The following is a 56,286-nucleotide window of genomic DNA, read 5'->3' as shown; positions in this document are numbered from 1 at the left end:
ATGGGTTCATTCCCGCTCAAGGACACCGATCAAGCCCTGCGTCTGTTGGAGGCGGCGCTGCCGATCCGCATCAACAAAACCTTCGATTGGTGGGTCAGCGTCGGGCCGAAAGCCTGAGGTTTTTTTCATATCGCGGTTCCCTTTTGGCGGGTTCATTCGGTTAACCACTAGCCCCCTCATTTCGTTGATCGCCCCGGAAACTCCATGTTGCGCTCTACCCTCGCCCGCACCCGTTTCGCTCTGGCCTTGGCGTCTGCCATGCCAGCGGTGTGCGCATTGGCGGAGGGGCAGATACAGCATTTTTCGGTTGCGCCGGGTTCGTTGGTCACAGTGCTCAACCGCTTCGCCGAACAAAGCGGCGTGTTTATTGCCGGGCACAATGACCTTGCAGCAGACAAGCGCAGCCCCGGCCTCAGCGGCGATTTCACGCCACAACAGGCGCTGCAAATCCTGCTCAAGGGCAGCGGCCTGCAAGCCCAGCCGCAAACGGACGGCGGTTATGTTTTGCGCAGCGCAGCCATTGCAAGTCCGCTACAACTGGACGCCACCACCATCAACGGCAAAACCCTCGGCGCGATCACCGAGGACACCCACGCCTACACCACCGGCGTCAGCGCATCCGCCACCGGCCTGGCGCTGTCGCTGCGCGAAACCCCGCAGTCGGTGACCGTGATCACCCGCCAGCAAATCGATGACCAAGGCGCCAACGGCATCGCCGATGTGCTGCGCCGTGCACCGGGAATCAGCGTGCAGAACTACGACAGCGAGCGCTGGGAGTTCTCCAGCCGTGGCGCGCCGATCACCAATTTCCAGTACGACGGCGTCAATACCGACTACGACGGCGTCTACGATTACGGCACCACCAGCACCGACATGGCGACCTTCGACCGCGTCGAAATCATCAAGGGTGCGACGGGATTGATGACCGGTTCCGGCGACCCTTCGGCCACGGTGAACCTGATCCGCAAACGCCCTACTCCGACCTTCAAAGCCTCGCTCAGTGGCAGCGTCGGGTCGTGGGACAACTACCGCAGCGAAGCCGATATCTCCGGCGTTCTGAACAGCAACCTGCGTGCACGCTTTGTCGGCGTTCATCAGGAGCGCAGCGCCCACGCCGATCACTACCAGAACACCAAGGACATCGCCTACGCCATCGTCGAAGCCGATCTCAGTCCGGACACTCTGCTGACCTTCGGTTTCGACCAGCAAAACACTCGCTCACGCGGCGCGAGCTGGACGGGTTTTCCGATGTTCTACAGCGATGGTTCGCGGACGAATTTCTCTCGCTCGTTCAACCCGGCCACTGACTGGAGCCGTCGCGATTTCAGCAACCAAACCTTGTTCGCTGCCGTCGCCCGACAACTGCAAAACGACTGGACGCTGAAGCTCAGCTACGACCGAAAACACCGCGAGCACGACACCTTGCTCGGCTCGGCCAGCGGCGGTAATCCAGATCCGGTGACCGGCGATGGCATGTTCCTCTACATGGGCAAATTCAAGGGCGACGAGGTGCAGGACAATGTCGATCTCAATCTCGGTGGGCCGTTCTCGTTGTTCGGTCGCGAGCATCAGATGATCGTCGGTTTCATGTCGATGAACACGCGCCAGAACAACCCGGTGTACGGCTCGGTTTATCCGCCGCTGGACGGCAGTATCTTTGACTGGCACGGCGAGTTCGCCAAACCCGATATCCCGCAGATCGGCACGGACGACATCAGCCAGCGCCAGACCGGCGCGTACGTCTCGAGCCGCTTCAAGGCCAGCGACGACCTGGCGCTGATCCTCGGCGGACGCGTCAGTGATTTCACCGCCAGCGATCACCTCGACTACAGCGACCCGGCCACGGTCGATGTGCGTGATGGCTACCGCCAGACCGGGGTAGTCACGCCTTACGCCGGCGCGGTCTACGACCTCAACGCTACCTACTCGCTGTACACCAGTTACACGCGCATTTATCAGCCGCAACTGAGCAAGGACGCCGCGCGCCAAGTGCTCGACCCGGTGCAAGGCGACAGCTATGAAGCGGGGATAAAAGCCGAATATTTCGACGGTCGGGTCAACGCCAGTTTTGCCGTGTTTCGCATCGAGCAGGACAACGTCGCCGAGCAGGTCAGCGGCTTCGACACGCAGGCTGTTTATCGCGCGGTGCAAGGCGCGACCACCAAAGGTTTCGAGTTGGAACTGGCTGGCGAAGTCGCCGACGGCTGGAACCTCTCCGCCGGTTACGCCTACAACCACACCCGCGATGCCAACGGCGATCCGGTCTATGCCTCGATCCTGCAAACCACCGCGCCGGAGCAGTTAGTCCGCCTGTTCAGCAGCTATCACCTGCCCGGTGTCTGGCAAAACCTGACCCTGGGCGGCGGCATCAGTTGGCAGAGCGAATTCTTCGGCAACGTGTTCCAGCCCGGCGCCGATCAGAACGTGCGCATCACTCAGGACAGTTATTACCTGGTCGACGCGATGGCGCGCTACCGCTTCAACGAACATTTGAGCACCACGCTCAATGTGAAAAACCTCTTTGACAAAACCTACTACACCGGCCTCGGCAACTTCGGCACCGGCTTCTACGGCGAACCGCGCAGCCTGCAACTGGCAGCGCGCTGGGATTTTTGACGCCGCGACTTGTCGATCTACGGCACGGCCATTCGACCAAGGACTGTCTACGCTGAAAGTCCAGCGTGTCTAACCTGCCGAGGATGACTGCCATGCAACGCTTTCAAAAAATCACGCCGTGCCTGTGGTTCGACGATCAGGCCGAAGCGGCGGCGAAGTTCTATTGCTCGATCTTCGATCACGCGAAAATCACCGGCCTGACCCACTACAGCAAGGTCGGACAGGAATTTCACGGCAAACCGGAAGGCGCGGTGATGACCGTCAGTTTTGAGCTCGATGGCCATACGTTTACCGGGCTGAATGGCGGGCCGATGTTCACGTTCAGTGAAGCGATTTCGTTTCAGGTCAATTGTCAGAATCAGGAAGAAGTCGACCATTTCTGGGGCCAACTGTCTGCGGGCGGCCCGGTCGAAGCGCAGCAATGTGGCTGGCTCAAGGACAAGTTCGGCGTGTCGTGGCAAATCGTCCCGGTGGCGTTCATGCAGATGATGCTGGACGCCGACACCAGCAAGTCGCAGCGGGCCATGCAGGCGATGTTCAAAATGAAAAAACTCGACATTGCCGAACTGGAACGGGCCTTTGCCGGCCAGAGCTAATACACTCGGGCACTGGCCTGCCGGGAATAACCCTAATGAAACACGCTGCCGCCAAAAACCCTGAAAAAGCCCCGCGCTTCTGGCGCGACGACGCCCTGCCCTTCATCGAAGCACGGGCCATCGCCGATGGTCGCGAAGTCTGTTACGCCCGGCATTCCCACGCGCACTTTTCCATCGGCGCGATCACTGCCGGGCGCAGTACTTATGTGCATGAACAGGCGCAGTTCGAGGTCGCGGCGGGCACGGTGGTGCTGATGAACCCGGGCGATGTGCACGCCTGCAATCCGATTGATGATCAGCCGTGGTCGTACGTGATGCTGTACGTCGAGACGCCGTGGCTGACGGATTTGCAGCATCAGTTGGGGTTTGGTGAGGATCTGGAATTTCGCCGGTTTTCCGCCACGCACTTGCAGGATGCAGCGCTGTTTCGCGGCTTGATGGCGCTGTACGAAGTGTTGGTCGACGATCAGCAGGATGTGCTGCGTAAACAGAGCACGGCGGTGGAGTTTTTCAGCGATCTGCAATGGCGCCTGAACCCGGCCGGGCAAGCGTTGCGCGAGCCGAATTTCAAACTGGAACGGGCGGCGGATTTTATTCGTGAGCACTGCACGGAACTGCTCAGCCTTGAGGATATTTGCGCGGCGGCGCAGTTGTCACCGTCGTATTTGATCCGCGCTTTCAAGCAGCATTACGGCATGACACCGCATGCGTTTTTGGTCAATCAGCGCATCCAGTTCGCCCGCGAGCGTTTGCGTGGCGGGCAGTTGATTGCCGATGTGGCGCTGGAGGCTGGGTTTGCTGATCAGGCGCATTTTCAGCGCGCGTTCAAACAACACCTGGCCGCAACCCCCGGCCAATATCGCGGCTGACAGCGATCCAATGTAGGAGTGAGCCTGCTCGCGATAGAGGTGTGTCAGCCACACATTTTTTTACTGAAAGACCGCTATCGCGAGCAGGCTCACTCCTACAAGGGGTCAGGTGATCAGCAGGTAAATTGCGCTGACTGCCAGCAAGAGCGCCATGCTGCGGTTAAACCAACGCATCCCCGCCGCATTGCTCAGATACCCGCGCAAGAACGTCCCGGCATACACCCAGCAACCCACCGACACATAGCAAATCACCAGATACACCGCCGCAAACTGCCAGACCAACCGCGCCTCACCATCGGCGACAAACGCGCCCATCCCCGCCACACAGGCCAGCCACGCCTTGGGGTTGAGCCATTGCATCACCGCGCCGTACAGCATCGACGGCGCCCGCGCTGAATCCTTGGCATTTAACTGACCGTCATCCGTGGCCAATTTCCACGCCATGAACAGCAAAAACGCCACACCGGCCAGTTGCACCACGCGGGTCATGAACGGCCACAGCTGCAGCACTTCATGCAGCCCCAATCCCATCAGCACCAGCAGCAACACAAACCCCAACGTGGCCCCGGCGACATGCCGCTGACTGGCGCGAAAGCCGAACTGCGCCCCCGAACTCAACGCCACGATATTCACCGGCCCCGGCGTGATGGACGCCGCCAGCGCAAACGCCGCCATCGAAACAATCAGACTCATCGCACACCTGCTTCAAAACGAGGAACAAGGCGCCCACCCTAACCAGCGCCCGATCCCCAGTATTGAAGAAAATGCCCCTACTCACACAAATCCCCTGTGGGAGCGGGCTTGCTCGCGAAAGCGCCAGATCAGGCGACATCCATGTTGAATGTGCCGACGCCTTCGTGAGCAAGCCCACTCCCACAGGGGATTGTGGTTAGACAGAGATTCTTAAACCGATCAGTCCAGACGCGGTACGGTGAAGCGGAATTCGCTGCCCTGCCCCGGTTCGCTCTCGGCGACGATCCGCCCGCCATGGGCCTCGACGATGCCTTGGGTGATGTACAAACCCAATCCCGTGCCAGTCGGGTTACCGTCCTTCACCGTCCAGTAACGATCGAACACGTGCGGCAGGTTTTCCTTGGGAATACCCTCGCCGCTGTCGCGCACGGTGAAGACAATTTCATCGCCCACCGACTTCGCACGCACGCCGACCGTGCCCAGACGCGGAGTGAATTTGATCGCGTTACCGATCAGATTCGACAGCACCTGAAACAGCCGCTCAGGATCGCCATGAATGCTCAGATCCGCGTCGGCCTCAAAGGAAATGCTGATGTCCTTGTCGATTGCCAACGGTGCGAGCAGCGATTGCGCTTCCTCGAACATCTGCCCGACGTCGAGTTTCTGCGGGGTGATGGTGTAGCGCCCGGCGTCGATTTTCGAGGTATCGAGCAAGTCTTCCAGCAGCGTGTTCATGCGCCCGGCCGCTTGTTGCATGGTGTCGATGGCCGTGGAGATCCGTCGCGACGTATGCGGGCCGTCAGAGCTGAAGGCCTTCTGCATCATGCCGCAGAGCATCGAAATCACCGTCATCGGGTTGCGCAGATCGTGGGAAACCACCGCCACCAGCTCATCACGGGCACGCACCGCTTCCTGCTCGCGGCGCACTTGCCGCGCCAGATCATTTTCCAGCGCCGAACGCCGCAGATCGTTGGCCGCAAACAGATCGCCGTGGCTCCATTTGGTGGAGATCCCGGCCATCTCGACTTTCCAGATTTCAAACGACGTACGCGGGCGCAATCGCAGGCCGGCGTCGGAGTTTTCCAGATCCAGCGGTTTGCGCGGATCGCCACTCCAATTGATGTTTTCCTTCACTTCGGGGCGGAACCACAGCACGCCGTTGTCGACCGGTTTTGGCAGGCTCATGGCGAGCACGCCGCTGGCGACTTGCTGATAGTGTGCGGCCGGCGGGTAAACGCTGGCGAGGTGATGACTGGAGAAAACCGCCTCGCCGCCGTCCTGCAACCACTTGTGCAGGGCGCGGATTTCGTCCGGCTCCGGGCAGTTGCCGTAACGGTGCAATTGCTTGTCTTCGATGATCGCAATGCCGCCGGCGCCGGTCAGTGCCATCAGCACTTCGGGCTGGTTAGCCAGACCGTCGAATACATTCTGCGGCGAGTCGATCATCGCTTGATTGAGCATCGCCAGTGCGTCGACTTTTGCTTCGCGCTGACGGCTGACTTCCAGCGCCTCCATCGCACTGATTTGCAGCGACAACACCTGGCCGATGGTCTGGCACGCGGCACGCAATTCGTGCGGCACATGCAGCGGTTCGCGGTTGCCGCAGCTGATCAGGCCCCAGAGTTTGTCGCCCTTGAGCAGGGAAATACTCATCGACGACAACACGCCCATGTTCTTCATGTACTGGCAGTGAATCGGCGACACGCTGCGCAGCGTGGCGAAACTCAAGTCCAGCGGCGTTTGCGTGTCCGGACGCAGCTTCGGCACCAGCGGCACCGGCTCGTACGCGGCATCCGGGATGATCCGCAGCCAGTTGGTGCGATACAGCTCGCGGGCCTGCTCGGGAATGTCGGACGCCGGGAAGAACAGACCGTTGAACACTTCCATCGACGGATCGGACGCTTCGGCAATGACTTGGCCGTGGCCCTCTTCTTCGAAACGATAAATCAGCACCCGGTCGTAACCGGTCATGGCCTGGATTTCTTTGACGCTGATGTCGTACAGCGCCTGCAACGTCGTCGCGCCTTGCAGCCGTTGGAGCATGCGGCCCAAATGGGTTTCGCTGCCCGCCACGTTACGCGGCTGGAAGTTTTCGACGTGGATTTCCAGTTCGAGAATCAACACGCCTTGATGACGGTGCAGCAAGCCTTCGAACGCCATGTCGTTGAGTCGAAACAGCAGCGGCGCCGAGTCGGACAGCGTCGGCTGTTGCAACGTCTGGCGTACTTGCGCGGCGTGTTCATCGCCAATCAGGCTGTGCAGCGGTTGACCGATCAGCGCCAGCGCCGGACGGCCGAGCAGGCTCTCGACGTTGGCGCTGACCTGAATGATCTCCAGCGCAGGCTCGCTCAAGGTCAGCAGCAACCCGTGCGGCTGGATCGCGCCGGGGAACCGAATCGGTTCGTCGGCACAGTTGGCCAGCAGTTCTTCAAAGGCTTGTTTGTCTTGCGGAGTCATGCCAGTACCTCCCGGCTTTCGAGCCAGCGCTCGAAACAACTGAATGTGGTGTGTGCGGCCGCCACTACGGCCTTGCGCTCGTCCGCATCCATCGGTCGACTGCCCAGGTATTCCATGAAATCGCGCCAGCGACGGCCGGTGGCGGCGCCGTAGACATCGAGAAAAGCCGCGCCGTTATCGGCTTCCAGGCCTAACCGCGCAGAAATTTCCCGGCGCAGGATTTGCCCGCCGAGCGTTGCGCCTTCGAGCACGTACAGTATGCCGAGGCAGCTAGCGCCAGAATTGATCTGCGGCAATTGGCTACAGATCGGCAGGCGGCTGATCGCTCCATCAGCGACGCCCAACGCTTGCAGGTCGCCGCGCAACGTGGCGGTTTTGAGACGTGGCGTCAGATCAAAATCGGCGGGGATGCAGTGGCTGTCCAGCAATGCGCTTTCCAGCGGCAGGTAGAAGCCGTAGTAAGCCTGCATCAGCCGTTGAAAAGCCTGAATATCGAGGGCGTCGGAGAAAAAAGGAAGGCGTTTTTCCAGTGCGATGTGCAGGTCGGCAGTGCCGGCTCGCAGATCTTGCAGCACCGGTGGCACATAAACTTCACGGGCCTTTGCTTGCATGTAGATCGCTCTTGGTGAGGCCGCCTGGGGCCATTCGGGGTTGGCAATGCATCGAGGGATTTTACACGGCACAGGTCATTTTTCTGACCCGACGACTAGTTTTTTCAGACGAAACCACCGCCCTCTGACCTTTCAGAGTTTCAGATTTCGCAAAAAGTTCGAACGGTTTCGCCAGTACCGCCGGGCGCTGTACCGTGACAGCACTGCCTGACTGTACGGGTCGGGCCGCACGGGGGCTGTGATAAAAATGCGCTTCTGGTTTCTGGAGTGCTGTCATGGATCTCGCCACGCTGTCGCTGTTTCTCCCCGCCTGCTTCGCCCTGAACATGGCCCCCGGCCCGAACAATTTGCTGTCGGTGAGCAACGCCACGCGTTACGGCTTTCAGCGCGCCTGCTCGGCGGGCATCGGGCGGATTCTGGCGTTTGCCGGGATGATTGCGCTCGCGGGCGCCGGTCTGTCGGTGGTGTTGCAGACGTCGGAATGGCTGTTTCAGGCGATCAAGATCGTCGGCGCGGCGTATTTGTTGTACATGGCCTGGCAACTGTGGCGCGCCAACACCGAAACCGAGGAGGAAATAGCCGGAGCTTCGGTGGGATTCTGGGCGTTGGCGCGACAGGAGTTTCTGGTGGCCGCCGGCAATCCGAAAGCGATCCTGTTGTTCACCGCGTTTTTGCCGCAGTTCGTCGACCCTGGCCGCCCGGTGCCAGCACAGTTCGCCGTGTTGGGCGTGCTGTTTCTGTCGCTGGAGTGGATCGCCATCAGCGCCTACGCCTACATGGGCCTGCACATGCGCCGCTGGTTCGCCGAACCGCGCGGCAAGCGTATTTTCAATCGGTGCTGCGCGGGACTGTTGTCGGCGGCGGCTTCGGTGTTGCTGCTGGCGAAACGGGCGTGAGGTTTACGTGCTTTCTGGTCAGCGCTCGACGCATAAGCAGTGAGTCTCAAATTCCCCCTTATAAGTGACTGCACTCGAACCATTTCCCCGGGCCAAATAAGTGGCGGTTAGCTACCATAGTAAGAGACCAGTCGTCTCGGCACTTCTTTACCTGAGTTACAAGGATCGTTCGATGCAATATGAGAAAGGTGACCCTAAGGGGTATTACGCAGTATTAGGGATAACTACGAACGCTGGTGTTGAGAATATCAAATCAGCTTATCGCCGACGGGCCATGCAACTGCACCCGGATCGAAATCCAGGAACCGATACGACAGGGCAGTTTCAGTTATTGAATGAAGCCTACGCCATCCTTTCGGACAAAACGTCTCGGACTGAATACGACCGATTCGAAGCAGAGAAGGAAGCCGAAACACCCGCCGTCCCTGAACCGATCGTATGCTCCAGCTGCGGCAAGGTTTCGGCACAACCAAGGATGGTCGTATTCCGGTCAGTCAAAAGCTTTCTGGTCGTGACGATGCGCAAACCCATTGCGGGAGTGTTTTGTAGTGAGTGCGCACAGAAACAATCGCTAAAGGCTTCAGCGACGAGTTGGCTGCTTGGTTGGTGGGGCTTTCCTTGGGGGCCAATCTATACGGTTCAAGCCTTGATCAGCAACATGTTTGGTGGCACTCATCCGCCACTGGAAAATGCCAAAATGCTGGGTTATCAAGCGTATTACTTCTACGCGACCGGGCGCCCGGATCTGGCACAATCCATTGCAGAAAGTGCAATTAAGTACTGCAAAAAAATCCCAGGTTCCCAAGCCCGAAAAAGCCCGCCAGAGATTGAAAGAGACAACCTGATCGGTAACCTCGAAAATTTCCTGGCTGCGTTGAAGATTGATAGCAAGAACAACCAACTTAAGAGCAATTGGGGACTGCTACACCGCCGATTTTTTGTACATTTTGGTTTAATTAGCTTAGTAGCCGGGGGAATTACTTTTGCAATAATTAACTCACCCGAGTCTAGTTACTCTCCTCCGCGCGGGCCAATGCCCTACGCCAGTCAATCATCGGCTCCGCTTTTGAGCGATGGGAAATCAAATTCACAACACCCCGTATCTGGACTGAATATCCAAAAGGGAACGCCAAAGAAAGCGCTATACGTACGCCCAAAAGCTACACCCAATGGACGCCCTTGGCCTGTCGTTGCTGCTTACCTGCCTGGGGAACTCCAAACGCACACCGCCGGCCATTCAGAGGTCACAATAGACAATGGTCAAAACAACGCTGATGTGCAGCTCAAACTTGTTTCGCTGGATGGCAAAACCGCCAGACCGGCCCGCCAGATTTTCATTCCTGCGCATAGTCAGTTCACCATCAAGAACCTGACACCCGGATCTTATGATGTGCGGTATCGAGACCTTACCTCCGGCAATCTTTCTCGCTCAGAATCTATGCGACTAACCGAAACGTCCAGCTCTAAGGGCATACGCTATAGCGCTGTAACGCTCACACTTTACAAAGTCGCGAATGGCAACACTTCGACTTACGGACTATCAGAGGATGAGTTTTAATCGGTCAACTTTTAGGTTTACGCCTCGGACGGGCCTTTGAGTTCGACCTGATTGCCATCCGGGTCGAAGCAGTACAGTGAGAGGCCTTTGCCTTCAGCGCCGAAACGCGATTCGGCTTTGGCCACGGTCAGGCCGAAGGATTGCAGATGTTCGGTCAGCGCCACTTCATCGAACGGTTCGATGCGCAGGCAGAAGTGATCGACGTTACGCCGCTCGACCCCGGCCGCCCCGCCGCCCTTGCGGCCGAGTTCGCCTTGCAGGTCGACGAGGTCGATCATTGAGGTGCCGGCGCGCAGATGGATCAGGCCCAGCGGCTCGTTGCGCTTGACCATCTCGGCGCCGAAAACCTGGCCGTAGAAATCGATGCTGCGTTGCAGATCCTCGACGCGCAGGACGATGTGATCGATGTGATGAATGGAAAACGGATGCATAACTCAACGCCTCACACAGTGTAGGAGCTGCCGAAGGCTCGGGCCGCGTTCGGACGATCTTTTGATCTTTGGACGCGGAGCGTCCGCGGCTGCATTCCCACGCAGAGCGTGGGAACGATCAAGAACGCGGCCCGAGCCTTCGGCAGCTCCTACACGGTAGTTCAGGCGATGTGGAAATTCACTGTCGATTTTTCGGTGGAGCCATCGACAATCTGGTTTTACTCTCAAGCCATGAACATACAAACCGCTGTCCTGCCGCCCCACGCCGAAATGGTTCGCGCCATGCTTGAACGCGACACTGCCTATGAAGGCGTGTTCTTTACGGCCGTGAAAACCACCGGGATTTTCTGCCGCCCCAGTTGCACGGCGCGCAAGCCGAAACCGGAGAACGTCGAGTTTTTCGCCCATGCCGATGAATGCCTGTCGGCCGGTTATCGCGCCTGTCTGCGCTGCAAACCGCTGGACGCCGCCGCCATTGCGCCGGACTGGGTGCAGACGCTGCTCAAAGCAGTCGAAGCTGATCCCGAGGTGCGCTGGAGCGATGCACAACTTCTCGCTGCAGGCATCGAACCGCTGAAGTTGCGGCGCTGGTTCAAACAGCATTTCGGCATGACCTTCCATGCCTGGCTGCGCACGCGTCGATTGGGCATGGCGTTGGGCGGGATCAAGCAAGGCACGTCGATTGATCACGCCGCGTTCGACTCGGGCTATGAATCGCTCAGCGGTTTTCGTGATGCGTTTCAGAAGTCATTCCACATCACGCCGGGGCGTGCGGCGCAGAGTGAACCGCTGCTGTTCACCCGCCTGACCACGCCACTGGGACCAATGATCGCCATGGCCGAACGTCGTGGACTGGTGTTGCTGGAGTTTCTTGATCGCCCGGCGTTGACCCGCGAAGTCGAGGAATTGCAGAACCGCTACGGCTATGCGGTCGTGCCGGGACACAACGGGCATCTGCAGCAGATCGAACAGCAACTGGCGGCGTACTTCGCCGGCACACTCAGCGAATTTACCGTGGCGCTGCATTTGCCCGGCAGCGAGTTTGCCCGGCAGGTCTGGGCGGCGCTGCGGCAAATTCCCTACGGGCAGACCAGCACCTACGGCACCATCGCCGCCGCGCTGGGCAAACCCGGCGCGAGTCGCGCGGTGGGCCTGGCCAACGGACACAATCGTTTATCGATTGTGGTGCCGTGTCATCGGGTGATCGGCGCGGATGGCTCGCTCACCGGCTATGGTGGAGGACAGCCGCGCAAGGCATTTCTGCTCAGGCTGGAAAACGCCGCGGTACAGCTCACGCAACCCTTGGCTTTCTGACCCATTGATTCATCAACACGAAGGGATATTTGAAAAGCATGCCCGCCTATCAAGCAGCCAGCGAATTTCTGGCCGCGCTCGATGAAGACTGGCAGCGACACATCGCCGCTGTCGGCCCTTGCCTGCATCAACCGCATCCGGCGCGTGATCCGTACGAGTCGCTGGTGCGCGCGATCGCCTATCAGCAACTGCACGCCAAGGCTGGGGATGCAATTGTCGGGCGGCTGGTGGGGTTGTTTGGCGGAGAGTCCTTTCCGCGCCCCGAGCAAATCCTCGCGACCGATTTTGATCGAATGCGCAGTTGCGGCTTTTCGGGCGGCAAGATCGCGACCATTCAAGGCATCGCCCAAGCCACGCTGGACGGTGTGGTGCCGGATTACGCGACGGCCCTGGCGATGGACGATGAGGCGCTGATCGAACGCTTGATCAGCCTGCGCGGGGTCGGTCGCTGGACGGTGGAAATGCTGCTGATCTACAGCCTTGAACGCATGGACATTCTGCCGGCGGACGACTTCGGCGTGCGTGAAGGTTATCGGCGCTTGAAAAGCCTCGACGTACAACCGACACGCAAACAGATGATCGACATCGGCCAAGCCTGGAGCCCACACCGCACAGTCGCCGCATGGTACCTATGGCGCGTGGCCAAACCTTGAACCTCACCACAATCCCGTAGGAGCAAAGCTTGCTCGCGAAAGCAGTCTGTCAGCCGATCAAATTGTTGAATTTCAGACCGCTTTCGCGAGCAAGCTCTGCTCCTACAAGGGCTTTCGCATTCGGCTTAAACCCAGGCAACAGCCAGCAATCCCGCGCCAAGCACCACGCACAACGGCGAATACACCCACGTATCAAGCCGTGAAAACCGTGAGCCTTTGACCTCTTTGAAAAACCCCACCAGGTTCGAATCACCAATCGCCCGGGCGAACAGCAACAGCGCAATCGCGCTGATCCCCCATTGCAGCGACCAGTGATGCACCGGCGCGAAGCCCCAACCCACGCGCATACACACCAGCGCCGCAATCACCAACAGCGCCGCCGCGACCAGCAACGTGATCCAGCCGGAAGGTTTGAACGCCGGGCGCACCGTCGCCACCAAACCTTGCACCGGCACTTGCGGCACGGCCGCCACCGCCGCCCATTGCCCGCCCAGCGCCCAGTACACATGCACCAGGGCGATCACCGCAAAAACCGTCACCAGCCATTGAGCCAACACAAAGGTCATGGTCGAGAATCCTTGGAAAGGGATTTGAACAAATCATCCTAGTTGGCATTTTTTGAAGTGCACGACCGATCGGCGGTACGGTAAAGTGCCGCCCCATGAAATTCTCCCGTACCGATCGCTCACTGCTGGCCTGGATGCTCTATTGCTGCGTCCTGTTCAACGTGTTCGCCTGCAGCATCGGTCACGGACAAATGGTCGGCATGCAGCTGAACGGTATCGGCGGCCAGTTCTGTACGGTCGACCCGGCCACGCAAGCGCCAATCGCCAGCAACCCCACCGAAGAAAAACTGCCGACCCTGTCCAAGGCGTTCGGCTGTCCGCTGTGCTCGGTCGGCGGCGGCATGGGCCCGGCGTTCAACTCCAGCCTGACCCTCGCCGTTCTGCCGGAGCAACACAGCCCACCGCTGGCGCCCATCGTCAGCGCCGACCTCCCTGCCCGCTTCACCTGGCCCTCGGCCAACCCTCGCGCCCCACCGCTCGCCTGAGTGTTTCTGCCTTTTTTTGATCTGTCAGCCCACTGCGCCAACGCGCGGCGTGTGCCTGTGCGCTGACGCCTAGACAAGCATTCAGGATTCAATGATGAAACAACTCACTTTGCTGGCGAGCCTGTGCGGCTGCCTGTCCGTCAACGTCTGGGCGCAATCCACCGTGGATCTGGCGCCCATCACCATCGATGGCGAGTCCGGCGTCGAACCGGGCCTGAGCCTCGACCAGTCCAGCGGCATGGCCTCGCGCCTCGGCCTCAGCCTGCGCGACACCCCGGCCTCGGTGGCCATCGCCAACCGCAACGACATCGAGCGCCACGGCGCGCAGAACTTCCAGGACGCCGCCAACACCCTGCCCGGCGTCAATGCCAGCGCGCCGCCGGGTTTCGGCGGATTCGTCTCTTATCGCGGCTTCACCAGCAGCCAGATCACCCAGATGTTCAACGCCATCAACGTCTCCGGCGGTCTCGCCCGACCGGTGGACGCGTGGATCTACGACCGGGTTGAACTGGTCGGCGGTCCGTCGTCGCTGATCAACGGCGCAGGCTCGGTCGGCGGTTCGCTGAACTACGTGACCAAACTCGCCACGCGCGATGAACAAGCTATCGAAGGCCGGGTCAGCTACGGCACTTACGACACCACCGAAACCGCGTTCGGCCTCAACCATGCCCTGACCGAGCCGAGCGCCAACATCCAGCACTACGCCCGACTCGACGTCAGCCACAACACCAGCAACGGCTACATCGACCGCCAGGAACGCGATGCCTGGAGCGTGGCGTTCTCGTTGCTCAGCGACCTGACGCCGGATCTGTCACATACGTTGGCGCTGGAATACCAGGACGAGCACGAGGACAGTCCGTATTGGGGAACCCCAGTGCTCAATCCCAAGGCCGGCGAGCTGAAGATCGACAAACACAACCGCTTCAACAACTACAACGTCGAAGATGGTCGCTACGAGCAACGAACCATCTGGGTGCGCTCGATCATCGACTACCGCATCAACGACAGCACCACCCTGCGCAACACGCTGTATCACCTCGACAGCCAGCGCGATTACCGCAACCTCGAAACCTACCAGTACAACGCCGACAACACGGCGGTGAACCGCTCAACCGCGTATCAAGTGCGCCATCAGGGCGAGCAGAACGGCAACCAGTTCGAACTGCGCCACGACAACACGCTCTTGGGACTTGAGACGACGTGGTCGGGCGGTTTCGAATACAAGGTCAACCAAACCACCAACTACCCGCTGAACGTCAAAGGCGCAAGCACGGTTGATCCGAACAACTACCGGCCGGGGCATTTCTACGACATACCCGGCACTAACCCGGCGTTGATCAGCGACAAGACCAACGAGGTCACCACCAAAGCCTTGTTCGTGGAAAACCGCTTGGCGTTGACCGACAAACTGTCGCTGCTCACCGGTCTGCGTTATGACGACATCGACCTCGACGTGACCAACCACCGAGTGGTGACAGCCGCTAATCCCAAGCACCTTAAACGCAGCTGGGAACCGCTCACCGGACGCGCCGGCCTGACGTACCAGTTCATCCCGTCGGCCAACGTTTACGTGCAATACAGCACCGCCGCCGAGCAACCGAACGGCACCCAGGACTTCGACGTCTCGACGGGCAAGCAATGGGAGATCGGCAGCAAGTTCGATTATCTGAACGGGCGCGGTTCGGCGACGCTCGCGGCGTATACGATTGAGCGCAAAGACTTTGCCGTGACCGATCCACTGGATCCGACTAGCAGCATTCCGGTGGGCCAGCAAACGTCGAAAGGCATTGAGATCGCCAGTTCGCTGCGGATCACCGACAAGCTGTTGGCCGAAGGCAACTTCGCCTGGGTCGATGCGCAGTACGACGATTTCACCGAGAAAAACGCTGCCGGCGTGGTGGTGTCGCGCAAGGGCAACACGCCGACCAACGTGCCGGATCGGGTCGGCAATCTGTGGCTGACTTATGATTTTTCGCCGCAATGGCAAGGTGGGGTTGATGCGCGGTATGTGGCGTCGGTGTTTGCTGATACGGCCAATACGATGACGGTGCCGTCGTATACGTTGTTCGGCAGCTTCCTCAGCTACAAGGTCGATTCGCACACGACCGTGACCGGGCGGGTGCGCAATTTGACCAATGAGGTGTATGCCGAATTTGCGCATGTGTCGCCGGCGTATTACCTCGGGACGCCGCGTACCTTTGAATTGGCGGTCGCTACTAAATTTTAAGAGCTTCGCGAGCAAGCCCGCTCCCACACTGGATATGTGTCGTTCACAAAACCAATGTGGGAGCGGGCTTGCTCGCGAAGAGGCCCGCCGCCAAAACCTCTATTTCAGATCAGCCGACACCTTATCCGCCACATCCTTCGGCAACCAGGCCTGCCACACATCCGGATGCGCCTTCATAAACGCCACCGCCGCTTCCCGTGGCGCCGTGTGTTTCTCGCTCATCTCGGCCAACGCCTTGTTCAACGGCTCAATCGGGAAATCGACCTTGCTGAAGAACTCAGTAATCTGCGGATACTGTTTCTGGAACGGCGTCGACACGCCAATCGACAGCTTCGAAGCCAGCGAACGGGTCGGTTTTGGATTGGGATTATCAGCATCCGTCAGCGTCTTCCACGCTTCGGCATCAAACGCCGGCTCTTCCAGTTGCACCAGTTTGAATTTGCCCAGCAGCGGCGTCGGCGACCAGTAGTAGAACAACACCGGCTTACCGCGACGAATCGACGAACTGATTTCGGCATCCAGCGCCGCGCCCGAACCACTGCGGAAATTGGTGTAGTCGTCCTGCAACCCGTACGCCGTCAGCTTCTGCTTGTTGACCACTTCCGAGGTCCAGCCGATCGGGCTGTTGAGGAACCGGCCCTTGCTCGGGTTTTCCGGATCCTTGAACACGTCCTTGTATTTTTTCAGGTCACTGACACTGCGCAAGTCCGGCGCCAGCGGCTTGATGCCTTTGGCCGGATCACCCTTGATCACGTATTCCGGCACCCACCAGCCTTCGGTGGCGCCTTTGACGGTATCGCCGACGCTGACCACTTTGCCTTCCGCCTCAGCCTTGACCCACACCGGACTGCGCCCGGCCCACTCCTCGCCAATGACCTGAATGTCATTGTTGGCCAGCGCGGTTTCCAGCGTGATGGTGGTGCCGGGCAGCGTGTCGGTCGGCAGCCCATACCCCTTCTCGACGATGATGCGCAACACATCGGTGATCAGGCTGCCGCTTTCCCAGTTCAGGTCAGCGAAATGGATCGGCGTCTCGGCCGCCATCACCGCTTGCGCCGACGTCAGCATCCCGAATGTCGCCACGCTGGCGGCCAATAACCGTCGAAATCCGTTCATCTATTACCCCTCGTGCTGTTCACAGCATTGGCAGGATGGCCTGACAGAAGACCGCAAGCCTCTGAATACTCAGTCAACTGACTGTAGCCGAGGTTCCAGTGTTTTCAGGTAGATGATCCGGTCGAGGTTATGTTTCAGATTTTTCCTGCAAGCTTTGTAGCTCGCGTCTGACCATGGCGGCGTATTCCGCAGGCCGCAAGGTGTAGATCTGCGACGCCACCCAGCCCAGCCAGGCGCCCTGCATTGGCGCCTTCGCCGCGTACAAACGCTGGGCTTCCTCGCGCGCCGTGTCGAGGTTCTGCGAGTGGAAATCCGCCCGGCTCACTCGCTGGCCTTGAAGGTCACCAGTTCGCCTTTGCGCCATTTGGCGGCTTTGGCGGTGACGGCTTTCAGCGTTTTGGTCAGGCCTTCCTGCAGTTGCTCATTGGCGGCGAACACCGTGACTACGCTGTGGCCTTCTTTGAACAGAATCGCCTGGCCATCGGCCGTCGTGACAAAGGCGTAGTCGCCCAAGCCATAGACCGTCAGTTTGATTTCGCGAAAACGGATGTCCATCTTGCCGCCTTCACGACTGGGCAAGACCGACGCACTGAAATGATCGCCAACCTTGAGCTTGAGCCCGGGTTTGTCATCGACCACCAAGGCACTTTCGGTGTCGATTTCGGCGACGTAAATGCCTTCGGCGCTCTGCTCGGTGATGTAAACAAAACGCGATTGAAACAGCTTGACCAGCTTCGCGCGCAAATCACCCAGCACGAACAAAGCATGCATATCGAGGTTACTGACTGCCAAAGAAACATCCCCACATCTGAAAAAGCCGCACACGGAAAACGCGCACGGCAAAAAAACGGCCAGGCCGACAGTGTTGCCAAATAACTCAAATAAAAGTCCGAAGCGAGCAGACAGCTCATCGTTCGCGAGGTTCTTAGACTACTGGAATGTCACTCGCGAAACTTGCCTCAACTGTCGCCAGAGCTTGAAGGAAAAATCCTCAGTGGCCGACAGATAAAACTGACTACGAACTTTAGGGAAAATTCTCACGAAAAAAAGCACTTTTCCGACATATCGCAGCTGAAAAATTGCTTTAGATAACCCCCGTCGTCAACAGGTATTGGCGATTCTAGAGCAGCAATGCTCATTACGACTACCCGAAACGACCTGTAAATAGGGGTCGAACGATGAAAAGGACTTCATATGTGCACTCTAACTCACTTTGCCCTGCCCTCTGATGCACGCGCCACATCGCCGCTGATCCTGCGTATCGCCACACCAGATGATCAGACACCTCGTTTTCAAGCGGTACCGGCTGGCAACTCGTTTTTTCACATCAAGGAAAAATCGACGGGTCGTGTAAGAGGTTTCCGCGAAGACCATAACGAAGCCTGTGCGCTAGCCCGATCACTTGAATCGAAAATCGAACTCCTGGCGAACGACTGCCTCAGATAAAGAGAGTGTTCGATTGCGTCACCCCGGCGCCCACACCAAGGAGCATACGATGGAACTGACAGCAAACAATCTGACGACCCTGTTCGACCAACTGGGATTGCCTTCGGAAGGCTCCGCTATCGACGATTTCATCGAGGCCCATCCGCTGCCTGCGGACGTCAAATTGATCGACGCCGACTTCTGGTCGCCACAACAAGCGCAATTGCTCAAAGAATGGTTACGTGCCGACGGCGATGAAGCGGTCATGGTCGATGAGTTGAACGTACGCCTGCACCGCGGCAAGTAAAACCGATCAGTGCAGGCTGTCACCCGCCTTGGCTTGTAATTCTGCAAGCCATGCGGCCTTGCACTCTTCCGCTTCATCGCGACTGGCGAACGCGGTGCCGCGCCGCTCTCCATTCAATAACACCACCCAGCAGACGCTTTGCCCCATCGCGCGCAAACCCTCGGGGACACCGCTGCCGATCATCACGGCGACATCAACTCTGCACTGCATGCTGACCTCCCAAAATCATTAGCTAGCTAACTACGTAGTTAGATTAATGGTTTTCAACGGGAGGAAACAGCAACGGCCGTGCACAGATTCATTGCAGCAAAGGTAACAATCGCTCAGCGCGCACCTTCGGGTTTATAGCCCAGACGCAAACCGCCCCAATGCCGGCCCTTGATCATGATCGGCACCGACAGGTCATGCATCAACTCGCCGGTATCGCGGGTATAGGTCTGCAACAGCACCGGTTGCTGATGGCTACCGCAGCGAATCCCGGTGCGATCGGCAAACTTGCGTTTGGTGCGATTGTTAAGCGCATCGACCTGCGCATCGCCAGTTAACGGCTTGCTGAATGCCTGATTGTGCGTCGGCACATAGCCCTGTTGCGTGCAGGCAATGGCGAAGACCAGCCCTTCGTGACGCGGCAGCAACGGCTCCTGAATCGCGGGCAGCACCTGATCGGTGTAGCGATCGAAACGGGTCTGAAATTTCGCCGGTTGAGTATTCGGGATCGGTTGATACTGGCGATCAAACAGATCCTCCAGACTGACCCGGCCCTGATCTACATCGGCCTCAAATTGCGCAGCAATCCGATTGGCGCCTTCGCGCGCCAGGTCGTAGATACGCTGGTGATAGTCATCGAGGCCGACTTCGGCGAGCCGTTCGCTGATGGTTTCCGCCTGCCCTTCCATCTGCACGGCGGCGTCGGCGAGGCGGCGGGTCTGTTGATCGCTGATCGCCAGATCGCTGCGCATTTGCTCGATAGCCTTAAACAGGCTGTCGAGTTGCTCGCGGTTGGTTTCCGCGCCCCGGGCGATTTCGCCGACCTGGGTTTCCACGCCAGCGGCCAGTCGCGCGATGTTTTCCAGGTGCTGACCGGTGTGCTCGACCTGCTCGACGCCGGTGTGCAGGTCGCTGGACAGCTCGCGAATCTGCTCGACCACTTGCGCGGTGCGTTGCTGAATGTCGGCAACCATCTCGCCGACTTCGCCGGTTGCCGACGCGGTTCGCGCTGCTAATCCACGCACTTCGTCAGCAACGACGGCAAAACCGCGCCCGTGCTCGCCAGCGCGGGCTGCTTCGATGGCAGCGTTGAGTGCCAACAGATTGGTCTGGCTGGCGATGGACTGAATCACCAGCGTCACTCGCTGAATGTCATCGCTGCGCACGCTCAAGGCTTCGATCAGCTCGCGGCTGGCGTTGGCGCGTTGACTGAGTTGGTGCATGCGCGAGATCGAATCGAGCAATTGCGTGCGCCCGGCCGCACTGCTGTGATGGGCTTCGCTGGCAGCGCTGAGTGCTTCGCGGCTGAGTTGCGAGGTCGCGTGTTCAGTGGCGATCATCACTTCGGCGTTGCTGACGATTTGCGCGGCGGCATTCAGTTGCGATTCGAGCTTGCTCGCCAGCTCTTTCACCGAAAAGGCTACGCCGGCCGCCGACAAGGCGTTATGGCTGGTCGTGTAGGAAAGGTCGCGGGTCAGTTCAGAAATAGCGCTGCCGGAATCGGCAGGCTGTGCAGCGGGGACGGCTCGGGAACGCAGGCGCGGCAGCCAGACAATCAACACCGCCAGCGGCATTGCTAGGTACAGCGACCACTCACCCAGGGTCATGCCGGCCAACAACAGCATCAGGGCGATGCTTTGCAGGGTCGGTGCGAGCCAGCGGTTTTTCGGCAACAGCACTGGTGCAGGCAGAGCCCCAACCAGAGATCCATCTCTCGTCATATCATCACCCCACGCTTGTTTTCATTGTTGTAACTGCATTAAACGCCACTACAACGCCATTATCTATGGTCCCTTAGTCGTGGGGTCTTGCAGCAGGTCAATGAATCGGCGGGAAATGTTGCGGACGAGCAAAAGCAAAGATCGCAGCCCCGACATCTCCGTGTAGGAGCTGCCGAAGGCTGCGATCTTTTGCTGGCGACCCACATTCATGGGTCACCGCACGGCATCAAGCCTGACGCTGGTGCTTGTCGATCTGCTCGTGACGCTCTTGAGCTTCGATGCAGTACTTGGTGGTCGGGCTGATCAGCAGACGCTTCAGACCAATGGCCTCGCCGCTGTCGTCGCACCAGCCAAAACTATCTTCCTTGATGCGCTCAAGGGCTTGTTCCAGTTGCGGCAGCATGCGCTGGTCGCGATCGATCGCGTTCACCAGCCAAGTGCGCTCTTCTTCAACCGAAGCCGCGTCCGCCGGATCAGCCGGAGTGTCCAGGCTCTCGATGGCGATGCGATTTTGCTCAATGCGCTCGTGGGTTTCGACTTTCATGTTCTGCAACAGCTCAGAAAAAAAAGCGTGCTGCTCGGCATTCATGTAGTCATCTGCCGGCATGGCCAGCAACTTGTCCTTTGTCATTGATATCTCTATAAAAAAACGTGCATTAAGGCGAATTAGGGAGCGTTTCGGCAAACCGCGTGCGGCTGTCGAAAAGGCATCGTTTATTGCAAATGCCACCCGGCACTCAATTTACGAGGGGCGGCAGTCTAAGGCCGACTTGCGACCTCAGCAACAGAAAATCCAGCGAATTCGTCCGACAAAGCCCGGAAACTGCTCTGACACAGGCTTCATGGCGGTACTCGGAGTGCGTTTATAGCAAGAAATTCAATCCAGCGGCTGTATATAGAAGACAAACGGCTAACGAAGACCTGCGACCGATGACTCTCGACCGCCAGAGTTTTCATTCAGAACTGCCCTGTAGCCTTCGCATCCCCCCGGATTCAGGGGCGCTGCCGTCCATATAAAAGAACAGATCTGAAGGATTACCCATGTCCAGTACAGATCTGCACCAAACGCATCGCCAGCGACAGGCGCCCGCAAAGCGAGCGGACCAGGGTCGACGAAATTCACCAACAGGTCGGCTTCGACGACTGACAATTGCTTCAAGCTCGGCTAGGTTATGCCTTCCCACCGGTTCGACTTGAAGGAACGCGTCATGAAACTGATCGGCATGCTCGACTCCCCTTACGTGCGGCGCGTGGCGATCTCCGCCAAGCGCCTGGGCATCGCCCTCGAACACGAGTCGGTCTCGGTGTTCCGCCACTTCGAACAATTCCAGCAGATCAACCCGGTGGTCAAAGCGCCGACACTGATCCTCGACGACGGCGTCGTACTGATGGACTCCACGCTCATCCTCGACTACCTCGAAGCCGCCACCGGCAAAACCCTGCTGCCGAAAGGCCTGAGCCAACGCGCCCAAGCCCTGCGCCTGATCGGCCTCAGCCTCGCCGCTTGCGAAAAAGCCGTGCAGCTCTACTACGAACGCAACCTGCGCCCGGCCGACATCCAATACCAACCGTGGGTCGAACGCGTCGAAAGCCAACTCGCCGCCGCCTTCACCGCCGTCGAAAAACAACTTGAAACCTACCACCTGCCCACCGACGGCACGCTCGCCCAGGACGGCATCAGCCTCGCGGTCGCGTGGAGCTTCACCGGCCTCGTCGTGCCCGACCAGATCGACAACCACCGCTACCCGCGCATCGCCCAATACACCGCCTACGCGGAAAGCCTCGAAGCCTTCATCAACACCCCGATGACCTGACCATGAGCACAACCGACACCGCCGCACCCGCGCTCAAAGAAATCTTCAACGCCGAACGCCTGCAACACATCGCCGACGAAATGAGCGCGGTGTACCCCGCGTTCAAGGCCAAAGCGTTTCTCAACCATGCCAATCAAGGACTGGCCGAATTATCGGTGATGCAACGCATGGCCCGTGTCAGCGAAAGCCTGCACGCTGTTTTGCCGCTCGGGTATGAAGATTCCCTCGAAGTGTTGTTTGAACTTGCTCCGAGGCTGAATAGCGGATTCGTCAGCATGTGCCTGCCGAACTACGTCGCCAGCTATGGCGGACATGCGTTCGATACCTCGATGGAGGCGCTGAAGTACTTCACCACGTTTGGCTCTTCTGAATTCGCCATTCGCCACTTTCTGCGCAGTGACCTGGAACGCTCGCTGGAACTGATGCATGACTGGGCGCTGGATGAAAATCACCATGTACGTCGCCTGGCCAGCGAAGGCAGCCGCCCTCGCCTGCCTTGGTCGTTTCGACTGGAAGCGGTGCAGGCGAATCCGAATTTAGCGGCGGGGATATTGGATCGGTTGAAGGCGGACGAGAGTTTGTACGTGCGCAAGTCCGTGGCAAATCATTTGAATGATGTAACGAAGGAACATCCGGGTTGGGTGCTGGACGTGATTGAGGGGTGGTCGCTGGAGGAAAAGCATACGGCCTGGATTGCCAAGCATGCGTTAAGGAGTTTGATTAAGCAGGGGGATATGCGCGCGTTGGCGGTGATTGGTGCGGGGAAAAAGGCTGAGGTTGAGTTGATCGATGTGCGGGTTGAGCCGGGGGTGGTGCGGTTGGGGGATGCGATTGGTTTGTCGTTTTCGGTGAAGTCGACGGTGGCACATGAACAGCGGCTGGTGATTGATTATGCGATTGACTATGTGAAGGCGAATGGCGGGGTTTCGCGGAAGGTTTTTAAGTTGAAGGTGTTGGATTTGGTGGGGTTTGGGGAGGTGGTTGTGGGTAGAAGGCAGGTGATAAAGGATTTTACGACGCGGAAGCATTTTGGTGGGGTGCATGGGGTGTGGGTGATGGTTAATGGGGAGGTTTTGGGTGGTACTGAGTTCACGATCGTTGGTTGAGGAATACCTCGCGAGTCAGTGATTGCCCGGAAACAGCTCGTGAAGATGAATGTGTTGGTAGGGCTGCTTTCGGCCAATAGCTGCCGGTGGCGATAGTAAAAGCAACCCATAACCGATTTCTATTTCTTCCCTCGCTCTTAGCATCTAGGGCTGACCACACTGATAAGCTCACCTAATCAAATACCTGCAAAATCCATTGTTTGTTTGCCCGGTTTTTAGCCCGTAGCATTAGATATCACAAGCACCGGGGCAGCCTTCGTTGAACACAATGCCTTAACTCACATGCAGTACTTACGCAGTAAGGCCGACTTGAAAGCCGCCAGGAACCGCAGTCGGCCAACCCTTGCATAAATGGACTCAACGTCTTCATTTGCCACGACCGCACAATCGCATTGGTTGCCTGGTCTGGATGTTGTCTGCGCCCCCAATCAATTTGAAAAAAGCTTTTAAAACGCGGGCTTGCAAGCCTCGTCGGTACGTCTTCGGCTGCGCGGTCAAGCCGTGCGCCGAGCAACCACTCACCCCGAAAACAAGAAAAAACGAGGAGTAGTGTTGATGCAGATGCACATGAAAACGTTGAGCGTACCGGCATTGGCCATCGTCATCGCCGGTACGCAACCGGTCTTTGCCATTGACCAAGAGTTGGCCGGTGATAAAGACGAGCAGTCGACGGCAGGGCAGGATTTGGATCAGGCGCAGTCCAGAGGGTTTGTCGACGACAGTTCCCTGAGCCTCGAACATCGCTCCTACGCCTACTACGTGAACAACAAGAACAACAACAATGCGGTGGCCAACTTTGCCGAATCCGGCGTTGCTCAGAACACCAGCCAGAACTACATCAATGAATGGGCACAGGCGGTCATGCTCCGGTTTGACTCAGGCTATACGCAAGGCGTGATCGGCTTTGGTGTGGATGCCTTTGCCAATGGCGCGATGCGTCTTAACAGCGGAGCCGCCACAGGGGGCAGTCCGTTGTTGCCGGTCGACGGCAGTCATTGCAGCGCCTTGAGCGGCACATGCCAGGGACAAGCAGGCTATGGTCTGGCGGGCGGCGCGGTCAAAATACGGATGTCGCAAACCGAACTGAAGGCCGGTGATCTGATGCCGCAGAGCCCGGTGTTCGCCACGTGGGACGGCTACCTGATGCCGGCTCACGCCAGCGGCGTGATGATCAACAGTAAGGAGCTGAATAACCTTGTGTTGCAGGGTGGTCACTTCACCTCAGGCAATTCGGAAAACAGCAGTAATCGCGATGGCGATCTCGGCACCACCTATGGCACCACCCGAGTCGACAGTGCCGACTTTGCGGGAGCCGACTACGCCTTCAGCGAAATGCTCTCGGCGCGCGTCCATGTTGCCCGTTTCGAAGACGTGTGGCACCAGTATTTCCTTGAGTTGCAGCACACTCTGAGCCTAGATGACGACACCTCGATGCACAGCCGTTTCAATTACTACAAGACCAGGGATGCAGGCGATGCCATTGCCGGAGACATCGACAATGACGCTTTCAGCGTTGAGCTGGCGCTGACCCATGGTGCGCACACCCTGACTGTCGCTCATCAGCAGATCAACGGCGATACGCCCTTTGACTATTTGGCAATCAGCGGGCAGGGCGGCAACGAACGCCAAGGCGGTGCCTATAACGGTCAGGGTTCCATCTGGCTAACCAACGCCTCTGAATGGGCGGATTTCAACGCCCCCGGCCAGCGTTCTTATCGACTGCAATACGATCTGGACGCGAGCAGCTTCGGCATTCCGGGGCTGACCATTTCCACCCGTTACGTCAAGGGAACCGGTGGCGATGGCCGGCACTCCGACGCTGCCGGCGCCTATACACCCTATATCGACATGCAGGATGGCAGGGAGTGGGAGCGCGATGCCCAGGCAACCTATGTGGTGCAGGCCGGGCCGGCGAAGGATCTGTCCATCACCCTGCTGCAAGCCACCTATCGCGGTAACCGCGATGCAAGCATCAACTCGGGTGGGGATGTCGATGAAGTGCTGATCATTACGTCCTATCCGCTGGACATTATGTAAGTCGGATAGCCAAACGCAGCGACCCCCAATCGGGTAGCCGCCAATGACCAAAACAAACACAAAACCCCAACCGTGCATGGGTAAGAATTTGCCCGCTCTTGCCAGAACAACAGCAGTGAACAGGAGAACAAGATCGATGAGCAGCAGACGAAACGTGTTGAAGCTGATGGCTGGACTGACCATTCTTGGAAGCGCCGGTTCGGTCTGGTCTTCCCGAACGCTGGCTGCGCAAACCAAGGAAACGGCAGCAGGCGAGACCTGCATTGAGTCAACTCGTCCGGCTTCCACAACGTCCTTGCTGATGCCCGCCGAATGGTCTCACCAAAGTGCGACCTGGATGGCTTACGGCGCAACTCCCCATGCCTGGGGTGAGGAGCAGGAAACCCCTTTCGGCCGCGATTTGAGCAATAGTCGCTTCGTCGCACGACAGGACTTGATGCGCCTTGCTGCCAACTTGTCACGGTTTCAGGCGGTGTACATGCTGGTAGACACCGCGGCGGACGAGGCAGAGGCGCGCGGCTTTCTGGCGGAAATCACCGCGCAATCTTCGGCTAAAAACCAGTTTGGCGGCCAGCTTGATAATTCGGGACGGATCTATATCGGCAAAGTACGCAAACCGGCCGATCTACCGGCGATCAATACGTTCCCGATCACCTTTTTGCAAACTCATATCAACGATTTGTGGACTCGCGATACCGCACCGGTCTTCGTCAAGGATGCCGAGGGTAAGCTGTACGGGGTGGACACCAACTTTAACGGCTGGGGCCAGTGGCCAATCAGCACGGGGCTGTGCAATTGGGCCAAAGATCCGCAGAAGACCAGCAACGGCGTCATGGATCAGCCGGTCGACGGTGATAAGCACATTGCCAGTTTCATCCTCAAGAACAAGGGGATTGCGGGCGTGCCCACCTGGCTGACAATGGAAGGCGGTGGGCTGGAGGTCAACGGTGCAGGGCTCGCAGTGGCCATGGAGAGCTGCATCATCAACAACAACCGCAACCCGGGTAAGGACAAGGCGCAAATCGAAGCGGAGCTTGCGCGGGTGTTTGGTGTTGAAAAGATGCTGTGGATGCCGGGCGTCAAGGGTGAGGAACTGACCGACTGGCATGTGGACTTCACCGCTAAGTTCGCCTCACAAAACCAAATGGTTTTTGCTTTCGACCGGAATTTCGAGCCACAAGACAATCGAAATGAAATAGCCCTGAATGCGGCTGTGGCTGAAGTCAACGCCTTGCCTGAAGCGCTGAGGGCGAAATATCTGGGGCGCGCCGATGCAAAGCTGACGCTCCATCCGCTACCTCTGCCGCGAAGCAAGAAGATTTACCAGTCTTTCAAGGCGCGTAATGCTCAGCGACCCATTACCGAGCGCTCACTGGAAGAATTCATTGAAACCACCGCGCCAGGCTACGTCGGATACACCCATGGCAATGGCTGCATCATCATGGGACAGTTCGGCGATGCGGAGCGTGACCTGATTGCCTTCAATACTTTGCAGGGCCTTTATCCCGCTCATGTAGTCATCCAGATTTCCACGGACGGGCTGGCCAGTGGTGGAGGAACCATTCACTGCGCAACGCAGCAGCAACCGTCGATCAGCTAAACATGAGTCGTTTTCAAGTGATGGCCACAGGACAGATTTTATGACGCTTGAGCATGTCAAGTCTGAGGTCATTACTTGCATCGTGGATGACTGCTTATGGCCGAAAGCAGTCGTGCGTGAGTGGCAGCTATCGGTCAGAAGTGATCCTTCGGGAGTTCAGTAGGCCCTACTTCGAAAGCCCGGTAGCGCCGCCATTGACCTCACACAAAATTCTATCGAGTTCAGGCCTTGTCCACTTCTCCCAAGGAAATACGTTGCGGTCATCGCCGCTGTGCCAATACTCGCCTGCATCAAATGCCTGGTAGATAGAGAATGCCGGCTGGGGCATATCCGCGTGCAGGGACAAATCGACGATATCGCTGATGACAATATTCATCACCTCATCACAGTAATGAAAATCGCGGGCGCCCGTAATAAACAGTCTTGCTACTGAGATCGCCAATTGATTCAGAAGATCGCGACTGTCGATCTGCAGGTGCTCACACATAACACTTAATTTGGTATTTGGGTTTTTTTGAATGATCCCCAGTACGTAATCAAGGTTGGTATCACTAAGACCTGTGGCCATGGGATCAAAGTACCCGTGAATTCAGTTTTGCGATGGACTCAAGCAAAGCATGTCAGAAAACACATTGCCGGAGTTACTGCTGAACGTCCGCTTTGGTTCGAAAGCAGCTTCGGCCAAAAGAGGTCTCTTACGTTCAAAGCAAACGTTCAATCGCAAGAAATCGAAACCTTCTGCTTAATAAGATTTTGCGGCAATATTCGGGAAACGTACACTTTGGCCCTTCGGCTACCAACTCCCATAAGGGATGCCGTACTTCTCGATGTAACGCTTCGACTTTTCACTGACCGGATAAGCATAACGCCCTTCGTTCTTTCCTTGGCTCGGCCCCAGTGGCTCGATCTCGGCCTGCCCTCGCGCGACTTTAACCGGGTGATTACAAGAGTCTCTTACCCAAACCTGCACGACACCACCGGGTGCTAGACCTAAGTAGACCGATGCCATAGACCTTGCCTCTTGATCAGGGGCTCGTGGACAACGCTGGTTGACGGATTGCACCATCAACTGCCTGGCCTGCTCTGGAATATCTACCCAGGCTTGCCACGTTTTCTGTTCGACGATCGATTGCCAGCGAACCCATATCCGAACGGGCAAATCTGCCCCCACTACCCTCCTGCCACTGCCCCCTACTCCTCCAGTCCAACCCCGGGCTGACTCTGTCCCGTCCTCAGGCTCTCCCCCCGCAGCGGTGCCGCCGCCAACCTTTAAGAAAATCTTGCCATTAATGTCTTGCACAGAGCTGTTCTCCACCCAGACTTTCATATAGTCCGGCTCAGTGAACGCCAGCTCCCACCATTCAGATTTCGGGTCATTTTTCGCTGAAAGCGAATCAGCAGATTGGCAGCCAGTAATGAAAATCGCGCCTAGCAGATAAATAATTTTCTTCATTAATGTACGGCTCACCAACGCCCGTAAGGGATACCGTACTGGTCGATATAATGCTTGGCTTTTTCACTCACTGGATAGGCATAGCGACCACCGTTTTTCCCCTGCTCGGGACCTAGCGGTTCAATTTCACCCTGGGCTCGCGCCACTTTGATTGGCCGTCGGCATGAATCTCTTACCCACACTTGCACAACGCCGCCCGGAGCGAGCCCTAAATAGACTGAGGCCATGAAGCGCGCCGTTTTCTCTGGTGTATCTGGACAGCGCCGAGTAGTGGAGGTCACCATAATTTGTCGGGCTTCCTCGGGGATATCGACCCACGCCTGCCAGGTTTTCTGCTCTGCAATTGATTGCCAGCGGACATAGATACGCTCAGGTAGATCGGCACCCACCACTCTCTTCCCGCTACCACCCACTGCTGTCCAGCCCCGGGCAGTTTCCTTTCCGTTGTCAGGCTCTCCACCTGCCGCGGAGCCGCCACCAGCCCGGAAGTAAACCTTACCGGTAATGTCTTGAACAGAGCTGTTCTCCACCCATACCTTCATGTAGTCAGGTTCAGTAAAAACTAGTTCCCACCATTCGGATTTAGGATCGCTTTCGCCCGATAGCGGATCACTTGACTGACAACCAGCAATGAACAGAGCGCACAAAACAATCAATCGGGACATCAGCTACTTACCAGCTCCCGTACGGGACGCCGTACTTGTCGATATACCGCTTGGCCTTTTCACTGACGGGGTAGGCGTACCGCCCTTGATTCTTACCCTGACTCGGCCCCAAAGGTTCGATTTCAGCTTGAGCTCTAGCCACTTTGACCGGATGGTGACACGAGTCACGAACCCATACTTGTACGACCCCACCAGGAGCCAAGCCCAAATAAATCGACGCGATGAAACTAGCCGTCTGATTCGGGGTTTCTGCACAGCGCTGATTCACTGATGTATACATCAACTTCCTCGCCTCTTCGGGTATGTCCACCCAGACTTTGTAAGTTTGCGGCTCTACGATGGATTGCCAACGGACAAAGATTCGTTTCGGCAGATCCGCACCTACCACTGCTTTTGCGGAGCTACCCAAGCCATGCCAGCCACGTGCAGATTCAGTACCGTCTTCCGGCTCTCCTCCCGACGCAGTTCCTCCGCCAGTGCGCGAGAACAACTGGCCTTTGACGTCTTCTACGGCACTGTCCTCAACCCAGACTTTCATGTAACGAGGTTCTGTAAAGGCAAGCTCCCACCATGGAGATTTCGGATCGTTCTTTGCTGATAGAGGATCAGCATGACAACCCGCTACAGACGTCAGACAAAGCAGAGCCAAAAGAACTTTCATCACAAGAGCGTCCAATCAGGTACGTGGGGATGTTGTACGCGTATTCCATTCGGAGTGGGCGCGTTAATGTCCACCTAAGGATTACCAACTCCCGTACGGGATGCCGTACTTCTCGATGTAACGCTTCGACTTTTCACTAACCGGATACGCGTATCGTCCTTGGTTCTTTCCCAGACTTGGCCCCAAAGGTTCGATCTCGGCTTGTGCTTTAGCTACCTTGACAGGACGGTGACATGAGTCACGAACAAACACCTGCACGACTCCCCCAGGAGCCAATCCCAAATAGATAGAGGCGCTGTAGCTAGCCTGTTGCGTTCGCGTTTCTGGGCATCGTTGATTCACCGACGCAACCATCAATTGTCTTGCCTCTTCGGGTACATCTACCCAAACCTGATAGGTTCGCGGCTCAACGATGGACTGCCAACGCACGTAAATGCGTTTGGGCAAATCGGCTCCAGTCACAGCTTTTGTGGCAGCACCCACGGCGTGCCAGCCTCGTGCGGATTCTTTACCGTTTTCCGGTTCCCCACCTGCGGCAGTACCTCCGCCCGTGCGTCTGAATACCTTGCCGTTGATGTCCTCTACGGCACTGTCTTCGACCCATACCTTCATATAGTAAGGCTCGGTAAAGCCTAGTTCCCACCATGGGGACTTAGGATCATTTTTCGCTGAAAGTGGATCGGCAGTCTGACATCCACTAGTCAACAACACGCACAGCACCACGATGACATTTCTGATAAAGGAAATCGGATTACCAACTCCCATATGGAATGCCGTACTTGTCGATATAAAGCTGAGCCTTTTCGCTGACAGGGTAAGCATACTGCCCCCCGTTTTTACCCTGCTCCGGCCCTAGCGGCTCTAAGTCCGCTTGTGCTCGAGCGACTTTTACCGGACGTCGACACAAATCCCTCACCCAAACCTGCACAACGCCACCAGGTGCCAATCCCAAATAGACCGATGCCATGAAACGTGCAGTTTTATCAGGTGTTTCCGGGCAACGTTGATGGGTAGATGTCACCATCACTTGCCTCGCCTCTTCAGGGATATCCACCCATGCCCGATAGGTCTTCCGCTCTGGTATCGATTGCCAACGCACAAAAATACGTTTTGGAAGATCTGCGCCGATCACCGGTTTTCCAGTGCCGCCCACACCGATCCATCCACGCGCAGACTCTTTGCCGTCGTTCGGTTCCGCACCACTTGCGTTCCCTCCCCCTGCCCGAAAGTAAGTTTTGCCGTTGATGTCTTCCACGGCACTGTCTTCAACCCAGACATTCATAAAATCGGGTTTGATGAATGCCAATTCCCACCACCCGTATTTCGGGTCATTTGCGCCAGACGCTGATTCTCTGATCTGGCATCCCGCCAACAACAATCCGCCCAGCAATACCACGATTCCTTTCATTACCAGAGCATCCAATCTTGTTTCACAATTACCAACTGCCATACGGAATTCCGAACTTCTCGATATAGCGCTTGGATTTTTCATTGACCGGGTACGCGTATCGACCTTGGTTTTTACCCTGACTCGGGCCCAACGGTTCGATTTCGGCTTGTGCTCTTGCGACTTTGACAGGGTGGTGACTTGAATCACGCACCCACACCTGCACTACTCCGCCGGGGGCCAAGCCCAAGTAAACCGAGGAAATGAAAGTTGCTTCCTGATCAGGAGTTTTTGCGCAGCGTTGGTTGACCGAAGTCAGCATTAGTTGTCTGGCCTCTTCGGGTATATCAATCCATGCCCGGTAGGTTTGGGGCTCCACGATGGATTGCCAACGAACGAAAATTCGTTTGGGGAGGTCGGCGCCCACCACTGCTTTTGCTGAGCTTCCTAGACCGTGCCAACCGCGTGCAGATTCTGTTCCATCCTCTGGCTGCCCGCCCGATGCGGATCCCCCACCAGTGTGGAGAAATGTCCTCCCTTTGATGTCTTCAACGGAGGTGTCCTCAACCCAAACCTTCATGTAGCGTGGCTCAGTAAACCCGAGCTCCCACCATGGGGATTTCGGGTCGTTTTTTGCTGATAACGGATCAATTGGCTGACAACCAGAAACCCACAGTGCGCACAAAAGAATAAGGAGCGGTTTCATTGCCTAATGATTACCAACTCCCGTACGGGATGCCGTATTTGTCGATGTACAACTTCGCCTTTTCACTCACCGGGTAGGCGTAACGACCACCGTTTTTCCCCTGCTGCGCACCCAATGGTTCAGTCTTGGCTTGCCCACGAGCAACCTTAATTGGATTTCGGCAGGAATCCTTTACCCATGCCTGCATAACACCGCCCGGCGCAAGGCCTATATAAAGGGATGCCATGAATCGCGCTGTTTTCTCAGGTGTTTCCGGACAGCGTTGATTCGTGGATCTCACCATCAACTGTCTGGCCTCCTCAGGAATATCGATGAAGCCGCGATAGGTTTTTTGCTCTGTTATGGATTGCCAGCGTACAGAAATGCGTTTCGGGAGGTTGGCGCCTGTGACCGGCATTCCAGAACCAGTCACCGCTCCCCAGCCTCGAGCAGACTCTCTGGCGATGTCGGGCTGGCCGCTGGCCGCTGTGCTTTTGCCTGCCTTGGGAAAGTTTTTGTCGTTGATATCGAGTACTGAGCTGTCTTCTACCCAGACTTTCATATAGTTAGGTTCAACGAAAACTAATTGCCACGATGAAGATTTTGGGTCGCGTTCTCCGGTCTCAGCGTTTCCGCTCTGACACCCTGTCAACAGTAAAGCGCACAGCAGAGCAATCATCGCTTTCATCACCAAAGCTTCCAGTCAGGTACGTGTGGGTGTTCTACGCGGATCGAGTTTTCCGTCGGCGAGTTGATATATACAGCGTCGATACCACTGCCGTCCCTTCTTCCCAGAGGATGGTTCCAGTTCGCAGAAGTATGAATGTACTTCAGCTTCAGCAGTGCCTCTTCCTCTGAAGAAGTGTGGTAGTCACCAGAGACAAATCGATCGCACAAAGGTTGGAGCTCTTCTGGTACTGAGTACTCTCCATCGTCAGGCATCTCGATGAATTGAACGCCTTTGTCTTTTGCCAGTTGATACATCACTTTCAGATAAACCCTCGAAAGCGTTCCACTGACCGGGCGCTTGAGTTGTAGCGCGGCGTAAACACGCTTCTGTGCTGGAGACAACCTGTCTTGATGGTCTCTTGGGAGTTCTATAGATGCGGGTGTGACAATCTCGAGCAGATCAGCAGGCCAGCCTTTAGCGATCCACTCACCTTTCACGCGCTCGGCATCACGGTAAATGGACGTAGTGGATACATCGGTATAGACCGATACCGCAAGGGTTTGCATCGGGCTGACTAGTACGCACTCCTCAACTTCGTCCAGATAACTGCCACCGATATCAGAATGGACGCCGGGAAAGCTGTATTCAGGATGATCTGGTTTCACTCGGCTAAGAGCGAAGTTCGCACGGCATTCGTCACGTGCCACGAGATGAACAACGTCTTTGAAGAAGCGCCGATCCAGATAGAGCTTCACTCCAGGAGCGATTGGACTTTTGACTCGGCCAAAATTAGTGAACCCGGCAATGGAGGGGACTGTATCGAAGAGGCCGATGAACCCCATATCGATACCGCTTCCGTATTGACCATCAAAGCTGCGACTGAAATCGCTCGCGCTGCTGTTTAGCAAAATCCCTAGCGGCCCTTGCTTTCCCCTTACGACTTCGTTTGAAAAATGCCGAGCCGCCGCCGCGCCACGGCTAAAGCCGAAAGTATCAAACTTCAGAGAGACAATTTCGCTGTTTGGATTCTCTTTCAGGGCCTCTTCGATAATGTCGTTGATCTGCGTGAAGGAAGCCTGCACACGGCCAACTACCCCTGTTTCGCCACGCCCCATTCCAGAACCGACCACACTGTCTTTTTCATCCTTTAGAGTCCCGATACCGTCGATGTAGAGGGCCCGTGAGACGCGCTTGAACTGCCCGTCACCTTCGGCTTCCTTGATCTCTTCGTACAAGGAAAATAACTTCCTTATGTTTGTAGGCCCAGCACCATAACTGCTATCCGGATCCCCCATATACGGTTTGCAACTCGCAGGAATATCCTGCGGCGCAATCGGATGCTGCGCGCCACACAGCAAACCAGCCGCTGTGTTATTCGCGTTATTACCCGTCCCATCAAAGAAAACCCCAATCCTCAACGCGATCCCGATTTTCTCAGGTTCAGGCGCAGGCGCTTTCCCATATTTCTCATACTCAGCCCAACGCTGGGCATGAATATCGACGGGTTTGGCTTCTTCGTAGCGGTAGTTTTTAGGCGGGTTGGGAACGTATCCACTCATCCATGATTCCTTGTTCTGATCCTTGAAGAACGGCCCGAAGGGTGACAGTCGAGGCCGGGGGGCGCAAGGCGTGGCCCTGTGCCAGCCACCGTGAGACACCGTGTGTCGAGGAGGGTTTCCTCCTCGACCGGGTGGCTGGCTATTTAGCGATTTCGACGTTGTCCAGCGCTTGGTTGACGGCCAGTTCGCCGAGCATCACGACCTGGGCGATGCCGAGCAATGTCTTGCGATGCGAGTTGTTCAGCACGGCTGCGAAGTCGTTGAGCATGGTGGTCGCGGAGCCGAGGGATTCGCTGGCGTTGGCCAGCAGGGATTCGGTGTCGTACGCCGGGTTGGCGAGGAACATGGCTTCGGGTTCGTTGGTGCTGGCCATGATGTCGGCGGGGCCGAGGTAGTGGTCGAGGGCGCGTTCGGCGGCTTCGTGGAGTTTTTTCGAATCGAGGGATTCGTAGGGGGATGTGGTGTCGGTTGCGGGTGGGTTGGGCGTTACTTTGAACATGGTGAAACTCCTAGTTATTAAAGAGGAGCCTTCACCTTCGCTACCAAACGAAGGGTGGCGGCCACACGCGGGTTGGTAGACCGGTAACTAGGAAACCGGCACACCCGAAGGTGTCCTGCGCATGGCCACCATTGACGACAAACCTGAAGCGGTCTGCGAACGGTGCGCGATGCGACTAGTTATGGCGGGCTACCAAACCCGATCACTGTTTTCAGTGACCGACAGACGATAGAGCCCACGCCCTAGACGCACAAGCCGGGCGATTCTGGCTTAGTCGTAGGCAAAGGCGCAAGGCGTTGTAGGGCTTGGGTGGTTACTGGAGACTTCGGTTAAACAGGTTTGGTTTTTGTTGTTTAGAACGGTGGTGTGCACGGTGTTTTGGATGGCCATCACCCTGGCCCTCTCCCGGAGGGAGAAGGAACTGACCGGGGTGTTTGTTTGAGGGTCGGTGACGTGTTGGGATTGGGGGAATGTGGCGGCGTTAAGGTCAAAAGATCGCAGCTTTCGGCAGCTCCTACAGTGGGGTTGCGTTGGGTTTTAGTTGGCTATCCGGAATTGTGCCGGAGTAGATCGGTTCTACCGGGCCGCTGAGGGTGACGTTGCCTTTGCCGTTCCAATGGACGTGAACGCTACCGCCGTCGCATTCGACTTCGACGTTGTGATCGAGCAGGCCTTTGCGGATGCCATTGACGGCGGCACCGCAGGCGCATGAACCGGAGCCGAGCGGAATACCGCCGTTACGCTCCCAGATCCGTAAGCGAATGTGCTGGCGATCAATCACCTGCACAAAGTGCACATTGGTTTTGCGAGGAAACAACGGATTGCTTTCAATCGCCGGGCCAATCGCGGCGATGTCGACCTTACTGAGGTCATCAACAAAATACGTGCAATGCGGATTGCCCATGCTGCACGCGACCGGATTGCCAGGCAGTGGCAATGCATGCGTGTCGTGTTCCTCGGCCAGCGGAATGTCCATCCAGTGAAAAAGCGGCTCACCCATGTCGACCGAGATCAATCCGCTGGATGTGCGTTCGCAATTGAGCAGGCCGCGCGTTGTGCGCAGGGTGATCGATTTTCGGCTGGCCTCGCGCATCAATCGGTCGGCAGCACCACGGGTTGCGCTGCCGCAAACGTCGAGCACCGAGCCATCGGCGTTCCAGAATTCCAGTCGGGCATCGGCGTCCGCACAGTCGAGCAGCACGGCGAGTTGGTTGAAGCCGATGCCTCGGTGGCGGTCGCCCAGTCGTTGGGCGATTGCGCTGGTGATCGGGTTGACGCGGTGACGGGCGTCGACGAGGATAAAGTCGTCGCCGTTGGCGTGCATTTTATGGAAACTGAGCGGCATCGGTGGCGCCTTGGCTATGAGTCGTGTGAATGAGGACTGTCCTCATTTTTTGCTATTGGCCAGATGATGCGCGACCAGTGCGTTGGCGTGGCCGTGGCCCATGCCGTGTTCGGTCTTGAGCCAGGCGACCAGTTCCATGTGCTTTTTGTCGGTGTGGCCGGCGAGCAGGTTGAGCCAGTGGTCGATGGGCTGACCGTAGTTCTTTTCGATGGAGGGGAAGTAGGACGCCGGGCCTTTTACCTTGTTATCGTCGCTCATGCTGCAAGCTCCCTGTGATCGCGACGGAGTGTCGGATAACGCTCCTTGTCGTCAGGGCATAGAGTGGCCGGGAAGTGGCGATTCGGCAACCACTGCCCTGCCCCCGCCATCACTGAGTTTTCTTACGATCCTGATAGAACCGCTCCATCGGTGTCATTCCGTCCGTCCTGACATATGCGACCGCCAGATAGTTTTTCTGGCCTTGCGGCATGATCGGGTCACCCGGAAAACGATAATCGCTGAAACCCTGCATCACCTTTTGATCGATGACGCTGTCGCCGGAGCTGGCGTAAATCGATAGGGTCGGTACCAGCGTGCCGGGGGTGTATTCGAGTTGCACCTGCACCGGTTTGCCAGGTTGCGTCGGGGTGGTGACTTTTTCGAGGGTTTTCTCAGTGGCTTCCATGTGTTTGCGAAGACCGCGTTGCACGAGGCCGACGAAAAGGTTGTTGTATGCCTGTTGCTCTTCGGTGGTCATCACCACGCCTTTGCTGCGCAGGCGCTCGAGACCTTTCCAGGCTTCGGTGCTGCCGGTTTTACTGGCGTTGAAGTAATGCTTCAACGCACCTTGCAGATCTTGCGGGCCACCCTTGCCGTTCTCCATCAGCCCGGCCAGTTTCAGCTCAATATCGGTGGTGCCGGGGTCTTTGGTGGCGCGCTGATAAAAGTCTCTGGCGGCCACCAGATCGACCGGGCCGCCAATGCCTTCTTCGGCGAGGACGCCCAATCGACTGTAGGCGATGGGTGAAACCCGAGCCACGGTTTGATAGAGGTCTTTGGCCTTCGCGATGTCCTGAGGCACGCCATGGCCGCGCTCGTACATCTTGCCCAGTACCATCTTGCAGGCGTTGTCACTCTTGCTGAGGTAGACGATGTCGGTGACCTGCTCCGGGCTGATGTAGGCGTAATCGAAGTAGGTCATGCACAGATAACCCGGTACTGGGCTGGTCAGTGCTTCCTTGCTCGGCATCGGCTGGCAACCGGCGAGAAGAACGAAAAGAGCGAGTGAGGCGACTACCTTGTTCATAACGGCTTCCATTTAAATCGACCTGAATGTATCGGCAGGCACATGGAAAACCCGAAAGGTCGCTCAGTCAAGTTCAGTCAGGGTCGCGGGAGGCCTCTCGTTTTGCCGATCATTCGTTTCAACCGTTGAACACTGCAACGTCTCCGGAAACGCCACCCACAACAACACCAACGCCACCGCCGCCACCCCCGCCAACGTCAAAAACGCCGCACTGTAACCCGCCGCCTGAACCACAAACCCCGCCAGGCTATTACTCAACGCCGCGCCCAGCCCAAACACAGTCGACAGCGCACCCAGACTCACATTGAAGTGCCCGGTACCCAACGTCAGGTCCTTCACCACCACAGGAAACAGCGCGCCGAAAATCCCCGCGCCGATGCCGTCGAGCAATTGCACCGCAACCAGCCAATAAGGATCGTCGGACAAGATGTAGAGCACGCCGCGCAACGGCAAAATCAAGAAGCCAGCGAGGAGCAGCGGTTTGCGTCCCCAGACATCAGCCTTCGCCCCGACCAGCAACGCGACCGGCACCATGACCAGTTGCGCCGCGACGATGCAGGCGGAGGTCAACGGCGTGGCCATCTGCAAATTGGCTTGCGCGAGTTTCTGGCTCACCAGCGGCAACATCGCAGCATTCGCCAAGTGAAATAGCGCACAGCAAATGGCGAACAACAGCAGGGGTCTGTTTTTGAGCAACACTGTAAGCCCCGACGGTTGCGTGCCGTGCCCTGCTCCGCCGGGATCGAGGCCCCGTGCGACGTCGTGGTCGATGGCTTTGGGCGAAACGAAAGAGACGGCGATGACGCTGGCAATCGCCATCGCCGCCATCAGATAGAACACCGCGACCGGGCCGAACAGGTAGGCGAACACTCCGGCCAACAATGCCGCGCAGGCGTTGCCGGCGTGGTTGAAGGTTTCGTTACGCCCGGTACGGCGGGTGAAGGCGCGCGGGCCGGTAATGCCGAGGGTGATCGCGGAAATGGCCGGGGCAAAAATCGAAGCGGCGACGGCGCTGAGGGCTTGGGTCAACGCGACCAGGCTGAAGGACGTCACGAACGGCAGCAGCAGGCAACTACCGGTTACCAGCAGCGCCGCAATCGCAATGATCGCCCGTTTGCGCCGGGTGTTATCGACCAGCGCGCCCGCCGGCGTTTGCGTGACGAGCGCGGCGATGCCGGCGATGGTCATGACCAGTCCGATGCTCGCCGGATCCCAGTGATGCACCGCCAGCAGGTAAATCGCCAGATAAGGGCCGAGCCCGTCGCGCACGTCCGCGAGGAAAAAGTTGAGGCTGTCGAGTGACAGGTTGTTGCGACGATCGAGGTGTGTGGCCACGGGCAGCGTCTTCAATGTTCGAGGTCGTGGGAATTGAATCAACCTCCGCTGAGTGAGTGACCTGTGGCGCGAGAACTTAGTTGCATGGGCCGGCGGCGAGCAGCCGGCCGGGCGAGTTTAGATAGAACGCTGATTCACGCGATTCATCAGTTGCTCGGCGCTTTCCTTGCGTTCGGAATAGCGGTCGACCAGATGCGTTTGTTGGCCACGCAGCAACAGCGTGAATTTCACCAGTTCTTCCATCACATCGACGACGCGGTCGTAGAACGGTGAAGATTTCATCCGCCCGGCGTCGTCGAATTCCATGTAGGCCTTCGGCACCGAGGATTGGTTGGGGATGGTGAACATGCGCATCCAGCGGCCCAATACGCGCAATTGGTTAACCACGTTGAACGACTGCGAACCGCCGCAGACTTGCATCACCGCGAGGGTTTTGCCTTGGGTCGGGCGCACGGCGCCGAGTTCCAGCGGGATCCAGTCGATCTGCGCCTTGAACACGGCAGACATGGCGCCGTGACGTTCCGGCGAGCACCACACCTGCCCTTCCGACCACAGCACCAGATCACGCAGTTCTTGTACTTTCGGATGATCGACGGGGACGTCATCGGGCAACGGCAAACCGGAAGGATTGAAGATGCGTGTTTCGGCGCCGAAGTGTTCGAGCAGGCGCGCCGCCTCTTCGACCAGCAAGCGGCTGAAGGAGCGCTCGCGGGTCGAGCCGTAGAGCAGCAGGATGCGCGGTTTGTGTGCGCCCGGGGTCGAGGGTTTGACGTCGTCGAACAGGCTTGGGTCGAGGTTGGGCAAATGGTCGGACATGGGTTCTCCTTAGAGCGCGCCGATGCGGTCGAGCTCGCGTTGCAGCTGCTCGCGGCTGAGTCGGGCGAAGGGCAATTCGAGGAAGGTTTGGCAGCGCAGTTCGATGCGCGCGAGGGTGGCGTGGAAAGCGGCGTTGATCGCGCCTTCGTCGCCGTTCACTTCGGACGGATCTTCCAGTCCCCAATGGGCTTTGAGGGCCGGGCCGAAGTACACCGGACAGGTCTCGCCAGCGGCTTTGTCGCAGACGGTGATGACGATGTCGGGCGGGTTATCTTCGAAGGCGTCGTTGCCTTTGCTGTGCAGGCCGTCGATGGCGATGCCGGCCTGTTGCAGCGTGGTCAGACTGCGCGGCAGCACCTGCCCTTTCGGGAAACTGCCAGCGCTGACGGCTGCGAATCCGGCGGGTGCCAGGTGATTGAACAGGGCTTCTGAGAGGATGCTGCGGCAGCTGTTGGCCGTGCACATAAACAGGATTCGCATGGGTTGCTCCGGTAGAAGATTCAGCAGCACGCGGCGTCGCGCACGGGACGGCCATCCATGTTGTGCAGGCGTGTGGCGTTGTCCTTGAGCCACTCGGTGTTGGCCTTGGCCGTCACTTGCAGGATGTCGCCAACCCACGCCGGCAGATCCGGATTGAGGCGGTAATAGACCCATTGGCCCTGACGGCGATCGAGCAACAGACCGTTGCTGCGCAGTTGCGCGAGGTGGCGGCTGATTTTGGGCTGGCTGTCATCAAGCGCACACATCAGCTCGCAGACGCAGAGCTCACCTTGACTGGCGATCAGCAGAATGGCGCGGACACGGGTTTCATCGGCCAGGCTTTTGAAGACTTCGGTGGGGCTGATCATCGGGCGGGCTCGACACATATGGAAAACCGAATATACGTTTTCCCATATATTAATCAACCCAGAATATTAAGCGCGCCGAAAATCCCTGTGGGAGCGGGCTTGCTCGCGAATGCGGTGTGTCTGATAAGCATATGTTTACTGACCCACCGCTTTCGCGAGCAAGCCCGCTCCCACAGGGGGGACTTTGGTGTGTCAGGCTAGCCGCGCAGCAGGTACTGTTCGGCTTCACACAACCCCACCACATAGTCCCAAACCACCCGCAGCCGCACCGACTTGTGCAGCTCCCGCCGTGTGCTGATCCAGTAGCTGCGCTCGATGCTTTCATCCGGCAGTAACGGCACAAGATCAGGATCCGACGCCGCCATGTAGCAAGGCAACACCGCAATCCCCAACCCCGACCGCGCCGCTTCCTGCTGGGCGATGACGCTGGTGCTGTGAAACACCACCCGAGGGCTGCGGCAGAAGCTGTTGAGGAACATCAGTTCCTGGCTGAACAGCAAATCGTCGACATAACCGATCCACGCATGCCTTCCCAAATCCTCACGGCTGTTCAATGGCGGCGCCTTGTCGAGGTAGATTTGGCTGGCATAGAGCGCCAATCGATAATCGGTGAGTTTGCGCGTGACCAGCATGTCCGCCGCCGGCCGTTCCAGATGAATACTGATCTCCGCCTCGCGATTGAGAATGCTGACAAAACGAGGCACGGCGACCAGTTCCACTTCCAGTCCCGGATAGCGCTCGAACAAGCCGATCATGCGGCTGGCGAGGAATTTGATGCCCAGCCCTTCGGTGACGCCCACGCGAATCTTGCCCAACGGTGCCGTCGATTGAGTGATCTCTTCCTGCGCCAGCAACGCCACATTCTCCATCGCCTCCGCATGCTTGAGCAGCGCCTCCCCCGCCGGGGTCATCTCATAACCTTGCGCGTGCTGGACAAACAACGCAGTGCCGAGGCTTTTTTCAATGGCTTCGATGTGGCGGGCGACGGTGGCGTGGGTGGTGTTGAGGCGCCGAGCGGCGGTGAGCAGGCGGCCGCTGCGTTGCAGTTCGAGAAAAAACCGCAGGTCGTTCCAGTCGAACATGCTGTGTCCTTGTCGGCTATTGTCTAGTGAGGCTGTTTAAAAACGCACAGCGGCTGCGCAAAAACTAACATTCTTTTGACGAAAGCTAACAACTAGAGTGTCCGACAACAAAAACAATAATTGAGGTCAGGGAATGCAGACTTCCCTCGATGAATTCGACTACATCGTGGTCGGCGCCGGCCCCGCCGGGTGCTTGCTGGCCAATCGGCTGTCGGCCGATCCGCAGCAGCGCGTGTTGTTGCTCGAAGCCGGCGGGCGCGACAACTATGCGTGGATTCACATTCCAGTGGGTTACCTGTTCTGCATCGGTAATCCGCGCACCGACTGGTGCTTCAAAACCGAACAACAAGCCGGCCTCAATGGCCGCGCGCTGAGCTATCCGCGCGGCAAAGTGCTGGGCGGCTGCTCGTCGATCAACGGCATGATTTACATGCGCGGCCAGGCCAACGACTACGACGGCTGGGCGGCCGAGGGCAATCCGGGCTGGGCCTGGAACGACGTGCTGCCGCTGTTCAAACAGAGCGAAAACCACTTTGCCGGCGCCGCTGATTTTCACGGTGCCAAGGGCGAATGGCGGGTCGAACAACAGCGCTTGTCGTGGCCGATTCTCGATGCGTTTCGCAGTGCGGCGGAACAGAGCGGCATCGCCAGCATCGACGACTTCAATCAGGGCGACAACGAGGGGTGCGGCTACTTTCAGGTCAATCAGAAATCCGGCGTGCGCTGGAACGCGGCGAAGGCGTTTCTGAAACCGGTACGCGACCGGGCGAACCTGACGGTGCTGACCGGGGTTGAGGTGGATCGTGTTCTGCTGGAGAACGGTCGCGCTTCAAAAGTCAGTGCGCGGCATGAAGGCCAGGTCAAACAGTTCAAGGCGCGCAAAGAGATCGTGTTGTGCGCGGGATCGGTCGGTTCGCCGAGCATTTTGCAGCGCTCCGGGATTGGCCCGCGACCGCTGCTGGAACGCCTTGGTATCGGCGTGATTCATGAGTTGCCGGGCGTCGGCGGCAATCTGCAGGATCACCTGCAACTGCGGCTGATCTACAAGCTGGAAAACGCGCGCACCCTGAATCAGATCGCCGGCAGTGTGTGGGGCAAGATGGGCATGGGTCTGCGTTATTTGTATGACCGCAGCGGGCCATTGTCGATGGCGCCGAGTCAGTTGGGCGCGTTTGCGCGTTCGGGGCCGGAGCAGACCTCAGCGAATCTGGAATATCACGTGCAACCGTTGTCGCTGGAGCGCTTTGGCGAGCCGTTGCACAGCTTTCCGGCCTTCACCGCTTCTGTCTGCGATCTGCGTCCGCAGAGTCGTGGGCGAATTGAAATTCGTTCGACGGATCCGCAGGAAGCGCCGCTGATTCAGCCCAACTACCTTAGTCATCCAGAGGATTTGCGTGTGGCGGCGGATGCGATACGTCTGACCCGGCGCATCGTCAGTGCCCCTGCCTTGCAAGCGTTCAAACCGGTGGAATATTTGCCCGGCGCGAGTTTGCAAAGTGAAGAAGAATTGCAGCAAGCGGCGGCGACGATTGGCACGACGATTTTCCACCCGGTCGGCACGTGTCGGATGGGTAACGACGGTGACGCGGTGGTGGATGCGCAACTACGCGTCCACGGCGTGCCCGGTTTGCGCATCGCTGACGCCTCGATCATGCCGCGCATCACCTCGGGCAACACCTGTTCGCCTACGCTGATGATTGCCGAGAAAGCCGCACAACTCATTCTCAACCCAACCACCAAGAGCAGCACCGCAAAACCGGAACTGGCCCAAACCCTGTAGGAGCTGCCGAAGGCTGCGATCTTTTGACTTTGAATTTTTGAAATCAAAACCAAGATCAAAAGATCGCAGCCTGCGGCAGCTCCTACAGGGATATGCGTTTGATTCATGGACATCGAGCATCAGTGGAACAACAAAAACAATCACTGTGAGGGATACCGATATGTCAGAACACGCTCAGCCGCTGGCCGCTGCGAGCAGCGCCACAACCAGCAATGACACACAAAAAGTCATCTTCGCTTCATCACTGGGGACGGTGTTCGAGTGGTATGACTTCTTCCTCTACGGCGCCCTCGCGGCGGTGATCAGCAAGCAGTTTTTCGCCGGGGTCAACGACACCACGGCGTTCATCTTTGCGCTGATGGCGTTCGCCGCAGGCTTTATCGTGCGGCCGTTCGGGGCGCTGGTGTTCGGGCGGTTGGGGGACATGATCGGGCGTAAATACACCTTCCTTGCGACGATCATTTTGATGGGCGTGGCGACGTTCTGCGTCGGCCTGCTGCCGACCTACGCCAGCATCGGCATCGCCGCGCCGATCATTCTGGTGGTGCTGCGCATGCTTCAGGGCCTGGCGCTCGGCGGTGAATACGGCGGCGCGGCGACCTACGTGGCGGAACACGCGCCGATCGGCAAACGCGGTTTCCACACCAGCTGGATTCAATCCACCGCGACCCTCGGCCTGTTGCTGTCGTTGCTCGTCGTGCTCGGTTGCCGCTACTTCACTGGCGATCAGTTTGAAGTGTGGGGCTGGCGCATTCCGTTCCTGTTGTCGATCGTGCTGCTGGGCATTTCCACCTGGATTCGCCTGAGCCTGCACGAGTCGCCGGCCTATCTGAAAATGAAAGAAGAAGGCAAAACCTCCAAGGCGCCGATCCGCGAATCCTTCGGCAAATGGGAAAACCTCAAAGTCGTGTTGATCGCGTTGTTCAGCATCAACGCCGGGCAAGCGGTGACCTTCTACGCGGCGCAGTTCTACGTGCTGTTCTTCCTCACCCAGTTCCTGAAAATGGATCCGGCGGTGGCCAACACCTTGCTGATTATCAGCGTGGTGATCGGTGCACCGTTCTTCATCATTTTCGGCTGGCTGTCGGACAAGGTCGGACGCAAACCGGTGCTGATGCTCGGCCTGCTGCTGGCGACGGCGCTGTACTTCCCGATCTTCAAATCGCTGGCGCACTACGCCAACCCGGCCATCGATCAGGCCAGCCGTCAGGCGCCGATCACGGTGATGGCGGATCCGGCGACCTGCACTTTCCAGTTCGATCCGGTCGGCAAGGCGAAATTCGACAGTCCGTGCGACAAGGCGAAAACCTTCCTGGTCAAGCAAGGCCTGCCCTACTCCAGCGTCGCTGCGCCGGCTGGCAGTGCGATACAAATCAGCGTCGGTGACGTGAAGCTCGACGGCTACGACGAAGCCGCATTGCGCGGCGCGATCACCCTCGCCGGCTACCCGCAACAGGCCGATGCGCAGCAGATCAACAAGCCGATGATTGTCGCGCTGATCGTGGCGCTGATCATTATTTCGGCCATGTGCTACGGGCCGCTGGCGGCGCTGATGGTTGAACTGTTCCCGACGCGCATCCGCTACACCTCGATGTCGCTGCCTTATCACATCGGCAATGGCTGGTTCGGCGGGTTTCTGCCGACGGTATCGTTTGCGTTGGTGGTGTACACCGGGGATATTTTTTATGGGCTGTGGTACCCGGTGTTGATTACCGGCGTGAGCCTGGTGGTGGGGATGATCTTTTTGCGTGAGACCAAAAATATCGACCTCGATAAAAACTAACTCCACCCATTATTTCCCAGTTGAAAGAAACCTGTGGCGAGGGGATTTATCCCCGATGGGTTGCGAAGCAGCCCCAATGCCTGCAACTCGGCGTGTCAGGTACGCAGAGTTGCAGGTTTTGGGGGCGCTTCACACCCCATCGGGGCGGTGCGACGTTTCGCTAAATCCCCTCACCACAGGGGCTCAGCTCGGCCATCGCGTTTCGCGCCCACCCGCCAAATCTCGTCTACGATAACCCTCACCCTTTTTAATCCCTGCGACGCAGGACTGCGTTGGTGACGTGGGGTCGAATCGAGCACTCCATCATGCCCGCCTCCCGCTTCGCCCTCGCGCAAACCACCATCACCCTCGACGCCCGTCCTGATCGCCTCGACCTGCGCGACCGGATCTTCACCGCGCGCGTGCAATCACTGCCCGCCTCGTTCCCGGCAGACGCTGAAGTCAGCAGCCAACTGGCCGATTATCTCGGCCGCGAAATGGTGCTGTACCAAGGCAAGGAAGGCGCCTGCACCGGGTTCGGCCTGTCCGCCGTGATCAACTATTTGCTGTGGCGCCGCGATCGCGATTCGGTGAAAACCAGCCCGCGCCAGCTCTACCACTTGGCCAAGCTCTACGACGAATGGCCTGGCGAGGATTACGCCGGTTCCAGTTGCCGTGGCGCGCTCAAGGGCTGGCACAAGCACGGCGTCTGCGAGAAAAGTCTGTGGCCCTACACCGTCGCCGCCGACGGCTCGGTGCCGGACTTTGAAGCCCCCGCGCCGAACTGGGCGGAAGACGCCGTCACTCGCCCGCTCGGGGTTTATTACCGCGTGGAAAAAGACGACATCACGTCGATGATGGCGGCGCTCTACGAAACCGGCGCGCTGTACGTGTCAGCCAATGTGCATTCCGGTTGGGCGCTGAAACCCAAGGCCAACACCAAAGCCTTCCAGAGCACCGCGCAATTGCCGGTGATCAAATGGAACGCCAAGCCTCAGGGCGGCCACGCCTTCGCGTTGATCGGCTACACCCACGATGGTTTTATCGTGCAGAACTCCTGGTCGACCGATTGGGGTTACTCGGGGTTTGCGATTCTCACCTACGAGGACTGGCTGGCCAACGGCACCGATGCCTGGGCCGTGGGCCTTGGCGTGCCGATCAGACACGGCGCGATTTCACGCAATGCGCGGCCCGATAAAGCGCAGGGAGAATCGGTATTCCGCGATGCCTTGCCGACCTCCAGCGCCAAGCTTGAAGGCGTCTCGCTGTTCTCCGCCGAAGCGCCGTCAGCCGCCCGTAAAGGCCCGGCCGCGCTGACCAACGATCAGGCTTACGGGCTGACCATTGTCATGGAAAACAACGGCAGCATCGGCCCACGCTTGACCGATGTGGAAAACGTGCGCGCCGCCGTTGCGCGCATCGTCCGCGAATCGCCCAAGGCCTGGTTCGACAAACTCCCCGCCGGGCAAAAACCGAAAATTCTGCGCCTCTACAACGACGTGAAAATGACCTATGGGCCGGGCACTAAAGCAGACACCTCGCACGGTGGTTTTGATAATGACTTGAACGCGATGACCACCACGCTGAAGACGATTCTGCGGCTCGGCCCAGATGCGAAACTGGATCAGCCGTTTATCGACCTGAACTACTAGGGCTCGGCCTTGATCACTTCGAACTTCACTTGATCGGGGTAGAACGCTACGTAATCGCGGATCGGCGCGACCGAGACTTTCGGGTTTTCGTACGTCCACACGGCGTTGGCGCCTTCGTGCCCGGGGATTTGCAGGCTGAAATAACTGGCGTCGCCCTTGTACGGGCAATAACTGGTGTGGTCGGTGCGGGCGAAATATTTTTCGTCGATGTCTTCGCGGGGGACGTAATAGACCGGCGGGTAATTGGCTTCGTTGAGGATCAGCACGTGTGAGGAAGCGGCGACCTGGATGCCGTGGAATTTCACCAGCAGGCAACCGACGAGTTGTTCGAGGTTGATGACAGGGCTGGGGCCGGAGGTTTTCATGGGGGTTTCTCCTGAGGACTGCGAAGAGACCGGTTCAGGTATAGCCCAAGTGATGTGGTTGCGGGTAGTTGACAGCCGAACGGCAAGAGCCCCTCACCCCAGCCCTCTGGGTCCAGCCAAGGTGTCTCGCGTCATGCACCGACGTGGAAGTGCTGTGTCAATTATGGATTCCCTACCGATCTTTCAAGTCGGCGTACTTCCCCAATATCCCTCGATCAGTCCCCTCTCCCTCCGGGAGAGGGCTAGGGAGGGCTAACAGACCCCGCAACACTTTATATCTGTATATCCATACAGATAAAAGTTGCCCCCCAGCGCAACAAAAGCCATCCTGTGCACCTCCAGAACAACGATCAACGATGGTGGTTATGCGGCTTTACCTCTGTGAAAAACCTTCCCAGGCCAAAGACATTGCGGCCGTGCTCGGTGCCAAGCGCCGGGGCGACGGCTGCTGGCTGGGAACGGATGTCACAGTGACCTGGTGCATCGGTCATCTGCTGGAAACCGCGCCGCCGGATGCCTACGACGCGCGCTACAAGCGCTGGGTGCTGGCCGATCTGCCGATCATTCCGGAAAAATGGAAGATGACCGTCAAGCCGCGCACCGCCAGCCAGTACAAAGCGGTGAAGCGTCTGCTCGGCGAGGCCAGCGAGCTGGTCATCGCCACCGATGCCGACCGTGAAGGTGAAATGATCGCCCGCGAACTGGTCGAGCACTGCCGCTATCGCGGGCCGATTCGGCGCTTGTGGCTGTCGGCGCTGGACGAAGCATCGATCCGCAAGGCGCTCGCCGCGTTGAAACCGGGTGCCGAAACCTTCAGCCTGTATCACTCGGCGCTGGGGCGATCGCGGGCAGATTGGCTGATCGGCATGAACATGAGTCGGCTGTTCACGTTGCTGGGGCGTCAGTCGGGTTATCAAGGCGTGCTGCCAGTGGGTCGCGTACAGACACCGACCCTGCGTCTGGTGGTGGATCGCGACCGCAGCATCGCCGATTTTGTGCCGGTGCCGTTCTGGGCGATCGACGTGGATCTGGTGCACAACGGCACGCCGTTCACCGCGCAGTGGCGGGCGCCGTCGGATGCTTGTGATGATCAGGATCGTTGCCTCAATCAAGCGTTAGCTCAGCAAGCGGCGGCGGCCATCGGCAATGCGGCGAGTGCCCGAGTGGTCAAACTGCACACTGAACGTATGCGCGAAGTGGCACCCCTGCCCTTCGATCTCGGCACGTTGCAAGAAGTCTGCTCGAAGAAACTCGGCCTCGGCGCGCAGGAAACCCTCGACATCGCCCAGGCACTCTACGAAACCTACAAAGTCGTCACCTACCCGCGCAGTGATTGCGGTTACCTGCCGCTGAGTCAGCACAGCGAGGCGCCGGGGATTCTTGCGGCGTTGCGCCAGGCCGACTCGAGCCTTGAAGCGTTGAACGGCTTTCTCGAGCCTCAGCGCAAGTCGCGAGCATGGAACGACGCCAAGGTCAGCGCTCACCACGGCATCATTCCCACAGCAGCGGCGAAGAACCTCGAACGCCTGACCGGCAAACATCGCGCGGTCTACACGTTGATTCGCGCGCGCTATCTGGCGCAGTTCCTGCCTAATCACGAATACGATCGCACTCAGGCCGACTTCGATTGCGCCGGTGAAGCGCTGCGCGCGGTGGGCAAGCAGATTATTGAGCCAGGCTGGAAGCGCGCATTGCCTGAGGCGCTCGCACCGGCCAAGGGACGCGAGGCGCCAGCACCGCAAACCCTGCCAGCGCTGAGCCAAGGTGTTGAGTGCGCGGTGGCCGACGTGAAGTTCAAGGATCTGTGGACGCAGCCGCCCAAGCCTTACACCGAAGGCGATCTGATCAAGGCGATGAAGAACGTCGCCAAACTGGTGGAAGATCCGCTGCTCAAACAGAAACTCAAGGACACCACCGGGATTGGCACCGAGGCTACTCGCGCGTCGATCATTCAAGGATTGCTCGATCGTGGTTATCTGGTGAAGAACGGCAAGGCGCTGGCCGCCACACCCGCCGCGTTCAGCCTGATCGACGCCGTGCCCCGCGCGATTGCCGACCCCGGCACCACGGCGATCTGGGAACAGGCGCTGGACATGGTGCAAAGCGGCGAGATGAGTCTGGAAGAATTCGTCACCAAACAAGCGGCGTGGATGAGCAAGCAAGTGACACGCTGCTCCGCGCTGAGCCTGACCATCAGCGGCCCACCGCCGACCGGCAAAGCGGCGACACCGTGGAAGAAAAAGCGCAAATCCACCCGCAGCCCGGCTAAACGCACAGCCAAATAAACTGATTTGCCGCGACCTTGTGGCGAGGGGATTTATCCCCGCTGGAGTGCGCAGCAGTCCCCAGCTTTTTTGAGTGAAAAGAGGGGCTGCTGCGCAACCCAGCGGGGATAAATCCCCTCGCCACAGAGTACAGAGTCCACACTGAGGGAATGCCATTGCGGAGCTGACGCCATGCCCACCATCACCCTCCACTCCGCCCAACGCGACGACCTCGACACCGTCAACAATCTCATGCAGTTCTACCTGCACGATCTCAGCGAATGGCTCCCGCTAAAACTCGCCCACCACGGCTTCTTCCCCAACCAACTCGAAGAAAGCTACTGGCGCCAACCCGCCACCCAACCCTTCCTGATCCACGTCGACGACGAACTAGCCGGTTTCATCATCGTCGACAACCAGACCCACCTCCCCGACACCGAATACAACATCAGCTATTTCTTCCTCGCCCGACGCTGGCGTGGCCAAGGTGTCGCCCAGTTTGTCGTCTCCACACTCTTGAGACGGATCCCCGGGCAATGGCAAATTTTCCACATAGACACCAACCTGCCCGCACAACGCTTCTGGGCCGGGCTCACCCCTCAATTGAGCGGCGGTGAATTCACCCGGCAGCAGCGCGAAGTGGACGGTTACCCGTGCACCTTCTACGTCCTACGCTCGCCTTTTTCCGTTGCTTGAACGGATCCTTTCTCATTCCAAAACAGCTTTGTCCGACAATATGTAGTGACCAAAAATAAACACTACATAACTGTTGACGGCGTCGTTTTGCTTTTGCATGATGAAGACGTTCCCCGATCGGGAACATCGGTAACACGCTTGAGCAAACTCGTCTGACCGCCGAGTTGTTTTTTCCGGATACACGCTGCCCACAAGGCAGATTGAAGAAGCTGACCTGGCCTGAACGTCCAGTACAAGGACGAGAAGCGCTGGCGAAAATTCTCAAGACGCTTGTGGTCGACGCTGCACAGGTCGGCAAGGAGCCTCCCGGTTTTCGCTGCTTCTCCTCGTTGTGACGCTATTGCGTAGCAGTTATTCAACACGACTACATGCAACAGATGCACGACCCCGTATTTCAACGGGCGAGCGCTGACGTCCTGGTTTCGGTGCCAGGGATCAACTAACCGATGGGCTACCTGTATTAGCGAATCAACTTTGAAAGATAACCAGACTGGTCAAGGGGCAACATTATGAATCTGAACAATCAACCTACTATCGAAGAACTGGCTCGTATGTTCGCTGCGCAAAAAGACAGCCACGACAGCCACATTCTGTGGATCAGCAAATCGGGTCAGGTGCATATCGACTGCCTGGCGCCCCACGCTGGTGAAGAAGAGTTCGACCAGAACAACCAGAACCTGCTGGCCCGCCTGAAGATGTACCGCCGCGGCCACGGCTATGTCGGCAAGAAAGCCGCGGCCGATCGGGACTTCATCGGTAATGTTCTGCAAACGCTGAAACAGGCGTGGGACTCGATGCAGAACAAGAACGAAGTTCGGGTGATTGATCGGTTCTGCTGATTCACTACTTTAATAATTGAAAGGGCCTGCTTCCTTATAAAGAAGCGGGCCCTTTTTTGTTCGCTTTATTGATATGGCTTGACTGGAATTGTAGCCCCTCACCCCAGCCCTCTCCCGAGGGAGAGGGAGCCGATTTGTGGTGCTTTCAAAATATGAGTTCGGCACAGCATTTTCAGGTCGGCGTAACTTGCACAAACACCTCGGTCAGTCCCCTCTCCCTCCGGGAGAGGGTTAGGGTGAGGGCATCTCCCGCTCCAACACCATTTCAACAAACGCCACCGCCGCCGCACTGTGATAATTATTCCGTCGCCGCAACAACGCCACGCCCCGCTGCGGCGCCTCACTCGCCACCCGCAACCGGCGTAGAGCTCGATCCTCCGTGGCAATCGCCTCCGGCAACATCGTCGCCATCGGTGAATGCCGAACCACTTCCAGCAACGTACTCACCGAATTCACCTCAATCCGCACTTGGGGCGTAATCCCGTGCTGACGAAAATACTCATCCACCGATAACCGCGTGATGAAATCCGACGTCAGCAACGCAAAATCCAGCTGCGCAATGTCATCCGGCGCCAGCACCGCAGTGCTCTCATACAGCGGATGCTCACGCCCGACCATAACCCCCAACGTCTCAGTAAATGCCGGAATGCACTCGATGTCCGGACTGCGCACCGGCGTAAATGCGATCGCAATGTCCAGCGAGTCATCCGCCAATCCCGCCTCGATGTCGTCCATCGACAATTCGAAAATCTGCAGATGAATCCCCGGATACCGCGCCGTAAAGTCGCGCACCAACGGCCCGACCAGATACGCCATAAACGTCGGCGTCATCGCCAGGCGCAAGCTACCGCGCGACAGATCCTTCACGTCATGCAACGCGCGCTGCCCTGCCTCCAGCTCAACCAACACCCGCCGCGCGCATTCGATGTAAGCCTCGCCGGCATCGGTGGGTTTGACTGTGCGCGACGTCCGATCAAACAGCGTCACGCCAAGGGTTTCTTCCAACTGGCGGATTTGCTGCGACAACGTCGGCTGCGACACGTGCAGCGACTCGGCCGCACGGGTAAAGCCGCCGTGATCGGCAACGGCCAGCAGGTATCGCAAATGTCGCAGCAGCATGGGGCACACCATCTATAGGCAGGGCTTATGCGAAGCATTGTATATCGGTCTTGGACGCTATGGATCAATCGGCAGAAGATTGCTCCCACACAGCAAGCCAACCCTGAAAGGAGTGACACCATGCAACAGTCCCACGCCTACAACGACGCAAGCCTGGCCCTGACCACTCGCATTCTCGACATCAAGGCGCGCAAAAATTTCTCATGGCAGGATCTTGCCGACGGCACTGGCCTGAGCCTGGCCTACGTCACCGCTGCCCTGCTCGGCCAACATCCGCTACCGGAAAATGCTGCTCAGGTCGTCGGCGACAAACTGGAACTGGACGCCGATGCGATTGCATCGCTGCAAATCATCCCGCTGCGTGGCAGCCTCAGTGGTGTGCCGAGCGACCCGACCATCTACCGCTTCCACGAGATGATTCAGATCTACGGCACCACCCTCAAAGCGTTGGTTCACGAGCAGTTCGGCGACGGCATCATCAGCGCAATCAACTTCAAACTCGACATCAAAAAAGTCGAAGACCCGGAAGGCGGTTCTCGCGCCGTGGTTACCCTCGACGGCAAATTCCTGCCGCTGCGTCCGTTCTGATCTGCCCCGGCCCGCACCCCGCGTGCGGGCCATCCGATCGCCCCTGAAGAGGACACGCACATGAAAGCCCTGATCGACGGTTTCTTGAAATTCCAGCACGAAGCCTTTCCGCAACGCAGCGAACTGTTCAAACACCTGGCGACCACCCAACAGCCCGGCACCTTGTTCATCACCTGTTCCGACAGCCGAGTCGTGCCGGAACTACTGACCCAGCAAGAGCCCGGCGAGCTGTTTGTGATCCGCAACGCCGGCAATATCGTGCCGTCCTACAGCCCGCATCCGGGCGGAGTTTCGGCCACGGTGGAATACGCGGTTGCCGTGCTGGGTGTGACCGACATTGTGATTTGCGGGCATTCGGATTGCGGCGCGATGACCGCGATCGCCCAGTGCAAATGCATGGATCACCTGCCCGCCGTCAGCGGCTGGTTGCAGCATGCCGAGTCGGCGAAAGTGGTGAATGAAGCGCGAGGGCATGCCAGTGATGCGGCGAAGTTGAGTTCGATGGTGCGCGAAAATGTCATCGCGCAACTGGCGAATATTCAGACGCATCCGAGCGTGCGCCTCGCCCAGGAGAAAGGCCTGCTGAATCTGCATGGCTGGGTGTACGACATCGAGACGGGATCGATCGATGCGCTGTCGTCGGATCGGCGCACGTTTGTGCCGTTAGCGGAACAGCCGGCGACGTGTGCGGTTTACGCAAACAGCGCTGACGCAGCCTGAAACACCCCTGTACGAGCTGCCGAAGGCTGCGATCTTTTGATCTTGATCTTAAAAAACAAGATCAAAAGATCGCAGCCTTCGGCAGCTCCTACAGGAAGCGTATCGCGGCGGTGCGGACTAGCGTTTTACGCTCAGGTCGATCTGGCTCATGCGGCTGCGCACCGTGAACACGCCATCCCCCGAAAGAATCGCGCTGCGTGCGAACAAGCGCCCACTCTCCCAGTTCGAAAGCCCCAGCTCCGGCTTGTTCAGCGCGTACTGCCCATCGACCCAACGGGTGATGCCATTGCCAACAAACGGCGCATTCACAGCGTTGTAAAACCGCTCTTGCGTCGCCGCATCTTCACTGATCAACGACACCGTGAACTGCGGGCTATAGCGGTTGAACAGCGCAATTGCCTGATCCAGATCGTCAACGATCATCAGGCTGACTTCCGGGGTTTCTTCCCATTCCCACTCGCGGCCCAATGCCGATTGCGCCAGCGGTTCAGCCAAGGCTTCAGTCTGATAACCCTCGGCGCGATACACCTCGACCGTCGCGTTCTGCCATTCACTCGGCAGGCAACTTTCACTGCCCTCGACGATGTGCAATTTGCAGCCCTGACCGCGTGCGGTGCCGGCCTGCTGCAGCGCATCAAGAAACAGCGGCACCAATTCTGCTGCACGCTCACGCTGGATCAGGCAGACGTTCAGCGTGTTGCACACTTTGCGATCCAGCGAATTACGCACCACCGCGGCGAAGCGTTTGGCATCGGCGTGACGATCGGCAATCAGCCACGCCCCGCCCGTACCGTGCAGGCTGACGGCGGTGCCGGCCTGCTGGGCGATGCTACCCAATTGACTCACCGCACGGCCCGAGCCGCGCGCCACGGCCAGCGACAAACGCCGGTCGGCAAACATCGCCCAACCGGCGGCGTGGTTGACGCTTTCCACCAACGACACTGCGCCGGCCGGCAAACCTGCCTCTGCCAGCGCTGGATTCAAGGCGTGGGTGACGATGGCTTGCGCGGTGCCCAAGGCATCGCTGCCAATGCGCAGCACGGCGGTGTTGCCGGTGCGCAATACGCCGGCTGCGTCGGCGAACACGTTCGGTCGACCTTCAAAGACAAATGCGACGATGCCCAGCGGTGAGACCACTTGCTCAACGCTCCAGCCATCGTGCTCGACGCTGCTGATGACTTTGCCGCGCGTCGCGGCGGCATCACGCCAGGCGCGCAGGCCGGCGATCATGTCGCGGCGCATGCGTTCATCGGCGAGCAGTCGGGTGGTGGAACGGCCGCGGGACTTGGCACGTTCAATGTCGGCCAGGTTCGCCGCTTCGATCTGCGCCCAGCACTCTGCGGTTTCCAGACGCTGTGCGAACAGGTCGAAAAACTGGCTGATGGCTTCATCAGAGACTGCCAACAACGCAATGAAAGCCGAGGCCGCGCGTTCGATCGCCACCGAGGCGGCTTGTTGATCGACCACGGGAATCAGCAGCAACTCGCCACTCACCTGCTCGACCAGCAGGTGGTCTCCGGGCTGAAACCGCGCGGCCAGTTCGGGGCTGACCACGGTGACGCGGTTGCCAGCGAAAGGGATCGGGGTGCCAGCGACGAGACGTTCGAGTGCAAGAGACATGAAGCGGATTCACCATGCAGGGAGCGGCCGGAAAATGTATAGGAACACCCTCCTCCCAGGCAACACAAAACCCTTGTAGGAGCAGAGCTTGCTCGCGAAGACGGCGTGTCAGGCAACGGGTTTGTTGAATGTCAGGACGCTTTCGCGAGCAAGCTTTGCTCCTACAGATTGTGGTGTTTGGTTTAGAACACTGACCAGCCAATTCTGGCGCTAAGCATCTCCAGCGCTGCCATCCCCGCCAGCGAGTTACCCGCAGCATTCAGCTCCGGCGACCACACGCACACCGTGAATTGCCCCGGCACCACCGCGACAATCCCGCCACCGACGCCGCTCTTGCCCGGCAAACCCACGCGATAAGCAAAATTGCCCGCCTCGTCATACAGCCCACTGGTGGCCATGATCGAGTTGACCTGCTGAGTCTGCCGCCGCGCGAGAATCTGCTCGCCGCTGTGTTTGCAAAAACCGTCGTTGGCCAAAAAGCAAAACGCCCGCGCCAGATCGATGCAATTCATCCGCAGTGCGCAGTGGCTGAAGTAACTGCGCAGCACTGCCTCGACGTCGTTGTGAAAGTTGCCGAACGATTGCATCAGATACGCCATCGCCGCATTGCGTGCGCGGTGCTGGTATTCGGACTCGGCGACTTTACCGTCGATCATGATTTGCGGGTTGCCCGAAAGACGCCGGACGAAATCGCGCATCGACAGGGTCGGCGCGGCGAAGCGCGACTGGTTGATGTCGCAGATCACCAGCGCACCGGCATTGATGAACGGGTTGCGCGGGCGGCCGCGTTCGAATTCCAGCTGCACCAGCGAGTTGAAGGGCTGGCCCGACGGCTCGTGGCCGAGGCGTTCCCAGATCGCTTCGCCGGAATGTTCGATGGCCTGCACCAGGCTGAACACCTTGGAAATACTCTGCACCGAGAACGGCGTGTCGGCGTCGCCGGCGCAGTACATTTCGCCGTCGTTGCCGTACACGGCGATGCCCAACTGATTGGCCGGCACAGTGCCGAGGGCGGGAATGTAGTCAGCCACCTTGCCCTGTCCGATCAGAGGACGGACAGCGTCAAGGATCTCGTTCAACAGCGCTTGCATGCCGGGTTCCGAAGTCTCGCCCCATGGGATTGCGGGGACACTGGGGCTAGACGTTGCGCGAGCAAATCAGATCACACCTCACTGACACCCTGATGAACAAAATGTGGGAGCAACTGTCTTGATACCCTTTATTTTGAATGCAGGGTGATAGGCAGCTGATCTCCCACAGCCCATAGCCGTGCATTTTTTCCCAGA

At 58.2% G+C, this 56,286-nt stretch carries 57 protein-coding genes (1 of these 57 only partly in view); 24 read left to right on the top strand and 33 right to left on the bottom strand.

Features of this window, described 5'->3' with window-relative positions; genetic code table 11:
• The 4 genes from ACIP1X_RS11410 to ACIP1X_RS11395 form a co-directional block, all read left to right on the top strand.
• A protein-coding gene (locus ACIP1X_RS11410; RefSeq protein WP_400752034.1) for a FecR domain-containing protein crosses the window boundary here: on the top strand, positions 1–117 show its 3' end. The gene continues 861 nt to the left of window position 1, outside the view; the window shows 117 of its 978 coding nt (coding positions 862–978); the start codon falls outside the window, past its left edge; its stop codon occupies positions 115–117.
• 141 nt (positions 118–258) lie between these two features.
• The gene (locus ACIP1X_RS11405) at positions 259–2,616 is read left to right on the top strand and encodes a TonB-dependent siderophore receptor (protein ID WP_400752077.1); all 2,358 of its coding nucleotides are present in this window, start codon (positions 259–261) and stop codon (positions 2,614–2,616) included.
• A 92-nt stretch (positions 2,617–2,708) separates the two neighbouring features.
• Positions 2,709–3,212 carry a VOC family protein gene (locus ACIP1X_RS11400; protein WP_053119343.1) on the top strand — a complete coding sequence of 168 codons (504 nt, stop codon included), beginning with the start codon at positions 2,709–2,711 and terminating at the stop codon, positions 3,210–3,212.
• A 35-nt stretch (positions 3,213–3,247) separates the two neighbouring features.
• On the top strand, positions 3,248–4,081 hold the full coding sequence (locus ACIP1X_RS11395) for an AraC family transcriptional regulator (protein ID WP_212545906.1): 834 nt from the start codon (positions 3,248–3,250) through the stop codon (positions 4,079–4,081).
• A 105-nt stretch (positions 4,082–4,186) separates the two neighbouring features.
• Here the strand turns inward: ACIP1X_RS11395 and ACIP1X_RS11390 are convergent, their stop codons facing one another.
• From ACIP1X_RS11390 to ACIP1X_RS11380, 3 genes are all read right to left on the bottom strand, one after another.
• Positions 4,187–4,774, bottom strand: a complete 588-nt coding sequence (locus ACIP1X_RS11390; protein ID WP_212545907.1) for a LysE family translocator — start codon at positions 4,772–4,774, stop codon at positions 4,187–4,189.
• A gap of 219 nt (positions 4,775–4,993) precedes the next feature.
• Complete coding sequence (locus ACIP1X_RS11385; RefSeq protein WP_400752030.1) at positions 4,994–7,231, bottom strand: ATP-binding protein; 2,238 nt, start codon at positions 7,229–7,231, stop codon at positions 4,994–4,996.
• A complete protein-coding gene (locus ACIP1X_RS11380) occupies positions 7,228–7,842 on the bottom strand; it encodes a biliverdin-producing heme oxygenase (RefSeq protein ID WP_400752027.1) in 615 nt (204 codons plus the stop codon). The genes ACIP1X_RS11385 and ACIP1X_RS11380 overlap by 4 nt, the downstream gene beginning before the upstream one ends.
• A 275-nt stretch (positions 7,843–8,117) precedes the next feature.
• Here ACIP1X_RS11380 and ACIP1X_RS11375 point away from each other — a divergent pair, with 275 nt between their 5' ends.
• Positions 8,118–8,738, top strand: a complete 621-nt coding sequence (locus ACIP1X_RS11375; RefSeq protein ID WP_159815658.1) for a LysE family translocator — start codon at positions 8,118–8,120, stop codon at positions 8,736–8,738.
• A 172-nt stretch (positions 8,739–8,910) separates the two neighbouring features.
• Entirely contained in the window at positions 8,911–10,296 is a 1,386-nt protein-coding gene (locus ACIP1X_RS11370) for a J domain-containing protein (RefSeq protein WP_400752024.1), read from the top strand.
• 17 nt (positions 10,297–10,313) lie between these two features.
• Here ACIP1X_RS11370 and ACIP1X_RS11365 read toward each other — a convergent pair whose 3' ends face one another.
• Entirely contained in the window at positions 10,314–10,727 is a 414-nt protein-coding gene (locus tag ACIP1X_RS11365) for a VOC family protein (RefSeq protein ID WP_400752021.1), read from the bottom strand.
• Between the two features lie 231 nt (positions 10,728–10,958).
• Here ACIP1X_RS11365 and ACIP1X_RS11360 point away from each other — a divergent pair, with 231 nt between their 5' ends.
• A complete protein-coding gene (locus ACIP1X_RS11360) occupies positions 10,959–12,041 on the top strand; it encodes a bifunctional transcriptional activator/DNA repair enzyme AdaA (RefSeq protein WP_400752018.1) in 1,083 nt (360 codons plus the stop codon).
• Between the two features lie 38 nt (positions 12,042–12,079).
• Positions 12,080–12,694 carry a DNA-3-methyladenine glycosylase family protein gene (locus tag ACIP1X_RS11355; RefSeq protein WP_400752016.1) on the top strand — a complete coding sequence of 205 codons (615 nt, stop codon included), beginning with the start codon at positions 12,080–12,082 and terminating at the stop codon, positions 12,692–12,694.
• Between the two features lie 125 nt (positions 12,695–12,819).
• On the opposite strand, the gene ACIP1X_RS11350 is transcribed toward ACIP1X_RS11355, so the two are convergent.
• Positions 12,820–13,260, bottom strand: a complete 441-nt coding sequence (locus tag ACIP1X_RS11350; RefSeq protein WP_053120960.1) for a DUF3995 domain-containing protein — start codon at positions 13,258–13,260, stop codon at positions 12,820–12,822.
• A gap of 95 nt (positions 13,261–13,355) precedes the next feature.
• On the opposite strand from ACIP1X_RS11350, the gene ACIP1X_RS11345 reads away from it, so the two are divergent.
• Together ACIP1X_RS11345 and ACIP1X_RS11340 are read left to right on the top strand one after the other, a co-directional pair.
• Positions 13,356–13,745, top strand: a complete 390-nt coding sequence (locus tag ACIP1X_RS11345; RefSeq protein ID WP_212545913.1) for a DUF2946 domain-containing protein — start codon at positions 13,356–13,358, stop codon at positions 13,743–13,745.
• A 94-nt stretch (positions 13,746–13,839) separates the two neighbouring features.
• Positions 13,840–15,972 (top strand): TonB-dependent receptor, encoded by a 2,133-nt coding sequence (locus ACIP1X_RS11340; RefSeq protein WP_400752013.1) that lies wholly within the window; start codon positions 13,840–13,842, stop codon positions 15,970–15,972.
• Between the two features lie 99 nt (positions 15,973–16,071).
• Here ACIP1X_RS11340 and ACIP1X_RS11335 read toward each other — a convergent pair whose 3' ends face one another.
• The 3 genes from ACIP1X_RS11335 to ACIP1X_RS11325 all read right to left on the bottom strand — a co-directional run bounded on the left by ACIP1X_RS11335 (position 16,072) and on the right by ACIP1X_RS11325 (position 17,859).
• Positions 16,072–17,088 (bottom strand): ABC transporter substrate-binding protein, encoded by a 1,017-nt coding sequence (locus ACIP1X_RS11335; protein WP_400752010.1) that lies wholly within the window; start codon positions 17,086–17,088, stop codon positions 16,072–16,074.
• Between the two features lie 127 nt (positions 17,089–17,215).
• Positions 17,216–17,413 (bottom strand): hypothetical protein, encoded by a 198-nt coding sequence (locus ACIP1X_RS11330; protein ID WP_053120968.1) that lies wholly within the window; start codon positions 17,411–17,413, stop codon positions 17,216–17,218.
• Positions 17,410–17,859 (bottom strand): hypothetical protein, encoded by a 450-nt coding sequence (locus ACIP1X_RS11325; RefSeq protein ID WP_053120970.1) that lies wholly within the window; start codon positions 17,857–17,859, stop codon positions 17,410–17,412. The genes ACIP1X_RS11330 and ACIP1X_RS11325 overlap by 4 nt, the downstream gene beginning before the upstream one ends.
• Before the next feature lie 423 nt (positions 17,860–18,282).
• On the opposite strand from ACIP1X_RS11325, the gene ACIP1X_RS11320 reads away from it, so the two are divergent.
• Both ACIP1X_RS11320 and ACIP1X_RS11315 read left to right on the top strand, forming a co-directional pair.
• The gene (locus ACIP1X_RS11320) at positions 18,283–18,534 is read left to right on the top strand and encodes a hypothetical protein (protein ID WP_400752007.1); all 252 of its coding nucleotides are present in this window, start codon (positions 18,283–18,285) and stop codon (positions 18,532–18,534) included.
• A gap of 49 nt (positions 18,535–18,583) precedes the next feature.
• A complete protein-coding gene (locus ACIP1X_RS11315; protein WP_053120972.1) occupies positions 18,584–18,820 on the top strand; it encodes a DUF2789 family protein in 237 nt (78 codons plus the stop codon).
• Positions 18,821–18,826: 6 nt separating this feature from the next.
• Here ACIP1X_RS11315 and ACIP1X_RS11310 read toward each other — a convergent pair whose 3' ends face one another.
• The 3 genes from ACIP1X_RS11310 to ACIP1X_RS11300 form a co-directional block, all read right to left on the bottom strand.
• On the bottom strand, positions 18,827–19,030 hold the full coding sequence (locus tag ACIP1X_RS11310) for a hypothetical protein (RefSeq protein ID WP_053120974.1): 204 nt from the start codon (positions 19,028–19,030) through the stop codon (positions 18,827–18,829).
• Positions 19,031–19,143: 113 nt separating this feature from the next.
• On the bottom strand, positions 19,144–20,367 hold the full coding sequence (locus ACIP1X_RS11305; RefSeq protein WP_400752075.1) for a methyl-accepting chemotaxis protein: 1,224 nt from the start codon (positions 20,365–20,367) through the stop codon (positions 19,144–19,146).
• Positions 20,368–20,974: 607 nt separating this feature from the next.
• Entirely contained in the window at positions 20,975–21,379 is a 405-nt protein-coding gene (locus ACIP1X_RS11300; RefSeq protein WP_007907888.1) for a TraR/DksA family transcriptional regulator, read from the bottom strand.
• Between the two features lie 577 nt (positions 21,380–21,956).
• Here ACIP1X_RS11300 and ACIP1X_RS11295 point away from each other — a divergent pair.
• From ACIP1X_RS11295 to ACIP1X_RS11280, 4 genes are all read left to right on the top strand, one after another.
• Positions 21,957–22,562, top strand: coding sequence for a glutathione S-transferase (locus tag ACIP1X_RS11295; RefSeq protein ID WP_400752005.1), 606 nt, complete (start codon positions 21,957–21,959; stop codon positions 22,560–22,562).
• 2 nt (positions 22,563–22,564) lie between these two features.
• Positions 22,565–23,668, top strand: coding sequence for a DNA alkylation repair protein (locus ACIP1X_RS11290; protein ID WP_400752002.1), 1,104 nt, complete (start codon positions 22,565–22,567; stop codon positions 23,666–23,668).
• 567 nt (positions 23,669–24,235) lie between these two features.
• A complete protein-coding gene (locus tag ACIP1X_RS11285) occupies positions 24,236–25,705 on the top strand; it encodes an OprD family outer membrane porin (protein WP_400752001.1) in 1,470 nt (489 codons plus the stop codon).
• A gap of 136 nt (positions 25,706–25,841) precedes the next feature.
• On the top strand, positions 25,842–27,305 hold the full coding sequence (locus ACIP1X_RS11280) for an agmatine/peptidylarginine deiminase (protein WP_400751998.1): 1,464 nt from the start codon (positions 25,842–25,844) through the stop codon (positions 27,303–27,305).
• Positions 27,306–27,471: 166 nt separating this feature from the next.
• On the opposite strand, the gene ACIP1X_RS11275 is transcribed toward ACIP1X_RS11280, so the two are convergent.
• The 18 genes from ACIP1X_RS11275 to ACIP1X_RS11190 form a co-directional block, all read right to left on the bottom strand.
• A complete protein-coding gene (locus ACIP1X_RS11275; protein WP_400751995.1) occupies positions 27,472–27,873 on the bottom strand; it encodes a hypothetical protein in 402 nt (133 codons plus the stop codon).
• 225 nt (positions 27,874–28,098) lie between these two features.
• Positions 28,099–28,758, bottom strand: coding sequence for a DUF2931 family protein (locus ACIP1X_RS11270; RefSeq protein WP_400751992.1), 660 nt, complete (start codon positions 28,756–28,758; stop codon positions 28,099–28,101).
• 11 nt (positions 28,759–28,769) lie between these two features.
• Positions 28,770–29,423 carry a DUF2931 family protein gene (locus tag ACIP1X_RS11265; protein WP_400751990.1) on the bottom strand — a complete coding sequence of 218 codons (654 nt, stop codon included), beginning with the start codon at positions 29,421–29,423 and terminating at the stop codon, positions 28,770–28,772.
• A 7-nt stretch (positions 29,424–29,430) separates the two neighbouring features.
• A complete protein-coding gene (locus tag ACIP1X_RS11260; RefSeq protein ID WP_282357407.1) occupies positions 29,431–30,084 on the bottom strand; it encodes a DUF2931 family protein in 654 nt (217 codons plus the stop codon).
• 81 nt (positions 30,085–30,165) lie between these two features.
• A complete protein-coding gene (locus ACIP1X_RS11255; protein WP_400752072.1) occupies positions 30,166–30,849 on the bottom strand; it encodes a DUF2931 family protein in 684 nt (227 codons plus the stop codon).
• A complete protein-coding gene (locus ACIP1X_RS11250; RefSeq protein ID WP_400752069.1) occupies positions 30,836–31,492 on the bottom strand; it encodes a DUF2931 family protein in 657 nt (218 codons plus the stop codon). The genes ACIP1X_RS11255 and ACIP1X_RS11250 overlap by 14 nt, the downstream gene beginning before the upstream one ends.
• A gap of 28 nt (positions 31,493–31,520) precedes the next feature.
• On the bottom strand, positions 31,521–32,177 hold the full coding sequence (locus ACIP1X_RS11245; protein ID WP_400751987.1) for a DUF2931 family protein: 657 nt from the start codon (positions 32,175–32,177) through the stop codon (positions 31,521–31,523).
• A gap of 10 nt (positions 32,178–32,187) precedes the next feature.
• Entirely contained in the window at positions 32,188–32,844 is a 657-nt protein-coding gene (locus ACIP1X_RS11240) for a DUF2931 family protein (RefSeq protein WP_400751984.1), read from the bottom strand.
• Positions 32,844–34,385 (bottom strand): phospholipase effector Tle1 domain-containing protein, encoded by a 1,542-nt coding sequence (locus ACIP1X_RS11235; protein WP_400751981.1) that lies wholly within the window; start codon positions 34,383–34,385, stop codon positions 32,844–32,846. Before ACIP1X_RS11235 ends, ACIP1X_RS11240 begins: the two co-directional genes overlap by 1 nt.
• 139 nt (positions 34,386–34,524) lie before the next feature.
• Entirely contained in the window at positions 34,525–34,884 is a 360-nt protein-coding gene (locus ACIP1X_RS11230; RefSeq protein WP_400751978.1) for a DUF6124 family protein, read from the bottom strand.
• Positions 34,885–35,398: 514 nt separating this feature from the next.
• Positions 35,399–36,229, bottom strand: coding sequence for a diaminopimelate epimerase (dapF, locus tag ACIP1X_RS11225; protein ID WP_400751975.1), 831 nt, complete (start codon positions 36,227–36,229; stop codon positions 35,399–35,401).
• Positions 36,230–36,271: 42 nt separating this feature from the next.
• A complete protein-coding gene (locus ACIP1X_RS11220; protein ID WP_400751973.1) occupies positions 36,272–36,487 on the bottom strand; it encodes a DUF4287 domain-containing protein in 216 nt (71 codons plus the stop codon).
• A gap of 109 nt (positions 36,488–36,596) precedes the next feature.
• Positions 36,597–37,514: a tetratricopeptide repeat protein gene (locus tag ACIP1X_RS11215; RefSeq protein WP_400751971.1), complete on the bottom strand. Its 918-nt coding sequence runs from the start codon at positions 37,512–37,514 to the stop codon at positions 36,597–36,599.
• Positions 37,515–37,577: 63 nt separating this feature from the next.
• Complete coding sequence (locus ACIP1X_RS11210) at positions 37,578–38,849, bottom strand: MFS transporter (RefSeq protein WP_400751969.1); 1,272 nt, start codon at positions 38,847–38,849, stop codon at positions 37,578–37,580.
• A gap of 117 nt (positions 38,850–38,966) precedes the next feature.
• Positions 38,967–39,665, bottom strand: coding sequence for an arsenical resistance protein ArsH (gene arsH / locus ACIP1X_RS11205; protein ID WP_400751966.1), 699 nt, complete (start codon positions 39,663–39,665; stop codon positions 38,967–38,969).
• 9 nt (positions 39,666–39,674) lie between these two features.
• Positions 39,675–40,145: an arsenate reductase ArsC gene (locus ACIP1X_RS11200; protein WP_400751964.1), complete on the bottom strand. Its 471-nt coding sequence runs from the start codon at positions 40,143–40,145 to the stop codon at positions 39,675–39,677.
• Between the two features lie 20 nt (positions 40,146–40,165).
• Entirely contained in the window at positions 40,166–40,513 is a 348-nt protein-coding gene (locus ACIP1X_RS11195) for a metalloregulator ArsR/SmtB family transcription factor (protein WP_400751961.1), read from the bottom strand.
• A 197-nt stretch (positions 40,514–40,710) separates the two neighbouring features.
• Positions 40,711–41,595 carry a LysR family transcriptional regulator gene (locus ACIP1X_RS11190; protein WP_400751958.1) on the bottom strand — a complete coding sequence of 295 codons (885 nt, stop codon included), beginning with the start codon at positions 41,593–41,595 and terminating at the stop codon, positions 40,711–40,713.
• Positions 41,596–41,728: 133 nt separating this feature from the next.
• On the opposite strand from ACIP1X_RS11190, the gene ACIP1X_RS11185 reads away from it, so the two are divergent.
• The 3 genes from ACIP1X_RS11185 (at position 41,729) to ACIP1X_RS11175 (ending at position 46,789) form a co-directional block, all read left to right on the top strand.
• Complete coding sequence (locus tag ACIP1X_RS11185; protein WP_400751955.1) at positions 41,729–43,375, top strand: GMC family oxidoreductase; 1,647 nt, start codon at positions 41,729–41,731, stop codon at positions 43,373–43,375.
• 160 nt (positions 43,376–43,535) lie between these two features.
• A complete protein-coding gene (locus ACIP1X_RS11180) occupies positions 43,536–45,158 on the top strand; it encodes an MFS transporter (RefSeq protein WP_053121012.1) in 1,623 nt (540 codons plus the stop codon).
• Between the two features lie 305 nt (positions 45,159–45,463).
• The gene (locus ACIP1X_RS11175; protein WP_400751952.1) at positions 45,464–46,789 is read left to right on the top strand and encodes a C1 family peptidase; all 1,326 of its coding nucleotides are present in this window, start codon (positions 45,464–45,466) and stop codon (positions 46,787–46,789) included.
• Here the strand turns inward: ACIP1X_RS11175 and ACIP1X_RS11170 are convergent.
• Positions 46,786–47,154 carry a DUF427 domain-containing protein gene (locus ACIP1X_RS11170; RefSeq protein WP_159815188.1) on the bottom strand — a complete coding sequence of 123 codons (369 nt, stop codon included), beginning with the start codon at positions 47,152–47,154 and terminating at the stop codon, positions 46,786–46,788. The two genes, ACIP1X_RS11175 and ACIP1X_RS11170, sit on opposite strands and share 4 nt — an antisense overlap.
• Positions 47,155–47,519: 365 nt before the next feature.
• Between ACIP1X_RS11170 and ACIP1X_RS11165 the strand changes: the two genes are divergently transcribed.
• The 3 genes from ACIP1X_RS11165 to ACIP1X_RS11155 all read left to right on the top strand — a co-directional run bounded on the left by ACIP1X_RS11165 (position 47,520) and on the right by ACIP1X_RS11155 (position 50,953).
• A complete protein-coding gene (locus ACIP1X_RS11165; protein ID WP_400751949.1) occupies positions 47,520–49,439 on the top strand; it encodes a DNA topoisomerase III in 1,920 nt (639 codons plus the stop codon).
• Between the two features lie 171 nt (positions 49,440–49,610).
• Positions 49,611–50,114, top strand: coding sequence for a GNAT family N-acetyltransferase (locus tag ACIP1X_RS11160; protein ID WP_400751947.1), 504 nt, complete (start codon positions 49,611–49,613; stop codon positions 50,112–50,114).
• Positions 50,115–50,623: 509 nt separating this feature from the next.
• Positions 50,624–50,953: a hypothetical protein gene (locus ACIP1X_RS11155; RefSeq protein WP_053121022.1), complete on the top strand. Its 330-nt coding sequence runs from the start codon at positions 50,624–50,626 to the stop codon at positions 50,951–50,953.
• A 231-nt stretch (positions 50,954–51,184) separates the two neighbouring features.
• On the opposite strand, the gene cynR is transcribed toward ACIP1X_RS11155, so the two are convergent.
• Positions 51,185–52,072 (bottom strand): transcriptional regulator CynR, encoded by an 888-nt coding sequence (cynR, locus tag ACIP1X_RS11150; protein ID WP_400751944.1) that lies wholly within the window; start codon positions 52,070–52,072, stop codon positions 51,185–51,187.
• A gap of 120 nt (positions 52,073–52,192) precedes the next feature.
• Here cynR and cynS point away from each other — a divergent pair, with 120 nt between their 5' ends.
• A complete protein-coding gene (cynS, locus tag ACIP1X_RS11145) occupies positions 52,193–52,660 on the top strand; it encodes a cyanase (protein WP_400751941.1) in 468 nt (155 codons plus the stop codon).
• Between the two features lie 60 nt (positions 52,661–52,720).
• Positions 52,721–53,380, top strand: coding sequence for a carbonic anhydrase (locus ACIP1X_RS11140; RefSeq protein WP_400751939.1), 660 nt, complete (start codon positions 52,721–52,723; stop codon positions 53,378–53,380).
• A gap of 117 nt (positions 53,381–53,497) precedes the next feature.
• Here the strand turns inward: ACIP1X_RS11140 and ACIP1X_RS11135 are convergent, their stop codons facing one another.
• Positions 53,498–55,000 (bottom strand): aldehyde dehydrogenase family protein, encoded by a 1,503-nt coding sequence (locus ACIP1X_RS11135; protein WP_400751937.1) that lies wholly within the window; start codon positions 54,998–55,000, stop codon positions 53,498–53,500.
• A 182-nt stretch (positions 55,001–55,182) separates the two neighbouring features.
• Positions 55,183–56,091 (bottom strand): glutaminase B, encoded by a 909-nt coding sequence (gene glsB / locus ACIP1X_RS11130; protein WP_212545948.1) that lies wholly within the window; start codon positions 56,089–56,091, stop codon positions 55,183–55,185.
• Positions 56,092–56,286: the final 195 nt, after the last annotated feature.

It is taken from the genome of Pseudomonas sp. NPDC088885, assembly GCF_044750025.1.
Taxonomy (GTDB): Bacteria; Pseudomonadota; Gammaproteobacteria; order Pseudomonadales; family Pseudomonadaceae; genus Aquipseudomonas; species Aquipseudomonas rustica.
This window is presented reverse-complemented; position numbering and strand designations above follow the sequence as displayed.

Coding starts and splice junctions, on each gene's coding strand:
- ACIP1X_RS11405 (WP_400752077.1), top strand. CDS start 259: ATGCCAGCGGTGTGCGCATTGGCGGAGGGGCAGATACAGCATTTTTCG.
- ACIP1X_RS11400 (WP_053119343.1), top strand. CDS start 2,709: ATGCAACGCTTTCAAAAAATCACGCCGTGCCTGTGGTTCGACGATCAG.
- ACIP1X_RS11395 (WP_212545906.1), top strand. CDS start 3,248: ATGAAACACGCTGCCGCCAAAAACCCTGAAAAAGCCCCGCGCTTCTGG.
- ACIP1X_RS11390 (WP_212545907.1), bottom strand. CDS start 4,774: ATGAGTCTGATTGTTTCGATGGCGGCGTTTGCGCTGGCGGCGTCCATC.
- ACIP1X_RS11385 (WP_400752030.1), bottom strand. CDS start 7,231: ATGACTCCGCAAGACAAACAAGCCTTTGAAGAACTGCTGGCCAACTGT.
- ACIP1X_RS11380 (WP_400752027.1), bottom strand. CDS start 7,842: ATGCAAGCAAAGGCCCGTGAAGTTTATGTGCCACCGGTGCTGCAAGAT.
- ACIP1X_RS11375 (WP_159815658.1), top strand. CDS start 8,118: ATGGATCTCGCCACGCTGTCGCTGTTTCTCCCCGCCTGCTTCGCCCTG.
- ACIP1X_RS11370 (WP_400752024.1), top strand. CDS start 8,911: ATGCAATATGAGAAAGGTGACCCTAAGGGGTATTACGCAGTATTAGGG.
- ACIP1X_RS11365 (WP_400752021.1), bottom strand. CDS start 10,727: ATGCATCCGTTTTCCATTCATCACATCGATCACATCGTCCTGCGCGTC.
- ACIP1X_RS11360 (WP_400752018.1), top strand. CDS start 10,959: ATGAACATACAAACCGCTGTCCTGCCGCCCCACGCCGAAATGGTTCGC.
- ACIP1X_RS11355 (WP_400752016.1), top strand. CDS start 12,080: ATGCCCGCCTATCAAGCAGCCAGCGAATTTCTGGCCGCGCTCGATGAA.
- ACIP1X_RS11350 (WP_053120960.1), bottom strand. CDS start 13,260: ATGACCTTTGTGTTGGCTCAATGGCTGGTGACGGTTTTTGCGGTGATC.
- ACIP1X_RS11345 (WP_212545913.1), top strand. CDS start 13,356: ATGAAATTCTCCCGTACCGATCGCTCACTGCTGGCCTGGATGCTCTAT.
- ACIP1X_RS11340 (WP_400752013.1), top strand. CDS start 13,840: ATGAAACAACTCACTTTGCTGGCGAGCCTGTGCGGCTGCCTGTCCGTC.
- ACIP1X_RS11335 (WP_400752010.1), bottom strand. CDS start 17,088: ATGAACGGATTTCGACGGTTATTGGCCGCCAGCGTGGCGACATTCGGG.
- ACIP1X_RS11325 (WP_053120970.1), bottom strand. CDS start 17,859: ATGCATGCTTTGTTCGTGCTGGGTGATTTGCGCGCGAAGCTGGTCAAG.
- ACIP1X_RS11320 (WP_400752007.1), top strand. CDS start 18,283: ATGTGCACTCTAACTCACTTTGCCCTGCCCTCTGATGCACGCGCCACA.
- ACIP1X_RS11315 (WP_053120972.1), top strand. CDS start 18,584: ATGGAACTGACAGCAAACAATCTGACGACCCTGTTCGACCAACTGGGA.
- ACIP1X_RS11310 (WP_053120974.1), bottom strand. CDS start 19,030: ATGCAGTGCAGAGTTGATGTCGCCGTGATGATCGGCAGCGGTGTCCCC.
- ACIP1X_RS11305 (WP_400752075.1), bottom strand. CDS start 20,367: ATGATCGCCACTGAACACGCGACCTCGCAACTCAGCCGCGAAGCACTC.
- ACIP1X_RS11300 (WP_007907888.1), bottom strand. CDS start 21,379: ATGACAAAGGACAAGTTGCTGGCCATGCCGGCAGATGACTACATGAAT.
- ACIP1X_RS11295 (WP_400752005.1), top strand. CDS start 21,957: ATGAAACTGATCGGCATGCTCGACTCCCCTTACGTGCGGCGCGTGGCG.
- ACIP1X_RS11290 (WP_400752002.1), top strand. CDS start 22,565: ATGAGCACAACCGACACCGCCGCACCCGCGCTCAAAGAAATCTTCAAC.
- ACIP1X_RS11285 (WP_400752001.1), top strand. CDS start 24,236: ATGAAAACGTTGAGCGTACCGGCATTGGCCATCGTCATCGCCGGTACG.
- ACIP1X_RS11280 (WP_400751998.1), top strand. CDS start 25,842: ATGAGCAGCAGACGAAACGTGTTGAAGCTGATGGCTGGACTGACCATT.
- ACIP1X_RS11275 (WP_400751995.1), bottom strand. CDS start 27,873: ATGGCCACAGGTCTTAGTGATACCAACCTTGATTACGTACTGGGGATC.
- ACIP1X_RS11270 (WP_400751992.1), bottom strand. CDS start 28,758: ATGAAGAAAATTATTTATCTGCTAGGCGCGATTTTCATTACTGGCTGC.
- ACIP1X_RS11265 (WP_400751990.1), bottom strand. CDS start 29,423: ATGTCCCGATTGATTGTTTTGTGCGCTCTGTTCATTGCTGGTTGTCAG.
- ACIP1X_RS11260 (WP_282357407.1), bottom strand. CDS start 30,084: ATGAAAGTTCTTTTGGCTCTGCTTTGTCTGACGTCTGTAGCGGGTTGT.
- ACIP1X_RS11255 (WP_400752072.1), bottom strand. CDS start 30,849: ATGGGAGTTGGTAATCCGATTTCCTTTATCAGAAATGTCATCGTGGTG.
- ACIP1X_RS11250 (WP_400752069.1), bottom strand. CDS start 31,492: ATGAAAGGAATCGTGGTATTGCTGGGCGGATTGTTGTTGGCGGGATGC.
- ACIP1X_RS11245 (WP_400751987.1), bottom strand. CDS start 32,177: ATGAAACCGCTCCTTATTCTTTTGTGCGCACTGTGGGTTTCTGGTTGT.
- ACIP1X_RS11240 (WP_400751984.1), bottom strand. CDS start 32,844: ATGAAAGCGATGATTGCTCTGCTGTGCGCTTTACTGTTGACAGGGTGT.
- ACIP1X_RS11235 (WP_400751981.1), bottom strand. CDS start 34,385: ATGAGTGGATACGTTCCCAACCCGCCTAAAAACTACCGCTACGAAGAA.
- ACIP1X_RS11230 (WP_400751978.1), bottom strand. CDS start 34,884: ATGTTCAAAGTAACGCCCAACCCACCCGCAACCGACACCACATCCCCC.
- dapF (WP_400751975.1), bottom strand. CDS start 36,229: ATGCCGCTCAGTTTCCATAAAATGCACGCCAACGGCGACGACTTTATC.
- ACIP1X_RS11220 (WP_400751973.1), bottom strand. CDS start 36,487: ATGAGCGACGATAACAAGGTAAAAGGCCCGGCGTCCTACTTCCCCTCC.
- ACIP1X_RS11215 (WP_400751971.1), bottom strand. CDS start 37,514: ATGAACAAGGTAGTCGCCTCACTCGCTCTTTTCGTTCTTCTCGCCGGT.
- arsH (WP_400751966.1), bottom strand. CDS start 39,665: ATGTCCGACCATTTGCCCAACCTCGACCCAAGCCTGTTCGACGACGTC.
- ACIP1X_RS11200 (WP_400751964.1), bottom strand. CDS start 40,145: ATGCGAATCCTGTTTATGTGCACGGCCAACAGCTGCCGCAGCATCCTC.
- ACIP1X_RS11195 (WP_400751961.1), bottom strand. CDS start 40,513: ATGATCAGCCCCACCGAAGTCTTCAAAAGCCTGGCCGATGAAACCCGT.
- ACIP1X_RS11190 (WP_400751958.1), bottom strand. CDS start 41,595: ATGTTCGACTGGAACGACCTGCGGTTTTTTCTCGAACTGCAACGCAGC.
- ACIP1X_RS11185 (WP_400751955.1), top strand. CDS start 41,729: ATGCAGACTTCCCTCGATGAATTCGACTACATCGTGGTCGGCGCCGGC.
- ACIP1X_RS11180 (WP_053121012.1), top strand. CDS start 43,536: ATGTCAGAACACGCTCAGCCGCTGGCCGCTGCGAGCAGCGCCACAACC.
- ACIP1X_RS11175 (WP_400751952.1), top strand. CDS start 45,464: ATGCCCGCCTCCCGCTTCGCCCTCGCGCAAACCACCATCACCCTCGAC.
- ACIP1X_RS11170 (WP_159815188.1), bottom strand. CDS start 47,154: ATGAAAACCTCCGGCCCCAGCCCTGTCATCAACCTCGAACAACTCGTC.
- ACIP1X_RS11165 (WP_400751949.1), top strand. CDS start 47,520: ATGCGGCTTTACCTCTGTGAAAAACCTTCCCAGGCCAAAGACATTGCG.
- ACIP1X_RS11160 (WP_400751947.1), top strand. CDS start 49,611: ATGCCCACCATCACCCTCCACTCCGCCCAACGCGACGACCTCGACACC.
- ACIP1X_RS11155 (WP_053121022.1), top strand. CDS start 50,624: ATGAATCTGAACAATCAACCTACTATCGAAGAACTGGCTCGTATGTTC.
- cynR (WP_400751944.1), bottom strand. CDS start 52,072: ATGCTGCTGCGACATTTGCGATACCTGCTGGCCGTTGCCGATCACGGC.
- cynS (WP_400751941.1), top strand. CDS start 52,193: ATGCAACAGTCCCACGCCTACAACGACGCAAGCCTGGCCCTGACCACT.
- ACIP1X_RS11140 (WP_400751939.1), top strand. CDS start 52,721: ATGAAAGCCCTGATCGACGGTTTCTTGAAATTCCAGCACGAAGCCTTT.
- ACIP1X_RS11135 (WP_400751937.1), bottom strand. CDS start 55,000: ATGTCTCTTGCACTCGAACGTCTCGTCGCTGGCACCCCGATCCCTTTC.
- glsB (WP_212545948.1), bottom strand. CDS start 56,091: ATGCAAGCGCTGTTGAACGAGATCCTTGACGCTGTCCGTCCTCTGATC.